The organism is Litoreibacter arenae DSM 19593 (assembly GCF_000442275.2).
GTDB classification, from domain to species: Bacteria; Pseudomonadota; Alphaproteobacteria; order Rhodobacterales; family Rhodobacteraceae; genus Litoreibacter; species Litoreibacter arenae.
Genome location: NZ_KE557312.1, coordinates 340,018 through 393,955, shown reverse-complemented (window position 1 = coordinate 393,955; position 53,938 = coordinate 340,018). Strand labels below are relative to the sequence as shown.

Genomic DNA, 53,938 nt, shown 5'->3' with positions numbered 1-53,938 from the left:
TTCTCGTTGCTGAAATACGTGTCGTGGTCGTCCATCATGAACTCCTTGCAAGGGCGTTATCGCTTGATTGCGCTCGGGGCTATCCGTAAGACCCTCTTGTCCATTGTTCAACCTGACGAGGCGTCACATGTCCTTCCTTTCCGAGACACTTTCCCGCGTAAAACCGTCACCGACCATCGCCGTGACCCAGAAAGCCGCAGAGCTGAAACGCGCAGGCAAGGACGTGATCGGCCTTGGGGCGGGCGAGCCGGATTTCGACACGCCGCAGAACATCAAGGACGCCGCCATCGCCGCGATCCACGCAGGCAAGACCAAATACACCGCCCCCGACGGCATCCCCGAGTTGAAAGAGGCGATCTGCGCCAAGTTCAAACGCGACAACGGGCTGGATTACACCCCGTCGCAGGTCAGCGTCGGCACCGGCGGCAAGCAGATCCTCTACAATGCGCTCATGGCCACCCTGAACGAGGGCGACGAGGTCGTGATCCCCGCCCCCTACTGGGTCAGCTACCCCGACATGGTGCTGCTGGCAGGCGGCACGCCCGTCATCGCGGAGGCCTCCATCCAGACCAATTTCAAGCTGACCGCCGACCAACTGGAAGCGGCGATCACCGACAAGACCAAATGGCTGATCTTCAACTCGCCGTCGAACCCCACCGGCGCGGGCTATTCGTGGGACGAGCTGAAAGAGCTGACCGACGTGCTCCTGCGCCACCCCCATGTCTGGGTCATGTCCGACGATATGTATGAACACCTCGCCTATGACGACTTCAAGTTCTGCACCCCCGCGCAGGTAGAGCCCGCCCTCTACGACCGCACACTGACGGTTAACGGTGTCTCCAAGGCATACGCCATGACTGGCTGGCGCATCGGCTATGCCGCTGGCCCCGAAAAGCTGATCGGCGCGATGCGCAAGGTGCAGTCGCAATCCACCTCCAACCCCTGCTCCATCAGCCAGTGGGCGGCGGTCGAGGCGCTGAACGGCACGCAGGACTTCCTTGCCCCCAACAACGAGACATTCAAACGCCGCCGCAACATGGTCGTCGAAATGCTAAACGCCGCCGAAGGCATCACCTGCCCGACACCCGAGGGCGCGTTCTACGTCTATCCCTCCATCGCGGAATGCATCGGCAAGACCACCGCCGCAGGCACCAAGATCACGGATGACGAAACCTTCGCCACAGCCCTGCTGGAAGAACACGGCGTCGCTGTCGTCTTCGGCGCGGCGTTCGGCCTCAGTCCCAACTTCCGCGTCAGCTACGCGACCTCGGACGAGAACCTGAAAGAAGCCTGCACCCGCATCCAGAAATTCTGCGCGGGCTTGAGCTAAAACACCAAGGGTCGAACACGGGAACCAGAACCGCCATGTACGACCCAAAAGGTAACGGCAAAGACAAGGCGGCCCCCTCGGTGCAGTTCACCGAGGCGGAGCCGCCAGACCACCTGCGCGGCATCGTGCACCGCTTTCTGGAACTAAAGACCGACGCCCCCCTGCCCGACGATTACCGCTTCCACGCCCTGCCGGACGCCTGCACCTATATCGTCTTCGACCAACGCGACGCCCGCGTTGCCGGTGTCACCAAGCTGCGGGCAACATCCGAGGAATTCAACCTCGGTAAGACCTTCCATTTCGTGAACATCCGCTTCCTGCCCGGTGTCTGGCAACACACCCGCGAACCGGTCTCCCACGGCGCGGTGGAAACACCCTACACCGGCGATCTGCCATTGCTCGACACCAGCACGCGCCTCTTGGACCGCAGCTTTACGGAGCAACAGGGCATGCTGTCCAAACTGGTAGCCCAACTGGTCGCTGAGGATCTGGTCGCCGTCAATCCGGTGACGGAAAAGATACTCCAACGTCTCGACGAAATCGCCTCCGTGGCGGATATGGCGGAAGCGTCCGGGCTATCGGCCCGCCAGTTGCAACGCACACTCAAGCGCACCACTGGCTTCGCCCCGCATGACTTCCTGAAGGTGCTGCGCCTGCAACAGTCCCTGAACGGCAATGACACATGGTCCTATGCCGACCAGTCCCATTTCATCCATTCGTTCCGCAAGGCCACGGGCTACACGCCGGGAAAATACTCCCGGAAATTCGATGTCTGAAATCTACAATACACGCTCCCTGCGCCTTGGTAGCTGGTTGGCATAACGACAACCAAAGGAGTTGAGTATGACCAAGATGAACGCAGTCGGATGGTTCGACATCTACGTGGACGACCTCGATCGGGCCGTCGCTTTCTACGAAACCGTGCTGGGCGCAAAGCTGGAGCAGATGGGCGATCCCACCGGCGAGAGCCAGATGATGAGCTTCCCCGCCGATATGAACGCCTATGGCGCCGCTGGCGCTTTGACGAAATCCCCCCACGCCGGTCCGGGCGTCGGCGGCACCATCATATACTTCATGGCCAAGGACTGCGCGGTCGAGCAGGCCCGCGTGGAGCAGGCAGGCGGGCAGGTCATAAGGCCGAAATTCTCCATCGGGGAGTTCGGCTGGGTCTGCCTGTGCCAAGACACCGAAGGCAACATCTTCGGCCTCAACTCGCTGAACTAGCCCTATCGGGGCGCGGCAATCGCAAGAAGCGTCCGCTCCGGCAGCACGGGGATCCTTGTAGGGTGTCCGTGCTGGAACCCGTCCTGAAACGACGTCACTGCTTCTTGCCTAACTTTATCAACGCAATCCCCGCCACAATTGCCACGACCACCGCCGTCAGCAATCCGCCCCAATCGGCCAGCAGAGTCGCCAAAGCATCCAGATTTGACGCGAAAACAAATCCCAAAGCGACATAGGCGCTGACCCAGATGGCCTCGCCGAGCGCGTCGAGGATGGTGAACGGCAACCGGCCGTATCCGGCAGCCCCTGCCGCGAAATTCACCCACGGCCCCAAGGGCGCTACGGCCCATGTGCTGAAAAATACCGCCACGCCGCCCCATTTGCCGACAGCGTCCTGCGCCCGCGCATACAGCGCCGCGCGCTTTGGCTTGGCCTCAAGCCGCTTGGTCAGCCAGCTTCCGCCCCACCGGCCCAGCTGGAATCCGGTCTGGTCGCCCGCCAATGCCGAGACATAAGCAACCGAGATCACCTGCCACAGCACCAGATCCCCCGCAGCGGCGAACGCGCCGCCCGCCAGCATCACGGCAGAGGTCGGAACAGGTACCGCAAGGCAGGAAAAATAGGCCGACAGCGCGATGATCACCAATCCCCAGCTTGCGACCAGCTCGAAGAAGAATTCCGTCATGGCTGCGCTGCCCGATGGGCCGCAATCGCGGCCTCCAAGATCGCGATGATCTCCTCGACCTCGACACCCCGCGCTTCGGCAATTTCTTCCAGCGAGGTGCGCGGCGTCCCGCCCTCGATCCGGTCGCCCAGCGCGTCCGAGACAACTTTCGGCGGCACTTGCCACGACCGCACGACATAGCGTGGCGTCATCCATCCGTCGATGGGTTGGAACTGGTGCGCCTCGTCGTTCCAGTAGATAAAGGACGCCACAGCGCGAAAGCTGAAAACGGCGACGAAGACCAGTGCCACGCCCAGCACGCCGATCAGCACGCGGCGCAGCAGTTTGGTGTCCTGCTCCAAATCGGATGTGTCCTTGTGCGCCATGCGGCCGTCCTTGCGTTGTTATCCTCGCATAAGGCCAGCAAAGCAGACCCTCCGCAAGACGACCAGCCCTTGATCTTGCGAGCGGCCTATCCCTCGTTTCCCCGCAAAAACCCTGTTTCCCCAAGCCTCTGCCCTGTGCTAGCGTCGCCAAAACCAACAGGGCAGGTCAAACCGAGCATATGTCAGCCGAGCTTCCAGAGTTCTACTTCCGCGTCCGCGAGAACGGGGCCACGGTGTTCCGCGTGGACACCGAAAACCGCCAGCGCCGTATCGAGATGTCGGAGATTGCCGTCGTCAACATCCGCAACGGCCAGATAAAGCCGCATGGCGACCATGAGCTTAGCGCCGAGGAACTGGAGGTCATCGAGGACTGGATGGAGGAGCGCACCGCCGTCCTCGCCACCCGCGATATCGACGACATCTACCGCGCCATCGACTACCTCAACCTGACCACCCATTGGGCGCAAACCCGCGCCGAGCCGGACCAGCTTGAAGAGGTCACCGACGCCCTGCTTCTGGCGATGCACGACCTGCGCTCTGTCCTGGTGCGCAAGAAGGCCGACCGGCTACTGAAAGACGACTAGGCCGACACATTTCCGCAAATTTCGCGTGTCCGCATCGGCAGGCCTCCGCCCGCGCCGCACAGGTCTCGCCTGATAGGCCGCTCCCCGCCACCGCGACCGCGGCTTAGCCGCAAGGATCGGCCTAAAACGGCGGACGTCTGCCATGACCGTTTCCGTGCGATCCCGCCCGCGCCATACGTCGGCCGAGGCAGATCGCAACTCAAGGAGACATATCATGGCAATCGCCACAGATCTCGAACGCTACATGCTTGACCTGATCAATGAGGAACGCAGCTCCCGCGGCCTCGATACGCTTCAACTGGAGCAAAACCTGAACGCCTCTGCCGATGCGCATTCCGACTGGATGCTGGAAGCGGACGTGTTCTCGCATACCGGCGAAGGCGGCTCGACCGCGACGCAACGCATGGAGGCCGCCGGTTTCGACCTCGACGGCAGCTGGCAAACGGCGGAAAACATCGCCATCCAATCCGAGCGCGGCGACCCCGGTTTCGAGGATGACGTGGCCCAGTTGCATGAAAACCTGATGAACAGCCCCGGCCATCGCGCCAATCTGCTGGACCCCGATCTGGACTATATCGGCATCGGGATTGACGTCGGTGATTTCGACTATGGCAGCGGCGAATATGAGTCGGTGATCGTGACGCAAAACTTCGGCTCCACGCAGGGCGAAGTCGATCTGGACACGGGCGGCACTCCTGCACCCGCACCTGAGGCGCAGCCAGAGCCGGAAATTGTGGCAGACGCCACCCCCGAGCCCGAGCCTGCGACGCCGGACGCCGCGCCCGAACAGACGACGCCGGAGGTGACAGGCTTCAACTTCGACGACCTCTTCGCGGCTTTGCGTGACGGTGACGGCTTCCGGTTCCAGTTCGATTGCAACACTATCGACGACGCCATGGTGGTCGCAGCGTCCGATCAATCGGACACCGCGCTTGCCGATACACCGGCGCAAAGCTGGCTGGATCTGGCGGCCTTCGATCTGGACGGCGGTCAGGCCATGTTCGAGAGCTTCGCTCTCGATTTCTTCGCTTGATCGCTCGGGGCAGGCGCACCTCTCCCCGCGCCTGCCTCACCCCTCAAGGAGTTCGCAATTCCGCAAGCCGCCGCGCAAACCGCCACCACAAGGCGGCCGCCGCGAACATCAGCCCGATCACCAGCCCCAGCCAGACGCCGACGCCGCCCATCCCGAAGCTCACCCCCAGCAGGTAGCTGGCGGGAATACCCAGGCCCCAGTAGCTCAGCGCCGCCGCATACATCGGCCAACGGGTGTCCTGTACTCCGCGCAGCAGCCCCAGCGCCATCACCTGCCCCGCATCCACCAGTTGGAACAAGGCCGCCACTGCCAGCAGGCTCGCGCCTATTGCCAGAATGGTGTCACGGTCGGGGTCGCCCGGGTCAAGGAACCCCGTCATCAGCAACTCCGGCACCGTCAGGAACGCAATCGTCGCCAGCACCACCGCACCCATCGACAACATCACCACGGCCCGCCCGCCAAGCGCCAGCCCAGCCCAATCGCGCCGCCCCATCGCACGGCCCGCCCGCACGGTGGCGGCTTGGCTCAACCCCACATGGATCATGAAGGTCGCGGCGGTGATTTGCAGCGCGATCCCGTGCGCGGCCAACGGCAACGTCCCGATCAGCCCCATAATCAGCGCCGAGGCCGAGAACATCCCGCTCTCCGCCAGATTGGTCAGCCCGATGGGCCAACCCAGCCGGAACACTTCGCGGAACGCTTCAGGGTCCGGTCGCCAGATGCGCTGGAACAGCACGTGGTCCCGCGTCGCAGGCCCCCGCGCCACGTAAACGCACAGCGCCACCAAAGTGGCCGCATGGGAAAACACGGACGCAATCGCTGCCCCCTTCAGGCCCATCTCCGGCGCGCCCAGATTGCCGAAGATCAGCGCGTAGTTCAGGGCCGAATTGACCACGAGGGCAAGGATCGTCACCCAAAGCACCACGCCCGTGCGCTCCAGCGCCGCGAGGTAGCTCTTGAGCACCATGACCAGCAGCGCCGGAAACAGCCCGAAAGCAGCAATCGCCAAGTAGTCCTGCGCCAGACCGGACAATTCGGGGTCCTGCCCCAAGGCCCGCAACAGCGGGTCCGACCAGATCATCAACGGCAGGAAAACCAGTCCGTAAAGCACCGACAACCACAGCCCCATGCGGGTCACACGCCGGATGCGGGTGGCGTTGTCCGACGCGGCCGCCTCCGCCACCATCGGCATCACGGCAAACGAGAACCCCGCCCCCATGATGAAGATCACAAAGAAAAACGACGTCGCCAACACGCTCGCCGCCAGTGCGGTTACGTCATACCAGCCCAGCATGACCGTATCGACCACCTGCACCGAGAACTGCGCCAGATGGCTGCCGACCAATGGCAGGCCAAGCACCAGCACGGCGCGGATATGTTGCGAGAACGTCATGCGGTCCAGCCTTAGAAGCAAGCCCGCACGGGGGCAATGCCCTTGGCTCTGGTCGCAGGCATGCACTCAGGTGCTTATCCCGCGATGTGCGGTGCAGGATACGAAGCTGTCATGCACGCTTATTCAAATGCCAGACCTGTTCGACTGGGTAGGTCTTCGCCCACTCCGCCGGTATTGCTGCGCGCGTGCCCGATGCCCATTCAGGCGCGTAAATCTCTTGATATCTAGCGACATGGAAGCCGATCTCGGCGAACAGCTCCATCCAGGACGCGATCGTCAGGTTAAAGCACACGCCGGTTGGCTCGTATTCGACATCCGTCCAATCCGCGCCCCACATGCCGCGATATGGGCGATGCAGCGTCCAGTCTGCGGGAGAGCCGTCAAGCGGCGAGCAAATCAGCGAAAGCGGATGGTTCCCGAGAAATACAAGCCGCCCGCCCGGACGCAACACCCGCCATGCCTCCCGTAGCCACTTGTCCGGCTGGCACCAGATGGAGGCCCCGTATTCCGAGATGGCGAAGTCGAACGCGGCATTCGTCAAGCCGGTGTCTTCAGCATTTCCCTCGATAAACGTGATGTCTGCGCCGTGTTCTAATGCGATCTGACGGGCGGTTGCCAACTGTTCGCTTGATATGTCGATTGCAGTGACCCGTGCACCGCGCCGAGCCATCCAGCCCGAGACGTATCCCGTTCCACACCCCAGCTCGATTGCGTCCAAACCTGTCATGTCCGGCGGAAGCAGCTGCAGGCCCTTGTCGGGATTGCCCCACGTGCCCCATTCCGGCGCCTCAAGGCTCCAACGCTCCTTGGCGAAGTCCACCCAGTTGACCGCATCGGTATTCCAGACATCTTTGTTGATTGTCAGGTAGTCGCGTGTCATCGCCCTGCTCCGGCCGTCCCTAGGGGTGTGACGTTACCACAAAATACGCCCAAAAAACACCACCAGCGGTGTCAGGCACACGCAACGGGATGTCCGCACATCAGGATGTGTCCACCAGAGCTTCCCCTTTAAACGCCGCAACTTAGTCAGAATTCCGCCAAGCTGCGGATACATTCGCCCGCGATTTTAGCCAAAGTCGAACCATCCGCCTCGCGGCGGTGTAACCAGTCATGAAAGTTGATACCCATGCCCCCAGAATTGCCCGCCAAAAACCTGCGCCATATGCTCACGGATTTCCTCCGGAACACCTCCGGCTCCGCCGTCGTGGACTGGGTCGTGCTGACCGCCGCCATCGCCGGTGTCGGCGTCGCGGTGGCCTCGGTGGTCAACCCGGGGGTGGACAACGCATCCAATGACATAAAACGCTGCATGAAGATTCAGGGCAAGATGTGGACGAACGACAATGGCGACGACTACGCCAGACGGCTCGCGCGCATGAAACGCCGCTGCGGCAACCTGTAAACCGCCCTTCCCCCCGCCCCGCCGCTCTGCCATAATCACGCTCAAACCAACAAAAATGAGCAGCGGTATGAGCGACCTTCTTAGCCAGGGCCAGGATGACTACAACGCCTCCTCCATCGAGGTGCTGGAGGGGCTGGAGCCCGTCCGCAAACGCCCCGGCATGTATATCGGCGGCACCGACGAGCGGGCGCTGCACCATCTGGTGGCCGAAGTCCTCGACAACTCCATGGACGAGGCCGTCGCCGGGCACGCCAACCGGATCGAGGTCACGCTGAACTCCGACTACTCCGTCACCATCTCCGACAACGGGCGCGGCATCCCGATCGATCCGCACCCCAAGTTCCCCGACAAATCCGCGCTGGAGGTCATCCTCTGCACGCTGCACGCAGGCGGCAAGTTCTCCGGCAAGGCCTACCAGACCTCCGGCGGTCTGCACGGCGTCGGGGCCTCCGTCGTCAACGCGCTCAGCGATAGCATGGTGGTGCAAGTCGCCCGCAACAAGGAGCTGTTCGAGCAACGCTTCTCCCGTGGTCTGCCCCTTGGCCCCATCGAGAAAATCGGCCCCACCCAGAACCGCCGTGGCACCACGGTGACCTTCCACGCCGACGCCGAAATCTTCGGCAACCACCGCTTCAAGCCCGCCCGCCTGTTCAAGTCCATCCGCTCCAAGGCCTATCTGTTCTCCGGCGTGGAAATCCGCTGGAAAACCGAAATCGACGACGGCGAGACCCCCGCCACCGCGACCTTCCACTTCCCCGGCGGGCTGTCCGATTACCTCAAGGAAACGCTGGGCAAATCCACCACCTATGCCGATGCCGCCTTCGCAGGCACCGTGGACTTCAAGGAAAAGTTCAACGCCGCAGGCAAGGTCGAGTGGGCGATCAACTGGACCCCGTCCCGCGACGGCTTCATCCAGAGCTACTGCAACACCGTCCCCACCCCAGAGGGCGGCACCCATGTCACCGGCTTCTGGGCCGCGATCCTCAAGGGCATCAAGGCTTACGGCGAGCTGACCAACAACAAGAAGGCCGCGCAGATCACCCGCGACGACCTGATGTCCGGCGGCTGCGCGCTGGTGTCGTGCTTCATCGCCGACCCCGCTTTCGTCGGCCAGACCAAGGACCGCCTGTCCACCGAGGCCGCCGCCAAGTATTGCGAGGCCGCCGTGCGCGACCATTTCGACAACTGGCTCGCTTCCGACACCAAATCCGCGGGCGCCATCCTCGATTTCCTCGTGCTCAGGGCCGAGGAACGCCTGCGCCGCAAGCAGGAGAAGGAGACCTCCCGCAAATCCGCCACCAAGAAGCTGCGCCTGCCCGGCAAGCTGACCGATTGCACCAGCAAAACCCGCGAAGGCACCGAGCTGTTCATCGTCGAGGGCGACAGCGCCGGCGGCTCCGCCAAGGGCGCGCGCAACCGCGTCACGCAGGCCCTGCTGCCGCTCAAGGGCAAGATCCTTAACGTGCTGGGGGCCGCCTCCGGCAAGCTTACCTCGAACGCCGAAATCTCCGACCTGTGCGAGGCGCTCGGCGTCGGCATGGGCACCAAATTCAACGTCGAGGATCTGCGCTACGACAAGATCATCATCATGACCGACGCCGATGTCGACGGCGCGCATATCGCGTCGCTGCTGATGACCTTCTTCTTCATCCAGATGCGCCCGCTGATCGACCAGGGCCACCTCTACCTCGCCTGCCCGCCCCTCTACCGCCTGACCCAAGGCGCCAACCGCCTCTATGTGGCTGACGATGCCGCTAAAGAGGCGGCGCTGCTCAAAGGCTTGGGCGGCAAGGGAAAAATCGACGTGCAGCGATTCAAAGGTCTGGGCGAGATGGACGCGAAGGATTTGAAAGAAACCACAATGGACCCCGCCTCCCGCCAACTCATCCGCGTCACCGTGCAGGAAGACGAGCCGGGCGAAACCTCCGACCTGGTCGAGCGCCTGATGGGCAAAAAGCCGGAACTGCGGTTCGAATATATCCAGCAGAACGCGAAGTTTGTTGAGGATGTGGATGTTTAGGGTTGGCTTGAAATCAAACTTCGAACCATCCAAATACAGGCGTAAACCATTGTAATAAGTGAGTTTTCTGCTATTATAAGTTCATGAATTGCAACCAGAAGGAGCAAAAATTCAATGAGCCATTTCAGTAACTTACCAAGCGCTAAAACGAATCGAAAGATTCGCAATAAAGTGATTAAAAACAATGGCTTACGGCGCAGGTCATGGCTAGCGAGGAGTGCGGGGTCCGCTGTCGCCAGTGCTTCGCCCTGCCCCGCACTCCTCGCTAGCCATGAAGCGTAGGCGTGTCAACACCAACATATACTAATTACACCATATGTTGCGTATTGGAAACTCCCTTGGGGAACATGTAGCAAGTTCATTTCAAATTCATCCCTCCGACGAGTGGGTATCTTCGGGCCAGCGACGAAGATTCACAGATCCATCATAACAACCCACCCGACAGAAGGCAGAGAAACGCTAAAGACAAGCCGCGCATCGCCGTCACGCGGGGTGGCGATCCAACCTCAGTGACATCCACTTTATGGCAGCCAAACTCTTCCCCCAAAACTGACCGTTCCCAGCATCAGCAAAATCGCCGCCCCATGGGACGTGACGGCGATGCGCGGCGGCCTGCGGCCTTGATTCCGCGCGAGGGCGCTACACCCCTACCCCTGCACCCCCTCCAGATACGCCACCAGATCAATCACCGGCTGGCTGGTCATGATCATCACCCCGTCCTCGCCACGGATGGTCTCGCCTTTGCCTTCGAAGAACTGCCCGTAGATCGGCATCGGGCTGCCATGCGACACCAAAGGGTCCCGCCCGTCGATCCGCGCAATCACCCGCGCGACCGGAAAGGTGCCGTCATTCTGGGCCGCAAGCTGCGTCAGGTCTGTCGGCCGTATAATCAGCACCGAGTTCATCGGCCCGTCCCCCTGCGCCTCAACCCCGTGGCAGGTGGCGCAATGCTGGGTGAACAATTCGGCCCCGTTCTCCGCGTCCTGCGCGGCGGCGGCGAGCGGGGCCAGAACGGCGATGACCAAAGCGGTGAGATGTTTCATGATGTGCACTCCTCTGCTGACACATCCAAGACTACCCGACGGCCCGAACTCGCGCATTGATATGCGTCAACGCCGCCTCGGTACCCGACAGAAAGCCGACACTTGGCAGACGGTTTGCAGACCGCCTAAATCGCTACTTTTGCAAGCTTTCGAGATACTCCGCCACCAGCAGCAGCGGCTCCGGCACCGGCGTCATCACGCCGTCCAGTTCGATCTGGTCCATAGGCCCGGAAAAGAACGCCCCGAACTCCGGCATAGCGGTCTCGAAGCCGGGGTTGCGGTGGAATCCGTCGATCGAGCTCAGCACCCGCTCCATCGGAAAAACACCGCCATTGCGGGCACTTAGCGTCGTCAGATCGGCGGGCTTGCGCTGCAACCCAGCCGCGACCCAGCCCGAACCGCTACCATCCGCGCCATGACATGCGGTGCAATTGTCCGCAAACAGCTGCGCGCCCGTGGGCGGCTCCGGCTCCGCGCATCCCGCCAGTGCCACAAGTGCCAGTAAATAAACGTTTTTCATCTGCGCCTCCATTCGTTTTGAGGCGAGACTAACAGCTTCCGGACACCCCGTCTTGCGCCATGTCAAAGCCCCTTGCCCTATCCGCAAAGACCCGCCACTGTGCCCCCATGCGCACGCTGATTATCCTTGCTTTCCTGAGCCTTACCGCCTGCGGCCGCCCCCTGTCCGAGGCCGAGGCCCGCTTCGCCTCCGAATTCCACGGCCCCGCGCTCGACACATCCAAGGTGCGCATCCGTCAGGCCCCTATCCTGAAGCTCTACAACACCACATACCCGACCCCGCCCCGCACCACCTGTTCGCAGAAAATCCTGCCGCCGGTGGCCCGGCCGACCATCACCAGCGCCCCCGGCGCGACTGTTTTATTCAATACAATCAACGTGAACCCGGACTACGCCGCCCGCGACTACCTACCGGCATACCCCGACGCGGCGCTGCTGTTGGCGTCGATGTTTCTGGCCCACGAGTTGGTCCATGTCTGGCAATGGCAGAACCGCGCGACCACCGGCTACCACCCGTTCAAGGCCGCGCAAGAGCACCAAAGCAGCCCCGACCCTTACCTGTTCGAGCTGTCCAACACCGCGGAGTTCCTCGATTTCGGCTACGAGCAACAAGGCGCCATCGCCGCAGAATACGTCTGCTGCGCCGCCCTCGCTCCCAAGGCTCCGCGCACCACGCGGCTGGAGCGGCTGATGCAACCCCATTTCGACCTCGCCGCCATGACAACCCGCCTCGACGACGCCAAGATGGTGCTGCCGTGGAAAGGGGTAGAGCTGGACGACATCTGCGATTAACCTGACGATCCGGAGGGATTTGCTATGAACACTTACGATATGACCGGCCGCGTGGCCGTGGTGACCGGCGGCGCGCAGGGGATCGGGCTGGCAGTCACCGAGCGCCTTCGCGCATCCGGCGCAAGCGTCGCGGTCTGGGACATGCGCGAGACGCAGACGGGCGATTTCAACACGACCTGCGATATATCGGATATGGCCTCTGTAAAGGCGGCGCTTGCTGCTACCGAGGACGAGCTCGGCCCCGTGGATATCTTGGTGAACTCCGCGGGCATCGCAGGCCCGAACGCGCCCATTCAGGACTACGACGATGGCGCATGGGCGCAGATTGTCGCCATCAACCTGACCGGCACCTACAACACCAACAAGGCGGTGCTGCCGGGCATGCAGGCGCGGGACTATGGCCGCATCCTCAACATTGCCTCCATCGCGGGCAAAGAAGGCAACCCCAACGCCTGCGCCTACTCGGCGTCCAAAGCGGGGGTCATCGGCTTTACCAAGTCCGCCGGCAAGGAGAACGCCGCGCATAACATTGCCATCAACTGCGTGACCCCCGCCGCCGCACGAACGCCGATTTTCGACCAGATGAGCGAGGAGCATATTGGCTACATGCTCTCCAAAATCCCCCGTGCGCGGTTCCTGGAGGTCGAGGAAGCCGCCAATATGATCGCATGGATCGTCTCCGCCGAGAACTCGTTTACCACGGGGGCGGTGTTTGACCTGTCCGGCGGGCGGGCAACCTATTGAGGCGACCCATATGAGCAACACATCCTACGCCCTGATCATGCTCGCCGCAGGTGTTGGCATCCCTGTCCTCGCGGCGTTGAATGCGCAGCTTGGCCGCCTGATCAGCGCCCCCGCCGCCGCGTCTGTCGTCCTGTTTGCCGTGGCGTTTCTATGTGCGCTGGTGGTCGTGATGCTCACGGGCCCCGCCGCCCTTGCCAAAATACCCTCCTCGCCGAAACACCTGATGCTGGCGGGCGTCCTGATCGCGTTTTATGTGCTGACCATCACCTATATCGCACCGCATTTCGGCATCGGCAACGCGGTGTTTTTCGTGCTTCTGGGGCAGTTGATCTCGGCGGCCCTGATCGACCACTTCGCACTGTTCGGTGCGGTTCACAGCCCGCTGACACCGACCCGCGCGGCGGGCATTGCGGTGATGGCGGCGGGGGTATTCCTGACCCAGATCACGGGCCGCGCCTAGGCCAGGGCGGACAGCTTTTCCCATAATTCATCGGCCACTTGCACCACGGAGGCCTCCGCCCGCGTGGCCCCCGGAATACGCGCGCCGGGCTGCTCTGCCACGGCATCGACCACGCGGCCCACACGCGCTGCAAATGCATCGGTGTAGGTGCCGGGGTCCAGCAGCAGGTAGAACTGTCCCAGCCCGTGCGGCGGGCCGTCGGGCAACTTCAAGCCGCCCACATCCAGCGAGTTGACCGAGCCGGTCATAGCCGCCGCCAGCACCTCCGCCATCAGGCCAAAGCCCCAGCCCTTGTAGCCACCCGTAGACAGCAACGCGCCGCCAAGGGCGGCCTCCGGGTCGGTGGTCGGCTGACCTGCCGCGTCGACGGCCCAGCCCAGCGGAATGCTCTCTCCCGCAGCCTTCGCCATGGTGATCTTGCCCAAAGCCACAGCGGAGGTCGAGAAATCGAAATGCATCGCAGGCGCATCGGTCCCCGGCACCGTCATGGCAATCGGGTTGGTGCCGATCACCGCCTTGTTGCCGCCGGGCGGCGCCACCACCGGAGAGGCATTGGTGAAGCCGATGCCCACCAACCCTTGCGCCGCGATTTGTTCGGTGAAAAAGCCAAGCGAGGTGCAAGTATGTGCGTGCGCCACGGCCAGCGACGCCGTGCCGTTTTCCTTTGCCGCCGCAACCGCGTCGAGCAACGCGCGGGCGAAAGCCGCCTGCGCAAAGCCGAACTTCGCATCGGCCTTGACCGATCCGGGGCGCGGGCGTGTGACCACAGGCTCCACATCGCCTTTCACACGGCCGGAGGCCAGTTGCAGGCAGTAGCTTTCCAGATAGTAGAGACCGCAAATGACGTTGCCCGTCTCCTCGGCGCGGCGCACCGCGCGGGCGACTTCTGCGGCGACCCACGGGGCCGCGCCGTGGCGGGTCAGGGCCGCAACACTCAGCGCTTCGATCTCGTTCAGCGTTACTGCGACCATGTGACTACCCCGCCTTTTCTTCCAAGCTCAGCCATTCCTCTTCGGCAGCATCCAAGACCGCCTGCCGCTCCACCAGTGCATCGGTGGCCTTTTGGAACTTGGCCGGATGGTCGGTGAACAGGTTTGGATCAGACAGGAACTCGACCAGTTTGGCAATCTCTGCCTCCAGTCGCTCCATTTCGGCAGGCAAAGCCTCCAGCCGGTGCTTTTCGGTGAAAGACAAGCCGCCGTCGGCTTTCTTCTCCGCTGCCGCCTGACGCCCTTTTTCGCGCCGCGTCTGCGCGGGTTTGTCAGACAGCACAGCCTCGTCCCCGCCTTCCGCCGCCTGCGCCTTGTAGTCGGACCAGCCGCCCGCATAGACGGTCGCCTTACCGTCCTTCAGCGCCACGGTGGTCGAGGCCACGCGGTCGAGGAAATCTCGGTCGTGGCTGACCAGAATGACGGTGCCGTCATAGTCGCCGATCAGCTCCTGCAACAGGTCCAGCGTCTCGATGTCCAGATCGTTGGTCGGCTCGTCGAGGATCAGAAGATTGCTTTCCCGCGCCATGATCCGCGCCAGCAGCAGGCGGGCTTTCTCGCCGCCCGACAGGGATTTCACCGGCGCGCGGGCTTGCGCCTCGTCGAACAGGAATTCCTTGAGGTAGCCCACCACATGCTTGGGCGTGCCGCGCACCATGATGTGGTCGCCCTGCCCGCGCACGCGGGTGGTCGGGTCTTCCGTCAGCGACGCCCACAGGGTCGCCTCGGGGTCCAGCGCCGCGCGGTTCTGGTCGAACACCGCCATTTCCAGATTGGTGCCGATCTTTACCGTGCCGGAATCCGGCTCAATTTCGCCGGTCATCAGCTTAAGTAAAGACGTTTTGCCCGCCCCGTTCGGGCCCACCAGCGCGATGCGGTCACCGCGGTTCACCTTCAGCGAGAAGTTCTTCACAATGATCTTATCGTCAAACGCAAGCGACACATCCTCCATCACGAAGACCTGCTTGCCGGATTTCGGCCCCGCCTCCAAGGCCATCGCGGCCGAGCCTTGCCGTTGTATCTGGCTGGCGCGTTCCGCCCGCAAATCCTGCAACGCCCGCACGCGGCCTTGGTTGCGCTTGCGCCGCGCCGAGATGCCTTCAACAGCCCATCGCGCCTCCGCCTTGATCTTGCGGTTCAGCTTGTGGCGTTGCTGGTCTTCCTCTTCCCACATCTTGTCGCGCCATTCCTCGAAGCGGTCGAACCCCGTCTCCTGCCGACGCACCTGCCCGCGATCCACCCACAGCGTCGCGCGGGTCAGCGCGCGCAGGAAGGCGCGGTCGTGCGAGATCAGGATAAATGCAGCGCGGGTCGAGGACAGGTGTGATTCCAGCCATGCAATCGCTTCGATATCCAGATGGTTGGTCGGCTCGTCGAGTAGCATCAATTCCGGTGCTTCGGCCAGCAGCTTCGCCAAGGCGGCACGGCGACGTTCCCCGCCGGAGGCCGCAGAGACCTCCGCCTCAAGATTCAGTTTCAACCCTTCAGCCGCGCTCAAAAGCTTGTATTCCTCGCTCGGGTCCATCTCGCTCAATGCGAAATCCCCGAGCGTCGCAAAGCCTGTCAGGTCGGGGTCTTGCTGCATGTAGCCAGTGGTGACGCCGGGCGCGAGGAATCGCGCGCCGGTGTCGGGCTCCACCAGCCCACCCATGACCTTCATCAGGGTCGATTTTCCCGATCCGTTGCGGCCCACAAGGGCCACCCGATCGCCGGGCTGAACCACAAGGCTCAAGTCTGAAAACAAGGGATCACCGCCGAAGGTCAGCGAGATGTCGGTCAGTTGGAGAAGAGGTGTGCGTGCCATGGGACCATCCGCTACGGCGTCACGGCAACGGCGTCAACAGATCACCCTGCGACCGCGCGCAAAAGCTTCTTGCGGGCGGGGGGGATGGCGCTGATTTCAAGGCCCGTGAACACATGCATCGTGTTCAGGTCACGGTCCACCACGGCATGGTCGCTGACCCAGCCGCCCATCAGCAGATAGGTCCGCAGCAAGGGCGGCATGGCCTTCATAGCTGCCTTTACGTCAGCGTGGCGCGCGCGCAGGTTGCGGGCGAAGGGGAACACGAAAGGTGCCTTGACCCGAGGCAGCCAGCGCTTGGGGGCCAGATGGCGCTCTTTGAGCAGGGAAAAGGCGTCGAGATAGGCGTCCCCCGACGTGCCTTTGAATGAGGAGCAGCCGAATAACATCTCCACCCCCGTCTCATCGACATAGGCCGTCAACGCGCCCCAAGCGACACGCAGGATGTCGGGGTCATGGTGGTCGGGGTGGATGCAAAAGCGGCCCATCTCGACCATCGCGCCTTCGAACTCGACGAGACACGCCAACCCGTAGTGCTGGGCAGAATAGCTGCGCTCGATGGCCCGCCCGTTGTCCAGCGGCAGCAGCCGGAAGCAACACACCACGTTGCTGGTGCTGACGTCCTCCACAAGCATATGTCGGCAAAGGTCGTCATAGGTATCGATGTCCGATGCCGTAGCTCGAAAGACCAGCCCCCGCAGCCGCTGCGCGGCCTCAATATCGGTCGGTCCGTCAGCGAAGCGGGCGATATAGCGACCTTTGCGCAGCATCGGCATGGATCAGGCTCCAACATGCCTCCCCCACACGGGGAACGGCTCTGGGTTCTACCTAAGTATTAACCAGCGGCTTGCGCAAGACAGGGTCTCAGTCGCCCAAGGCCTCGCCCAAGTCGATCCGGCCGAAGTTGCGGATGATCTGGCGGATGAATGTGACGTCACGCACGGTTGTCTCGGTCACGCGCCGCGACAGGGTAACGACACGCCCGTTTTCCAACCCGAACCGCTCCACGTTTTGCAACACGTCCCCATCCCCGAAGCGCAGCGCCACGACCTGACGGTCGATCTCCTGCGGCTTTCTATAGGCGAAATGGCGCACCTTGCTACCGACATAGAACCAGTCGCCGCCCCTCAGGACACCAGAGGTGGAGGGCTTGCCTACACGCTCCTCGACAGAGGCGCGCGTATCTACCCCGACCGTCAGGCTTTGCAGGTCTTCCTCGATCGGCACGTAGCCGTGATTGCGGATAACTTCCGAGCATCCTGCCACGAAAAATAGTGCCGTCACTGCAACCAGTTGGACCAGTCGCGATGCCTGCTTGTTCTCACCGTGCCGCATGCGCGACCCCCGTTTCTTGTTCGTGTCTTGCTCTACTCGGGCCCGAGGGCTTACAGAGGGACTTACAGAAGGACGCGCACGTGATCAAGAAAGATAGCTTCCCCATGGCCAACACCACCCTGCTGCGGCTCGCAGACCTGCCAAGCCGAAAACCCACCCAGATCAACTACACTCCCGATGCAGCGGCCATGAGCCGGTTGGCGGAGGAGATGGGTCTGAGCGCCCTGCGCAAGATGCGCCTTGAGGGGACGTTGCAGCCCTTGGGCAAGACCGACTGGCGTCTTGACGCCCGTTTAGGGGCCACGGTGGTGCAGCCTTGCGTCGTGACGCTGGAGCCGGTGACCACCCGCATCGACGAGACGCTTACGCGGCAATACCTGTCCGACTGGCAGGAACCCACCGAGGCGGAGGCGGAGATGGATGGCGACGACACCTCCGAGCCGTTGCCCGCAACGCTTGATATTGCCGAGATCGCCGCCGAGGCGCTGGCGCTGGCCGTGCCACCCTACCCCCGCTCCGACGGGGCCGCGCTGGAGCAGACGGACTTCGCCGAGCCGGGGACCGAGCCTTTGACGGACGAGGTGGTGAAGCCCTTTGCGGGGCTCGCCGCGCTCAAGGCCAAGCTGGAAAACCCCGACGCGGAGTGATTTCCGCGAATCCCCTTGCCAAACGCTACGGAATCCGTATTTTCCGCGCTTCTTGAGATTATGGCTCTGGACGGGCCGCGTATGAGGCGTTAGACGCCCACGGAACACCGTCGACAGACGCTTGATTAGACACACGGGCCGCAAACCGGCCCCCGAACACCAAAGGTTGAGACATGGCCGTCCAGCAGAATAAAGTATCCAAGTCGCGCCGCAACAACCGCCGCGCCCATGACGCGCTGGTCGCCGCGAACCCGAACGAGTGCAGCAACTGCGGCGAACTGAAGCGCCCGCACCACGTCTGCCCGTCTTGCGGTCACTATGCAGAGCGCGAAGTCGTGGCTCTGGCCGACGAAGTCGATCTGGACGACGACGCCGCTTGAGCCTAGGCTGCGTCGCAACAATAATGCGACAAACAGGCAGGCTTCCCGGTGGGTTCATCTAAAACAGTTATCTCCATCGACGCGATGGGCGGGGACTTGGGCCCCGCCGCAGTCGTTGAGGGCATGGCAAAGTCTGCCGACCTGAACCCGGACATCCATTTTATCGTGCATGGCGACGGCGCCGAGCTGGAGCCGCTTTTGGCCAAGCGTGGCATCACGGACCGCTGCGAGATTCGTCACACCGACGAGGTGGTGACGATGCACGAAAAGCCCTCCCATGTGATGCGGCACGGCAAGGGTACGTCCATGTGGTCGGCCATCGACGCTGTGCGCGCCGGGGACGCGCCCGTCTGCGTCAGTTGCGGCAATACAGGCGCGCTGATGGCGGTTTCCATGATCCGGCTGCGCAAGGTTCCGGGCGTCAACCGTCCTGCCATCGCCTGCCTCTGGCCCTCCAACAACCCCTCCGGCTTCAACGTCATGCTAGATGTCGGCGCCGATATCCGCGCCGATCAGGACGATCTGCTGCAATACGCGCTCATGGGCATGAGCTACGCCCGCAACGGCTTCGGCCTGTCCCGCCCCCGCATTGGGCTGCTCAATGTCGGAACCGAGGAGCACAAGGGCCGAGCGGAGCTGAAAGTCGCGCATGAATTGATCGAGGCGGCGGCCGGGCAAAACGAATTCGAATATATCGGCTTCATCGAAGGCGGCGACATCCCGTCGGACCGCGTGGATGTCATCGTCACCGACGGCTTCACCGGCAACGTCGCGCTGAAAACTGCCGAGGGAACCGCTAACCTGATTTCCGAAACTCTGCGCGAAGCGTTCAAATACTCATGGCTCTCGCGGATGGCGGCGCTTCTGGCCTACCCGTCACTGCAACGCCTGAAAAAGCGGGTCGATCCTCGCCAGGCCAATGGCGGGGTGTTTCTGGGCCTCAACGGCACTGTGGTGAAGTCGCATGGCGCGGCGGACGGCACCAGCTTCGCGGCGGCGATCAAACTCGCGTCACAACTGGCGCAATCCGGATTTGGCGAGAAGCTGGCCGCGCGGGTTGCATCCCTCACCGAAGCAAGCCAGATTGAAGAACCGGCTTCCCAGAACCAAGACGCGTCGAAGGACACATCCAGCACATGAGCATGATCCGTTCAGTTCTTCGTGGCATGGGCCACGCCCTGCCCACCCGTGTGGTCGAGAACGCCGAATTCGAGGAGTGGATAGACACGTCCGATGCGTGGATCAAGTCCCGCTCCGGGATCGAGCGCCGCCACTTTGCGGCCGATGGTCAAACCACCTCGGACCTTGCCACCGACGCGGCGCGAGCGGCGCTGGAAGATGCAGGCATGACCGCCGAGACCGTCGATGCCATCATCGTCGCCACCTCGACCCCCGACACGACATTCCCGTCCGTCGCGACCTTCGTGCAAGGCAATCTGGGAATGAAAACCGGATTTGCCTTTGACGTGCAGGCCGTCTGCGCGGGCTTTGTCTTTGCGCTGTCCAATGCCGATGCCATGATTAAATCCGGCCAAGCCAAGCGGGTGCTCGTCATCGGCGCGGAGACGTTCTCGCGCATCATGAACTGGGAAGACCGCTCCACCTGCGTGCTGTTCGGCGACGGCGCGGGCGCGGTCGTGCTGGAAGCTGGCGAAGGCGACGGCACCGCGCAGGATGCAGGCATCCTCGCTACAGACCTGAATTCCGACGGCAGCTATCGCGACCTGCTCTATGTCGATGGCGGCGTCTCGAAGACGCAGACCACCGGTGTGCTGGTCATGCAGGGCAAGGAAGTTTTCCGCCACGCCGTCGACAAGCTGGCCAAGACCGCAGAAGCCGCTTTGGAAAAAGCCGGGCTAAGCGACGCGGATGTCGATTGGGTGGTCCCCCATCAGGCCAACCTGCGCATCATCAAGGCGACGGCCACCAAGATGAATGTACCCATGGACCGCGTCGTGGTGACTGTTCAAGACCACGGCAATACCTCTGCCGCATCGATTCCCCTTGCGCTGTCCGTGGCCAAGGCGGAAGGCAAATTTGCCCCCGGTCAGTTGCTGGTTATGGAGGCCATCGGCGGCGGTTTGGCATGGGGCGCGGTGGTTTTGCGCCTGTAAGGGGTGAAAAACCGCTCAAACAGCGCATAAAGGGTGCAATCCAAGCCCTTGATATTGACTCGGAAATTCCCCCGAGCCTATCGTCTTTCAAAGATAACAATTGGGGGACGTCATGACTGGTACTACATTGACCCGTATGGATCTAAGCGAAGCCGTATTCCGGGAGGTGGGGCTGTCGCGCAACGAAAGCTCCGATCTGGTCGAAAGCGTGCTACAGCACATGTCCGACGCGCTCGTCGCGGGCCAGCAGGTGAAGATATCGTCCTTCGGCACGTTTTCAGTGCGCGAGAAATCCGCGCGCATCGGTCGCAACCCGAAAACCGGCGAAGAGGTCCCGATCCATCCCCGCCGCGTGCTGACCTTCCGCCCGTCGCACCTGATGAAAGACCGCGTCGCGTCCGGCAACAAGTCCTGACCCACCTGAAAGGGGCCTGAATTCATGGCGACCAAGGCGCGTGACGCATTTCGCACCATCTCCGAAGTGGCCGACTGGCTGGATGTGCCTGCGCATGTGCTACGCTTCTGGGAAAGCAAGTTCAGCCAGATCAAGCCGGTGAAACGTGCCGGTGGCCGACGCTATTACCGCCCCGATGACATGCTGTTGATCGGCGGGATCAAAAAGCTGTTGCATGATGACGGCATGACCATCCGTGGCGTGCAAAAACTGCTTAAGGAAGACGGTATCAAAGCCGTGGCCGCCATGTCCACGCCACTCGACGGCATTGACGAGGCGGCCTCCCCGCGCACCCTGCGTCGCAAGGCGGAGGTCCCCGACGCGGAAGAGTTCACCGAAAACGCTGACACACCCGAGGAAAACGATCTGCCGAAGGAAGACCGCGAAGCCGTGGCAGCTTGGCAGGCCGATGCCGAACAGGAAGCAGAGCCCGCGCAGACACGTGCGCCGCTGGATCTGGAAACCGCCGCTGGTGCACCGCAGGAAGCACCCGAAGACGACAGCAAGCAGTCCGGTGAAGCCGAAGAAGTTCCGGAAGCCCCGTTCGTCGAGGTCGAAGAAGAGCCACAATTCGGCGGCGACAACGTCGTAGAATTGTCCGCCGCCCCCCGCACACCGGAACTACCCGAGGCCGCCTCGCCAGAGCCTAAGCCTAAGCCAGAGCCTGAGCCTGAGCCTGAGCCTGAGCCTGAGCCTGAGCCTGAGAAATTGGCCGCTCAAACCCCGGAAGACAAGCCGGAAGAGCCTCAAGCCGCCGCCCCCGTGGCCCCGGAGCCGACGGTCTTCCAACTGTCAGAGGCGCACCTGGCCGCTCAGTCACTCAAACGTAAACTGCGCACTGTCTCACCAGACAAACTGCACGCCTCGCCCGAACTCGCCGCACAGGTCGCGCGTTTGCAGGCTTTGCGTGACCGGCTCGCAAGCGATTTGCCGCGCCCGTAGGCGCAACATCACATGATGTTTGCGCCTCCCCAGCAATATTCCGGCCAAAGGCCTTGCCTCCGCTTGGAATTTGGCTATGAAGTGGCGCTATTCGTCGGGCTATGGCGCAGCCTGGTAGCGCGTCCGTCTGGGGGACGGAAGGTCGCAGGTTCGAGTCCTGCTAGCCCGACCAATCATCAAACGCCCGTGCGCCCCCGCGCCGGGCGTTTCGTGTATCCAAAGGGGCGGTAATGTCTGTTTTCAAGCCCGGCGTGCTCGCCGACCACCAAATGCAAATTCTGCTCTCAGACGGTGCGATCAGCGCTGACACACCCGTATCCGACGGCCAGATCCAGCCCGCTTCCCTCGACCTGCGCCTCGGCACCAAGGCCTACCGCGTCCGCGCGTCGTTTCTGACCGGGCGCGGTCATACGGTTAAGGAACGCCTCGCCGATTTCACCATGCACGAGATTGACCTGACCAGCGGCGCGGTTCTGGAAAAAGGCTGCGTCTACGTCGTCCCCCTGCTCGAAAAACTGGCGCTGCCGGCTGACATGGTCGCCGCCGCCTCCGCCAAATCCTCCATCGGTCGCCTTGATCTGCTGACCCGCGTCATCACCGACAATGGCGTGGAGTTCGATCGCGTTCCCGCAGGCTACTCCGGTCGCCTCTATGCCGAAATCTGCCCGCGCTCGTTTTCGGTGGTGGCCCGCACGGGTCAGATGTTGAACCAGATCATCTTCCGGTCCGGCAAAACCGTCTTGGACGACGACGAATTGCGCGCCCTGCACGCCGCCAGCCCGATCGTATCCGGCGATGCGGTTATTTCTGACGGGTTGGGTTTTTCGGTCGATCTCAAACCCGCTCAAGGCGATCTTGTGGGCTACCGCGCCAAACCCCATACAGGCGTTATCGACCTCGACAAGTTCAACCACTATGACCCGTCTGACTACTGGGAGGAGTTGCGCACAAAAGACGCCCGCCTGATCCTCGACCCCGGCGCCTTCTACATCCTTGTCAGCCAGCAGAGCATCGTCATACCGCCCAATTGCGCAGCCGAAATGGCCCCCTATCTGGCCATGGTCGGCGAATTTCGCGTCCACTACGCAGGCTTCTTTGACCCCGGCTTCGGCTATTCCGGCGCGGGCGGCACCGGCTCGCGCGGCGTGCTCGAGGTTCGCTGTCACGAAGCCCCCTTCGTGTTGGAGCACGGCCAGACCGTAGGCCGCCTCGTCTACGAACACATGTCCGAGATTCCGACGCAGCTTTACGGCCTCGACATCAAATCAAACTATCAAGGTCAGGGCCTGAAGCTTTCCAAACACTTCAAAGCCCCCGTTTAACCCGACATTAAGGTTAACGCGCCTGACAAAGGTTCCCCGCAGGGAACCACAGGCAACTCCACGCAAAAAAAACATCTCTCAAGACCCGGGACGCTGCCGCGCTCAACCCGGAAAACCGATTTCTTTTTTCCAAAAATACCTCCCCCGGAGGGTCGATCAGCCTAACTCCGTCAGGCCCGCAGGCACCTTCAGCCTATCAAAACCGCCCGATACGACGGCTCATACGCACCGCCTGTTTCGCTCGCTTCGACTGCTCCCCCGCTCCGCGGCGTTGCTCCGGCGTAAGTTCCTTGCCAGCTTTCCCCCGCTTGGCGGCGACATCAATGCCCTTGTTGATCCCCATATTGACCAAGCGGCGCAAGACCATGCGCATAACCATGTTGATAATCTGGTTCATCTCGTCTCTCCCGCCTGATGCTCAGGCATATAGGCATTAATCCTCGAAAAGCTCGTTCTGGCCTTCCGGGCTTTCATCTTCGTCGTCATCATCTGCATCAAGCGCTTCCAGTCCCGGCGCGGGTCGGTTGTCCAGCAAGCCTGCGGATCGCAACTCCTTCAGCCCCGGCAGATCGCGGGCGTTCTCCAGGCCGAAATGATCCAGAAACGTCTGCGTCACCACGAATGTCACGGGACGGCCCGGCGTCATACGGCGGCGGCCGAAGCGGATCCATTCCATCTCGATCAGTTGGTCCACCGTTCCGCGCGACACCGACACGCCACGGATCTCCTCGATCTCGGCGCGGGTCACCGGCTGGTGGTAAGCGACAATCGCCAGAGTTTCGATCGCCGCGCGCGAAAGTTTGCGCGTCTCGATCGTCTCCTTCTGCATCAGAAAGCCCAGATCTCCCGCCGTGCGCATCGCCCAGGCGTCCCCCACCCGCACCAGATGGACGCCACGCCCCTCATAGCGCTTCTTGAGGTAGACCAGCGCCTCCGCCGGATCTGAGCCATGCGGCATGCGGTCGGACAACTCCTTGATCGTCACCGCCTCGACAGACGCGAACAAAATCGCCTCCACCATGCGCTCCTGCTCCGCCATGGGGGGCGCCTCGAACAGGCTTTCTTCTTGTGGTTCAGCCATTTAGCTGTCCTTCTTGCGTATCTGAATGGGGGCAAAGGCATCGCCTTGTCGCATCTCCATCTGGCCCTGTTTGACCATCTCCAGCGACGCCGCAAAGGTGGAGGCGGTGGCGGAACGGCGCTTGACGAGGTCCGTCTCCCACCCCTCGGGCAGCCACGAAGTCAGGTCGGACCAGTCGCCCGCATAGCCGATCAGCCCGCGCATCCGCTCCAGCGCCTGCTCCATCGTGAACACCTTTTCGCGGTCCATGACGAACGGGCGAAACTCGTCCTTGGTCTTGATCCGCGCATAGGCCTGCATCAGGTCCAGAAGCGTCGCCGTGTAGGTCACCTTGCGCACCCGCGTGACGTCTTCTGGCAGTCCACGCGCGAAAAAGTCCCGCCCAAGCTGGTCGCGGGCCATCAGCTTCGCGGACGCCTCGCGCATCGCGCTCAGGCGTTCCAGCTGGAACGCCAGATGTGCGGCCAACTCTTCACCTGACGGGCCGTCCTCGGTCGGGTCGGGCGGCAGAAGCAGGCGGGATTTCAGGAAGGCCAGCCACGCGGCCATCACCAGGTAATCCGCCGCCAGTTCCAGCCGCAAAGCCTTGGCCTGCTCGATGAAAACCAGATATTGTTCCGCCAGTTGCAAGATCGAGACCTTGCGCAGGTCTACTTTCTGCGTGCGCGACAGGGTCAGCAGCAGGTCGAGAGGCCCCTCGAAGCCGTCTACATCAACGATCAGAGCCTCGGCCGCCAGCCGTGCTTCGACTGTGCCTTCGTCCCACTCGCCCTCGGTCTGGTCCTGCTCGCTCATGCGCTACCCTGCAACTAGGGTGCGAAACTCCGCCTCAAGGGCCGAAATGTCAATATCTGTTGGGGTTCTGCGCTGCGACAGCGCCCGCGTCGCGCGTGTTTGCGATTGCAGGCGCATCGGGCCGGACGCATCGGCCACCGCCACCATTTCCGACATGCGACCGTTGCAATGCAAGGCAATGTCGCAGCCCGCGCCCAGCGAGGCCCGCGCCCGCTCCGCCACGGTGCCGGATAGGGCCTCCATCGAGATGTCGTCGGTCATGATCAGGTTGTCGAAGCCGATCTCCTCGCGGATCATCTTCATCGCCTTGGCCGAGGTCGTGGCAGGCAGATCGTCGATGCAGGGAAATACGATATGCGCAGTCATGCCCATTGCCATATGGGTCAGCCGCTTGAACGGTGCGAAGTCCAGCGCGTCCAGCTCGGCACGGGGGACGTCGACCCGTGGCAGGTCCTTATGCCCGTCGACCACCGCACGACCATAGCCCGGAATATGCTTGAGCACCGGCAACACGCCGCCATCCAGCAGCCCCTGCTCTGTCGCCAGACACATCTCCACCACCGTATCGACATCCGAGCCGTAACAGCGGTTGCGTAAAACCGGATGGCTTTCCGGCCAGATCACGTCCGCCAGCGGCGCGCAATTGACGTCGATGCCGACCTCGGACAATTCCGCCGCAATCAGCCGGTTGCGCAGATACATCGCCCGTGCCGCATTGTCTCCGGCCATCTCCATCTGGTCCAGCGCGGGCGGGTATTCCCGCCACTCGGGCGCGCGCATCCGCTGCACCCGTCCGCCTTCCTGATCTATCAGGATCGGTGCGTTCCATCCAACGGCGGAGCGCAACTCGTCGGTCAGCGCCGAGAGTTGCTCCCGATTTTCAATATTCCGCGCAAAAAGGATAAATCCCCAAGGCTGTGCGCTTGCAAAAAAGCGATGTTCCGCCTCGGATAGCCGCAGCCCTTCGCACCCAAAAATGTAAGCGCCTGAGAGCATTGCAGAGACCTTTTAAACAAGTTCGGCATTGCACGCTCGCACAAACCGAACAAATGACCGTTTAACGCGCCAGAACCGGTATACAGGCCGCCTTGCCCGCAACAAGAACCGCGCAGAAGCGGCGAGAGGCGTTCAGATCGTCAAAGCCAACGACCCGCAAGCGGTAAAACTTGCGCCCGCCTGACGTGGCTTCCTGAATAACCCGCGACTTGCCGTCGATATAATCCTCGAACCGTTCGGCGATCTTGTCCCACTCGGCGCGGGCGGTTTCGGCATCGTCGAATGCGCCAAGCTGTACCAGACGGGTGCCTGACGCAATCGTGCTCGGGTCAACCTCGGCTGTTGCTTCTCCGCCACCAACGGCGGCTACGGCCGCGGCCACGGCAGCGCGTTCCTGCATGGCGGCCAGATCAATCTCGGGCTTGCGCCCCGGCACGGGGGAGCGGTTCACACCGGGAACTTTCGGGTCAAGGATCGGGCGCGCGGGGTCCGCTGCAAGCTCTTCGTCTGCGTCATCGAGCGGCTCGACGCCATCGGCAATCTGGTCGGCCAGCGCCCGCGCGCTCTCGGTCACGTCATCTTCACTGAGCTCAGTGGTCAGCGACACCATCGTGCCGACGACCTCTTCGATCACACCTTCCGCGTCGACTTCGACTTCATTCGGTGCGGGTGCAATCCTGTCTTCCTGCGTCAGGTCAATGGGGTCAGGCGCAAGGATCACCTGCGGCGTCGGCCCTTCGGCCTCGCCTTCGGACTGCACGGAATTTACTGCCAAACCAGTATGTTGCGCCAGTTGCCCGCCAGGATCAGCGGGTTGAACACGGGCCGGTCCCTCAAGGGCGCGGATGACAGGCACGTCGGTGACGTCACGGGTGGTCAGCTGGTAGCCCCAGACGGCCAAACCCAACACCAACACCACGGAGCTGCCTGCCCCCACAAGGTTCATCACACGCGAAAACGCCCCCTGCTGCGGGGCCTCCGGCGCATCGAACGCACCAAATTCCAGATCTGCCATACTCGCCTCTCCGCCCCCGAATTGGTTTCGGGTGGTCTGTCTTTAAGCCTGCTCGTGGCTCTCCGGACCGGCGCGGATCATTGGGTGTCAGCGCATCTCTTCGGCGGGAGCCACCCCTAGAATACCAAGACCTGCGGAAATAACAATCGCCGTGGCACGTGCGAGGGCAATTTTCGGCAAGCTGGCATCTTGATTGTCCTGCAAGAAGCGCAGCTCGGGCACGTCATTGCCACGATTCCAGAGCGCATGCAGCTCGCCAGCCAGCTCATAGAGGTAGAACGCGATGCGGTGCGGCTCGTTCGTGCGGGCGGCAATTTCCACCAAGCGCGGCCATTCCGCCAGCTTCGTCGCCAGCTTCAACTCCGCCTCATGGGCGTTGCCAGACAGGTCCACCCTAGCCAGCGTCGCATCGGACACATCCCAGCCTTCGGCCTGCGCCTTGCGCAGCACCGAACACACCCGCGCATGGGCATATTGCACATAGAAAACAGGGTTATCCTTGGATTGCTCCAGCACCTTGGCGAAGTCGAAATCCAGCGGCGCGTCCTGTTTGCGCGTCAGCATCACAAAGCGCGTCACATCGGCGCCGACCAGATCGACCACATCGCGCAAGGTCACAAACGTCCCTGCCCGCTTGGACATCTTGAACGGCTCGCCGTTCTTGAACAGCCGCACCAGTTGCGTCAGCTTGATGTCCAGCGGCACGCGCCCGTCCGACAAAGCCGAGACCGCCGCCTTCATCCGCTTCACATAGCCGCCATGGTCCGCGCCGAACACGTCGATCAGCTCGTCAAAGCCGCGCTGCACCTTGTCGTAGTGGTAGGCAATATCAGGGGCGAAATAGGTCCACGCGCCATCGGATTTCTGGATCGGGCGATCCACATCATCCCCATGCGCGGTGGAGCGGAACAGCATCTGCTCACGCGGCTCCCAGTCCTCGGGAACCTTGCCCTTTGGCGGCTCCAGCGTGCCGCGATAAATCAGGCCCTTGGCCTTCAGATCGGCAATCGCCGCCTCGATCAGCCCTGTGCCATACAAAGACTTTTCGGAGTAAAACTTGTCCATCTCGACGCCCAGCGACTTCAGATCCGCGCGGATCAGGTCCATCATCGCATCGGTTGCGAAGTCGCGCACCTCTTCCAGCCAGTGCTCCTCGCCCTTGTCGAGATAGGCGTCCCCTACCTTCGCTTTCAGCGCCTCGCCCACCTCGATGAGGTAGTCGCCGGGGTAGCTGCCTTCGGGCCAGTCGACGCTCAGGTCATGGGCCTCCACATACCGCAGGTAGACAGACCGCGCCAAAACATCGACCTGTGCACCACCATCGTTAATGTAGTATTCGCGCGTGACGTCATAGCCCGCGTAGTCCAGCAGCGACGCCAGCGCGTCGCCGAACACCGCCCCACGCGTATGGCCGACATGCAAAGGGCCGGTCGGGTTGGCAGAGACATATTCCACATTGACCTTGCGCCCCGCCCCCAGATCGGAGCGCCCGAACGCCGCGCCGTTTTCCAGCGCGGCCTGTACGACACCGGCCCAGACGCCCGTCTCCAACCGCAGGTTCAGAAAGCCCGGCCCCGCGACCTCGGCCAATGCCACGCGGTCATCCGCCATCAGCTTCGCCGCAAGGGCGTCGGCAATGTCGCGTGGCTTCATCTGCGCGGGCTTGGCCAACACCATCGCTGCGTTGGTCGCCATGTCGCCATGGGCCGCGTCACGCGGCGGCTCCACCGCCACATTGGCGAAGTCCAGCCCCTCTGGCAGCACACCTTCTGCCACCATCGCGTCAAGCGACGCGATCACAACGGCGCGAATATCGGAAAACAGGTTCATCATCTCACCTCATCAGTCCCGCGCGGTTTACCACGCCCAGATGCACGGTCCACCCCCATCATTGCTTCAAAAATACCTCGGGGGTTTGGGGGCGGAGCCCCCATCAAGCATAAAGCGCGCGCAGCGCACAATTTCGCTACCTGCGCCCCGTCACATAGCTGTCCGCCGCAATGCCACCAATCAATCGCTCGTGTTCCTGAAGCGCAAACCGGTCCGTCATGCCTGCGATGTAATCCGCGACGATCCGGGCCAGCGCGGTCTCCCCGTCGGCGTCCTCCACATCCTTGCGCCATTGTTTGGGCAGCAGGTCGGTCTGGTCCATGAACAGCGGGAACAGCTCGTCCACCACTTGGGTGACCTGCGCGCGCATCTCGACCACAGCGGGGGCGCGGTACATGCGCGTGAACAGGAACTCGCGGATCACCTTCAACTCCGTCCAGACCTCGGGCGAGAACTGCACCATGGCCCGCCCCGCCCCGCGCACATCGGCGACAGAGCCTGGTGCCAAGCCCGTCAGCCGGGCTTTCGCCACCGCGATCACATCCTCAACCAACAGCCCGAAGAAGCGGCGCAAGGCCTCGTGCCGGCGGCGATAGTAGTTCAGGCCCGGATACAGCTCGTCCACCCGCGCAAAGCACGGGCCGACCAAGGGCAGTTCCGCCAGCTCATCGGTGGAAAACAGCTCCGCCCGCAACCCGTCATGGAGATCGTGATTGTTGTATGCGATATCGTCCGCCAAGGCCGCCACTTGCGCTTCCGCGCTCGCATAGGTGCCCAGTTCCAGATCGTGCCGCGCCGAGTATTCGGCCAGCGCATAGGGCAAGTCGCCTGTCACCGGCCCGTTATGTTTCGCAATGCCTTCAAGGGTTTCCCAGGTCAGGTTCAATCCGTCCCATTCCGCATAGTGGCGCTCCAGCGAGGTCACGATCTTGAGCGCCTGCGCGTTGTGATCGAAGCCGCCATAAGGGGCCATTAGCGCGTCCAGCGCCTCCTCGCCCGTGTGGCCGAAAGGCGTGTGGCCCAGATCATGGGCCAGCGCGACCGCCTCGGTCAGTTCCGCATTCAGCCCCAGTACACCAGCGATGGTCCGCGCCACTTGTGCCACCTCGATGGAGTGCGTCAGGCGGGTGCGGAAATAGTCGCCCTCATGCTCGATGAACACCTGCGTCTTGTGCTTGAGACGGCGGAAGGCGCTGGCGTGGATGATCCTGTCCCGATCCCGCTGGAAGCAGGAGCGGAAGGTGCTTTCTTCCTCCGGATACAGCCGCCCGCGGCTGTCGCTGGGGTGGCAGGCATAGGGGGCCAGCATTTTATCGTCCTCGTTTCTTTTGTTTGGACCGTCCTACACCAGCACGCCGCCAGTGACGAGTGCGCGCCCCCGGTTGTGCAAACCCGTTACGATGCCCAAGTATATAGCGCGAACAGGATCGACCTCCCGCAGCCCGAAAGGAAGCTGACCATGTTTAAGGTAGAGAAGAAAAGCGCTGACCTCATCGAAATCGAAATCGGCGGCAAAATCACGGCGGACGAAATGTCCAAGGGGCTCGATGCCCTGCTGCCGATGACCGAACAGATGAAAAACGGGCGCATGCTCGCGCTCTACCATGACATAGAGTTTCCCGAGGCAGGCGCGATCCTTGAGGAAATGAAGCGTCTGCCGCAACTCTTTGGCATGTTGGGCAAGGTCACCAAGGTGGCCTTGGTGTCGGACCAGAAATGGATCCGCGACATCGCAGAGCTTGAGGGCACGATTCTTCCTGGCATGTCGGTCCGCAGCTTCACCTCCGACGAACGGGCTCAGGCCGAGGCATTTCTGAAGCTTGAACCTGCAGTGGACGAGATCGACGACGATGGTGGCGACGACAGTTTTCCCGTCTGATCAGACTACATCTTGAGATCGGTCGCCCCGCGCCTTACCTTCAAGGCAGAAACGCTATCACAGGATGCAAGCTATGGAGATGACCCTGCCCCCCAAAGTGACCGACCGCGCCTTCGCGCGGCTCGCCGAGATCGGTGCATCCGGTCAGGGTCAGGCGTTGAGGGTTGCGGTTGATGGCGGCGGATGCTCCGGCTTTCAATATGACATCAAGCTGGACATACCCGCTGACGACGATCTGATCCTGTCAAAGGACGGCGAAACCGTCGTCGTCGACTCCGTCTCGCTGCCATTCCTGTCAGATGCTGTGATCGACTTCACCGAAGAGCTGATCGGCGCGCGGTTCGTGATCAAGAACCCCAACGCCACATCGTCTTGCGGCTGCGGCACGTCATTTTCGATGTAGACAAGCGCGAAGGCGCAACGTCCGTCCGGTATCAGATCAAAGCGTGCGTTTGTATTCCTCCAACGCCGCTTCCCATGCCGGTGAGTTTTCCAGAATTTCGGGATTGAACGGGACGAAGTATAGCCCCTGAATCGCCCCACGCGACGCCTGCACATCTTCGGATTCTGGAACCCCACAGGCTGTAAGCGCCAACAAGGCGCCCAGTACCGCAACTACTCTCATGGTCTGCCTCATGCAGTTTTTTGTTTTTATTTGGTTCTTTTATAGAGGCAGCATACCGAAACGGGGCGAAAATGCGACACCGCACCCCGACACCAGCCGCCGCCTGTATCCTTTCCGTCACGCAATCGCATGAACCAACCCGGCACTTTCGCCCACCTACAACTCCTCACTCTTGCCCTTGGGCGGGGCGTAGTGGATACCTGACATCAGCTGCAAGGGGGTCTGTTCCATGAAAATCGCGACGTTCAACATCAACGGCATCAAGGCACGCCTCAACGCGCTGACCGACTGGCTGAGCGAGACGCAGCCCGACGTCGTGCTGCTGCAAGAAATCAAATCTGTGGACGAGGCCTTCCCCCGCCAGCATTTCGAGGACATGGGCTACAATGTCGAAACCCATGGCATGAAGAGTTTTAACGGCGTGGCGATCCTGTCGAAGCTGCCTCTGGAGGACGTCACGCGCGGCCTGCCCGGTGATGACAGCGACGAACAAGCCCGCTGGATCGAGGCCACGGTCGTCGGCGACCAACATGCAGTTCGCCTGTGCGGGCTATATTTGCCCAACGGCAACCCCCGCCCCGGCCCGAAATTCGACTACAAACTTGCATGGATGGAGCGGATGCACGCCCGCGCGAAAGACCTGCTCTCGTCCGAGATGCCTGCAATGATGGCGGGGGATTACAACATCATCCCGCAGGCCATTGATGCCGCCCGCCCCGACGCATGGCGCGACGACGCGCTGTTCCACCCGGAGAGTCGCGCCGCCTATCGGCGCATCCTCAATCTCGGGTTCACCGAGGCGTTCCGCACCCGCAACCCCGCGCCAGAGCAATATACCTTCTGGGACTATCAGGCAGGCGCGTGGAACCGTAACGATGGTATCCGTATCGACCATCTATTGCTGACGCCGCAGGCCGCTGACTTGTTGAAAGACTGCCAGATCGACCGCGAATATCGCGGGCGCGAGAAGCCGTCCGACCATGTCCCCGTCTGGGTGGAACTCGCAGCATAATCACCAAAGAAAAACCGCCGGAGCATTCCTGCACCGGCGGTTTTTTCTCTAAGCAGATGTCCTGCTCAATCGTCGCGGTGGACCTTCTCGCGGCGCTCGTGACGCTCTTGGGCCTCAAGGCTCAAGGTCGCGATCGGGCGGGCGTCGAGGCGCTTGAGCGAAATCGGCTCGCCGGTCTCGTCGCAATAGCCGTACTCGCCCTCGTCGATGCGGCGTAGGGCTGCGTCAATCTTGGAGATCAACTTGCGCTCGCGATCACGGGTCCGCAGCTCCAGCGCGCGGTCGGTTTCCTCGGACGCACGGTCGGCGATGTCCGGAATGTTGCGCGTGCCGTCTTTCATGCCAACCAGCGTCTGCGCGGTCTCTTCCAGAATTGACGCCTTCCAGTCCAGCAGCTTGCGTCGGAAATATTCGGTTTGCCGGTCGTTCATGAATGGCTCGTCTTCGGCCGGCTGGTAATCGTCGGGTAGAAATACTTCGGCTTTCATCCCAGGTCCTCACTCTTGCGCATGATCGGCGGTCGAATACGACTCAAACCCATTATGCTTCAACTTCCCTGCGTCCTCGTAACCGAACGCCCCCCCCTTGTCACGCACATAAGGGACGCTAAAAGGGCGTTAGCGCGATCAATTGCCAGATCATCAACTCCACGTCACAGAGGCTTGTTTTAGTTATGGATTCCACATCGCCCCGCAGCAGCGCCCTGAAGTTTACCGGCACGGAAAGCTACGTTGCGACCGACGATCTGACCGTGGCGGTCAATGCCGCGGTGACGCTGGAGCGCCCGCTGCTCGTCAAAGGCGAGCCTGGAACCGGCAAGACCGAACTGGCGCGTCAGGTATCCGCCGCGCTTGGCCTCGAGATGATCGAATGGCACATCAAGTCCACCACAAAAGCGCAACAGGGGCTTTATGAATATGACGCCGTGTCCCGCCTGCGCGATAGCCAGTTGGGAGACGAGAGAGTACATAATGTTGCGAATTATATCAAACGCGGCAAACTCTGGCAAGCCTTTGATCGCGAACAAAAATGTGTGCTTCTGATCGACGAGGTCGACAAGGCCGACATCGAATTCCCGAACGACCTGCTGCAAGAGCTCGACCGGATGGAATTTCATGTCTACGAGACCGGTGAGACGATAAAGGCCCGCCAGCGCCCCATCGTTATCATCACCTCCAACAACGAAAAGGAACTGCCCGACGCGTTCCTGCGCCGCTGCTTCTTCCACTACATCCGCTTCCCAGATATCGACACGATGCGCGCCATTGTGGAGGTCCACTTCCCCGGCCTGAAACCCGCCCTTCTGACCACTGCGCTGACGCAGTTCTACGAGATTCGCGAGACCAACGGCCTGAAGAAAAAACCCTCCACATCCGAGGTGCTGGACTGGCTGAAACTGCTGCTGGCAGAGGATCTTAGTGCCGAAGATTTGAAGCAAACCGGAAACAGTGCGTTGCCGCGTCTGCACGGGGCCTTATTGAAGAACGAGCAGGACGTGCATCTGTTCGAGCGTCTCGCTTTTCTTGCCCGCGGTCAGAGGTAGCGAAACAATAGCCCGCAAAAAGCCCAATTCGCCACAAACTCGCGCCCCAATGCATCGCTTAACACTAAGTTAATCGAGCAAGGGACGAGCAATAAAAGTGACGAGTATTTCAACAGAATCGGAGACGATCACCGGCGCACAGCGCAAATTGGAAGCAATCGCGAAACGCTCACGCAATTGTGTCCACGACGCCACGTTCCCCCGCCTTTGCAGAAATATCGCGCCAGATCAAAAAAACGCGGGTATAACGCTGTGATGCGCCGCTTAGCTGTTCCGATTCTGTGCCTCATGGCCGCCTGTGTGCCTTCCACCGATAACGAGGTGGCGGGTCGCAACGCACCGATGGCGACATCGCTTCCGCCAATGAAGACCTTCACCAGCCAGCGCGCTGGTGGCGTCAGCAGACCAAATACCCAAATTGCGCAAGATTTTCTGGACCTGACCTTCCAAATGGAAAGCGGTCGCCCGCTGCCATGGCTGACCAGGTTCGAAGGGCCGATCAAAGTTGCCGTCACCGGACAGGCCCCCGCGTCGCTCGAAGGTGACCTCGCCCGGCTGCTTGCCCGCCTGCGCTCGGAAGCGGGTATCGACATTTCCCGCGCCGCGCGTGGTGAGACGGCGCAGATCATAGTAGAGGCCATCCCGCGCAAGACTCTGCAACGCGCGGTGCCGCAAGCCGCCTGTTTCGTCGTTCCAAACGTCGCTGGCTGGTCAGAGTTCAAACGCGATCGTGGCAACGGCAAGACTGACTGGACCCGCTTATCCAACCGCACAAAAGCCACTGTCATCATCCCCAATGACGTGTCGCCGCAGGAAGTCCGCGACTGCCTGCACGAGGAAATTTCACAGGCCCTCGGCCCGCTCAATGATCTTTACCGCCTGCCTGACAGCATTTTCAACGACGACAATTTCCACACGATCCTGACCGGCTTCGATATGCTGATCCTGCGCGCCTACTACGCGCCAGAGTTGCGCAACGGCATGACCCGGGGTCAGGTCGCCCGCGTTTTGCCCTCGGTGTTGGGTCGGTTGAACCCGCGCGGCAACCGCGCCACCAACGCAGGTGCCAACCGCACGCCCAAGCAATGGAACGACGCGATTACCTCCGCGCTGGCGCTGCGCACGTCGCAATCGCAGCGTGTCAGCCAAGCCGCCAAGGCCGTGAAAATTGCCCAGGCGCAGGGCTGGAAAGACAACCGCCTCGCGTTCTCACTATTCGTCCAAGGCCGCGTTACACTGGGTTCCAAGCCGGAAACCGCGATCTCCGCCTTCGTGCAGTCCGGCAACATCTACAAGCAACTCTACGGCGCGTCGGTCCACGCCGCCCATGTCAACACCCAGATGGCCGCCTTCGCGCTGTCCTCAGGCAAGCTCGACGTGGCGATCCGACTGACCGACGAAGGCATCCCCGCTGCCCGCAATTCTTCCAACGCCGCCCTGCTGGCGACGCTTCTGATGATCAAAGCCGAGGCGCTTCAAGCCGCTGGCCGCGACGAAGAGGCCCGCCGCGTCAGGCTCGACAGTCTGGGTTGGGGCCGCTATGGCTTCGGCTCGGAACGCAATGTGCGGGCGCGGCTCAATGAGATCAAAGCATTGGCCCCCCGCCGGGTACGGAGCTAGGCACTAAATGGCCCCTCTCATCGGTATGCTGATCGGCGCGCTTCTTGGCGCGGTGGTGGCAAAACGCAAAGGCGGCAACCGCCTCGACATGGCCCAATATGCGGGCGGGTTTGCCATCATCTTCGGCCTGATCGGACTGTTCGTCGCCATCTATCTGGCCCGCGCCGCCGTCGCAGCCTGATGTTTCTGCCCTTCTTCGACAACCTGCGCGCGGCCAAAATCCCCGTCAGCTTGCGCGAATATCTGGCCTTCCTCGAGGGTATGCAGGCGGGTCTCGTCACCTATGACATTGACGGGTTCTACTACCTCGCTCGCACCGTAATGGTGAAGGACGAGCGGCATCTGGATCGCTTCGACCGCGCCTTCGCCCATACATTCCAAGGGCTTGAGCAGATCACCACCGAGGACGTGCTGGAGGCGATGGACCTCCCCGACGACTGGCTGCGCAAGATGGCCGAGAAACACCTTAGCGAAGAAGAACGCGCCGAGATCGAAGCCTTGGGCGGTTTCGACAAGCTGATGGAAACGCTGAAAAAGCGTCTGGAAGAGCAAAAAGGTCGCCACCAAGGCGGCAACAAGTGGATCGGCACCGCTGGCACCTCGCCGTTCGGCGCTTACGGCTACAACCCCGAAGGCATCCGCATCGGCCAGGACGGCTCCCGCCATCAGCGCGCGGTCAAGGTCTGGGACAAGCGCGAGTTCCGCAACCTTGACGACACGATCGAACTTGGCACCCGCAACATCAAAGTCGCCCTGAAACGCCTGCGCAAATGGGCGCGGGAAGGCGCCGCCGAGGAGCTGGACCTGAACGGCACCATTCGTGCCACGGCGGAGCACGGCTATCTCGACGTCGTCACCCGCCCCGAACGGCGCAACGCCGTCAAAGTCCTGCTGTTTCTCGACATCGGCGGCTCCATGGACCCGCATATCCGTGTCGTGGAAGAGCTGTTCAGCGCCGCGCGGACCGAGTTCAAGCATCTGGAGCATTTCTACTTCCACAACTGCCTCTATGAAGGCGTCTGGAAGGACAACTCCCGCCGCTGGAACGAGCAAATTCCGACCCACGAAGTGCTACGCACCTACGGCTCCGACTACAAATGTATCTTCGTCGGGGATGCCTCCATGTCCCCCTACGAGATCGCCTATCCCGGCGGGGCCAACGAACACATGAACGCGGAGGCCGGACAAGTCTGGCTGGAACGCGCCCGCGACCAATGGCCCAGCCACTTATGGATCAACCCGCTGGAACAACGCTTCTGGCGGTACACCCAGTCAATCACCATGATCCAGCAGATTTTCGGCGCGGACCGCATGGTGCCGATGACCCTGCAAGGCATCGAGGCGGGCATGAAGCAACTCACCCGCGGCTAGGCAGGCACCAGCACCCGCGCCTCGCGCCCGGTCAAACATTGCCGCGCCGCCGCCGTGCCTGCATCCACCGCGCAGCCCGGATACAGTGCTTCCAACTCGGCCACCACGCTTGCGTCAAACCCCCGCAACACGGTCGCGCCGGGGAAGAAGCTCTCGGTCGGCAGGCCTTCAGACATGACGACCTCATGGCCGTCGAACGCCAGATGGAGATACTCAACGCCGGTATCGCTTCTCACTTGCCGAACTGTCCGACCGTTCACCAGATGAATGGCCGGAACCAGCACTTCGCCGCAGCCAAACATCAACTCGACAGCCGGTCCGTCCAGCAAAATGCGATGTTGCGGCGAGACCATCATATCCCGCGCTGGCGCCTGCGCACCGAACGCGCCGCGCTCGATCAGCACCGGACGCAGCCGCGCCTGCCGCTGCAAGTCTCCAGCCGTCAGTCGCGTCCGTCCCACCCAGTGGACAGGAATAGCGCCGCGATCCAGAGTGCAGACCAGATCGCCGACCGCAATATCCTCAACCAACCGAAGGCCCGACGGGGTCTCGATCCGCGTACCGGGGGTGAAACAAGGCGGCGTCGCATAACCCGAATAAGGCGTCGTGGAACCCGACGGCCCCTCGCTGGTTCCAACCACCGTCAAGGGCACGCCGCGCGGCGGAAATTCCCCGACACCGCCAATGAACGCCAGCCCCTCGACGGTCGCGTAGCTGGTCCCGCCGCCCGGTTCGTTGATGTTGAAGCCAATCACCGTGTAGGTGTTGCCATCCGGGTCCTCCAGCGTGAGCGTGTATTCCGCCTCCACCCGCTCGTTGCCTGCCAGCCCCGTCAGCCCGTCATAGGACGTCGCCCCGTCCAATGTCTGCCCGTTTTCGCTGTCGTTGAAATTGGCGTCGTCATCGGAAATCGCCACTGTCTCCCACGCATTGGAGTTCAGCGTGATCGTCTGCCCCGCCAGATGCGAGCCGTCCCCTTGGGTAAAGCCGGACAGCACCGCACCTCCCGAGATCGAGATTTGCGACGCCCCAAGCGTGTAAACTGTATAACTCGGCAAAACTTGCCCCTTCCTCGCACCCCACCTGCAAAAGCAGAGCGGTTTTGCATCACACGAAAGCAGGGCAGGAATGAGGTCGAAACCGCGCCAAGTCTGGGCATCGACCGCGAGGCCAAGTCTAGCGGATAGACCTTGCCAGTCTGCCCTGCGCGCCCCATATCTAAAGGTATGCTGAAGCTGACCCCGATCCTGATCGCCATCATCTACGCGCTGGTGATGTACAAGTTCTCCGCGTGGAATACCGCGCGGGCGCTGGATCAGCAGTCATCGCGGCTGAAAGACCCCGAACTCGACCTGCTCAACCTAGACATGGCCCAAGCGCTCGATCTGCCGCGGATCAAGGTCCATATTTACGAGATCGAGCCGATCAACGGTCTCGCCGCCCCGGATGGCCGCATCTTCATCACGCGCGGCTTCTTCAACAAATACAAGGACGGCTCGGTCACCGCCGCCGAAATGGCATCGGTCATTGCCCACGAGCTGGGACACGTCGCCCTGGGCCATTCCCGCCGCCGCATGATTGACTTTTCAGGCCAGAACGCCATCCGCGTGGCGCTCGCCACGGTGCTGGGCCGGTTCCTGCCGGGCATCGGCATCTGGATTGCCAACATGCTCACCTCCATGCTTGCCGCCCGCCTGTCGCGCAGCGACGAGTACGAGGCCGACGCCTACGCCTCCGCCCTGCTCACCAAGGCAGGCATTGGCACCGCGCCGCAAAAATCCCTCTTCCGCAAGCTCGACACGCTGACCGGCAGTCTGGGCTCCGGCACCCCTGCCTGGCTGCTCAGCCACCCCAAAACCGCCGAGCGCATCGCCGCCATCGAGGCGCGCGAGGCGAAATGGGGCATCCCCCAAACCTGACACCACCCCTGATTTCTTTTTTCCGAAAATACCTCGGGGGGTTCGGGGGGCTGGCCCCCTGACCGGTCGGCGCGCGCCAGCGCGGCGAAACTCTTTAACCCAACTTAACCCAACGCTTTTCCCAATCGCGGCAATCTCGCCCGCTTCATCAAGGCCCGCAACCCCAACGTCTCCCCCGACATCTCGCAAGCAACGCGGTGCACATCATGCACCACCTGCTCGACCGCCGCAGGTGTCTCCAGCCACAACCCCATCGCGAACTCGTCCGGACTGAGCCGCCGGACCCCCTCGAACGCCAATACCTGCCGTGGAAAATCCTTTGCGTTCAGCGTCACAAGGATATCCGCCGACCCCGCAATCGCGGCGGCCAGCACGTGAATGTCATTCTCGTCGGGCAGATGCAGCCGTGCCATGTCGCCATCGCGGGGCCGCACGGAGGCGTTGGGAAATTGCGCCTTCAGCACCGCCACTTCTCCCCGCGCTTGCACTTCCGCCTCCGGCCCCAGCTTCACCGTCGCGCGCGCCCATTCCTCCAGAATGCGGTCCGACCACAGCGGCTCATACAACCCCAGCCCCGCGCATCCCACCAGCACTTCGCGCAGCACCGTGGGGTAGATCACGCAGGCGTCGAGCAACGCGCGCATCAGTCGAGACGCAGGAAAATGGCCTTGAGATATCCGCTTTCGGCAAGCGCCGGATGCAACGGATGGTCCGCCCCGGCGGCTCCCGTATGGATAATCTGCGCCTCACGCCCCGCGCGGCCTACACCACGCAAGCTGGCTTGGCGGAACTTGGTCAAATCGGCCGCGTGGGAACAGGAGCACAGCACCAGATACCCGCCCGGCTTCACCAGCTTCGCCGCCATGGAGCCCACGCGACTATAGGCCGTCAGCCCGTTGGACAGGGCCTGTTTGTTCGGCGCAAAGGCGGGCGGGTCGGCAACCACCAGATCGAACAGCTCGCCCTCAGCGGCCAGCGCTTCCATTACCTTGAACGCCTCGCCCTTGCGGGTTTCGAACCGGTCCGCGACACCGGAGGCCTCGGCCCCCTTCTCGGCCAGCGCCAATGCAGGTTCCGAGCTATCGACGGCCAAAGCGTAGGATGCCCCTGCCGCCAGCGCGGCCAGCGAGAAGCCCCCCACATGTGAGAACACATCCAGCACACGCCCGCCCTTGTGCAGCTTCGCCGCCCATGCATGGTTGTCGCGCTGATCGAAGAACATGCCGGTTTTCTGCCCGCCTTCCACATCCGCCATATAGGTCGCGCCGTTCATCGGCACTTCGATCAGGCCTTCATGACCGCCGATCAGGGTTGTCGACACATCATCCAAGCCTTCCAATCCGCGAGCGCGGCCTGCGGCATTCTTGATAACAGTTGTGGCTCCGGTGACCTCGGAAAGCGCGGCAGCCAAAGCTTCGCTCGCCTTTTCGGCCCAAGCCGCGTTGGGCTGCATCACCAGCACATCGCCAAAGCGATCTACGATCACGCCGGGCAGGCCGTCGGCCTCCGCATGGATCAACCGGTAGAACGGCGCGTCGTACAGGTCCTCGCGCAAGGCCAGCGCGCGGTGCACGCGGACCAGCAGCCAATTCTGATCCAGCTCGGCGGCGGGGTCGCGATCCATGACACGGCAGATGATCTTGGACTCGGCATTGATGGTCACGACCGCAATGGAATCGCGGTCGCTGTCTTCCAACACCGCAAGCGAGCCCGGCTCCAGACGCCGCGTGCGGCGGTCGGTGACCAGCTCGTCGGCATACACCCAAGGGGCGCCGCCCCGGATGGTCTGGGCGTTGGCCTTCGGCTTCAGGCGAATGACGGGATAGGGTGAGGCGGAAAAAGGGGAGGATGTCATATCCTCCCCTTAGTCGGTATTCTCAGCGGGCGAAAGCCCGTCCGTGCGTTCGCGATTAGCGGGTCGGGCCGCGGGCGACGCCTTACGACGCCTCATCCGCCTGCGCCACGACGCGCATCTCCTGCCCGCCGTTGAAAGCCTGACGCATTACGCTCGCCAGATGGCTCTGGATGCGCACTTTCTGGGTCAGGCCCTTTCGCTCGGCGGCGAGGGCCTCATCGCCACCATAGGCTTTCAGATCAATCTCCATCTTGATCGGGCTATGCAAAGCCGCACCGGTGGCAGCGTCAACCACGGTCAGAGTGTATATAATGTTGTGCACACCGCCGATTGAATAGCGCGCCTTTTCGCTCAGCGAGTGGAAGCGATGCAGATTGACGTCAAAGAACACCCGCTGCGGCCCCTTCAGATGGGTCAGGCCCGCCGTCATTCCGTCATCGACGATTTTCGCCACCTGCGCGCGACGGTCCCCGAACGGATCTTCGCGCCAGACGATGTCCGCGACCGGATAGTATAGGTTGGCTTCCGACACGCTCAGATCTTCCGAGACATTCACCCGCACATCTGACAGCCGCCACTGGGCGCTAAGCGCCGTCAATTCGGCGGGCACCGCAGAAACGGGGTCGGCGGCATTGCCCGAAGAGCCGCCACCGACGGTGGCACACGCGCTCAATCCGGCAACCAAGGCAAGAGCGCCAATCAAATTGGTGAATTTCATCTTCTCGACCTTTCCAGCGCACGGGAATCGGGCGCGTATTTCCTAAGACTTGTAAGGTACTAGAATTGAAATCAGACCAAAACGAGAAAATCCCGGACCGCTTTAAGGGCGGAGCCGGGATTTTGGTCATTCGACGTGGCCCTGACAGCAGGCCTGACCGCCGAGATCAGGCGGTTTTGGAGCTTGCCGGCAGAGCGCTCGAGAACTTGGACACGATCCATGCACCAGCGGCTTTAAGCATCTGCGTGGTGTATTCTGCACGCATTTCGCGGGCTTTGCGTTCGATCTCTTCAAGGTCGATACGGGAGGTTTTCATTTCGGTCATTGCGATTTTCCTTCGGTGTTACGCGTTGCCTGACACATAGGCCGACCTTGCCGATCCCACACCACACAAAGCCGAAATGCTGCCATGCAGCAATTGCATAACGGCCCATAACCCTTTGACCCTAGGTTACTCTTCCCGCATGCCGGCAACCGCTGCCCGCGCGCCTGCCAGCATCCATGCATGCTCCGACCCCATGACAAATACGTTGAAGCCGTAGCCTTCCCACGCTTTCGCCGCATGCGCATTCGGCACCCAGGTCACATAGGCCACACCGGCCTTGCGGGCGGCCTCGCCCACCTTCGTCATCGCCGCTTTCAACTCGTCGTTGTCCACGGACGTGGCACCATAGGCCACCGACAAATCCGCAGGCCCGATGAACACGCCGTCCACGCCCTCTGCCCCCGCGATACCTGCGATATCCTCGACGCCTTCCGGCTCCTCGATCTGGGCAATCACGACGGTCTCCGTGCGCGACTGTTCCAATATTTCCGCCATGGGCCGTGTCGCGTAACCCGCCCAACGGGTCGAGCCCGCGAAGCCGCGCCCGCCATGGCCGAACCGCGCCGCCTTGGCAATCGCGCGCGCTTTCTCGGCGCTGTCCACATGCGGCACCACGATACCTACGGCCCCCGCATCCATCACTTTCAGAATGTCGTCCACCCCCCCTGACGGCACGCGCACCATCGTCGGGAAATCCAGCGCCCGCGCCACCGCAAGGCAGGCGTCCAGCCGCATCCGGTCCCAAGGGGCGTGTTCCGCGTCCAGACAGATGAAGTCGAGGCCGGACTTGGCGAGTATCTCCACAATCTCCACCGAAGGCGTCTTGACGAAGGTGCCCAGCAGGCGCTCCCCCGATGCCATCCGCGCTTTGAAATCCGCAAACCCCATGACCGTCCCCTAATGTTTCGCTCCGCAATCAATACCCCAAAAACCAACACTGGCAACCAAATCAGCCCCTGCTAAGTTGAGCGTCATGGTCTTGCAGTTCCAACCCGAGGGCATCTATTGCCCCGCAGGCGATTTCTACATCGACCCGTGGCGTCCAGTTTCCCGTGCGCTGATTACCCACGGCCATTCCGACCACGCCCGCTGGGGCCATGGCAGCTACCTTGCCACCGGGGCCGCCGCCCCCGTTATGCGCCTGCGTTTGGGCGACATCTCGCTTGATACCGTCGACTACGGCGAGACACGCCAGATCGGCGATGCCCGCGTGTCGTTTCACCCCGCAGGCCACGTCCCCGGCTCCGCCCAGATCCGCGTCGAGGTGGATGGCGAGGTCTGGGTCGCCTCCGGCGACTACAAAACCACCGATGACGGCTTTTCCGAGCCTTTCGAGCCGGTCGCCTGCCACGCCTTTATCACCGAAAGCACCTTCGGCCTGCCGGTGTTCAAGTGGGACGCCCAAGACGATGTCATCGCCCAGATCAATGCGTGGTGGGCGGGCAACAAGGCGGCGGGGCGGTTCTCCATCCTTGGCGCTTATGCCTTGGGAAAGGCGCAGCGCATCCTCGCAAATGTCGACACGTCTATTGGCCCGATCCTGACCCATGGCGCGATCGAGAACACCAACGAGGTGCTGCGCGCGCAAGGCTTGTCCCTGTCCGACACCATCCGCGTGACGCCCGACACCGACACGAAAGCCAACGCGGGCGCACTTGTCCTCGCCACGCCGTCGGGCATGAACTCCACATGGGTGCGCCGCTTCGGGCAGGCCTCTACCGCGTTTGCGTCGGGATGGATGTCGATGCGCGGCCACCGACGCCGCCGCTCCGCCGACCGCGGCTTCGTGATGAGTGACCACGCCGACTGGGACGGCCTGAACGCCGCGATCAAGGCCACAGGGGCGGAGCGCGTGTTCGTCACCCACGGCTACACGTCCCAGTTCGCCCGCTGGCTGAACGATCAGGGCTACGACGCGGGCGTGGTGGAAACCGAATACGAGGGCGAAAGCCTCGATGCGGCGGATGCAGAGGTCGTCGAGTGACGTCGCGCCGCCAAAAACTTTTCAACAGCTTCGCCCGCCATGTCGAGAAGCCGCTATTTGCCAAGATCAAGGATCAGCGCAAGCTTGCGCGGGTGTTCGACGTCCTCGCGGTCGGCGGAATGCGCCCGTTGCGGGGCACCAAACGCGCGTTCCTGCACATGCCGAACTTCTGCATCCGCCGGATGATCCCGAACACGGCGCGAGGCAACCTGCTGCTCTATTTCCACGGCGGCGGGTTCACCGTCGGCTCCTCCTACACCCACCGCTGGCTCGCCGCGCGCATCGCCGCTGGCATCGGGGCCGAGGCATGGCTGCCCAACTACCGCCTTGCGCCCGATCATCCCTATCCCGCCGCCCCCGACGATTGCATCGCCGCCTACAGGCTGGCCCTGACCTGCTTCGAGCCGGAGCGCATCGTGCTTGGCGGTGACAGCGCGGGCGGCACGCTGGTGCTTAACACCGTGACCCGCATCGCGGCCCTTGGCCTGCCCCAGCCCGCCGCACTGGCGCTGCTGTCGCCGTTGACCGATCTGGCGCATACCGGCCCCAGCCGCATAAAGTTCCGCGATACGGATATGCTGCTGCCCCACACATGGGTCACGCGCTGCATGCCCGCCTATCTGGCAGGCCGCGACCCCAAAGACCCCGACATCTCCCCCGCCTATGCGGACCTGTCCATGGCTCCGCCCGCCGCTCTGCATGTAGCCGAGGGAGAGGTGCTCTATGACGACGCCGCGCATCTGGCGGAGACCCTGCCTGACGTCGATTTCCAGACATGGGACAACGTCCCCCATGTCTGGCAACTTGCCGCCGGATGGACGCCCGAGGCCGATGCATCCGTCCTGCATCTGGTGCAAAAGCTGCGGGTGCACCTGCCATGAAGCGCTTCGCCGATCTGTTCACCGCACTGGACCAGACCACCAAGACCAACGCCAAGGTGGCCGCCCTCGCCGCCTATTTCCGCGACGCCCCTGACAGTGACCGCCTCTGGACCATTGCGCTCTTGTCCGGTCGCCGCCCCAAGCGCGGCGTGACCACCACGCTGTTGCGCGAATGGGCCGCCGAGGTCGCGGACATCCCCCTGTGGTTGTTCGAGGAATGCTACCCCATCGTCGGAGACCTGTCCGAGACCATCGCCCTTGTCCTGCCCCCCGCCACCGGCAGCAGCGACCGCACCCTGACAGATTGGCTGGAAACCGTCCGCGACTTGGGCACGCTGGACATGGACACCAAGAAGCAAACCGTTCTGGACGCGTGGGCCACCCTGCCGCCCATCGAACGCTTCCTGTTCAACAAACTGATCACCGGCGGCTTGCGCATCGGGGTGTCGCAAAAGCTGATGACGCGTGCGCTGGCACAGGCCACCGAGATCGAGGAAGCCACCCTCGCCCACCGCCTGATGGGCGACTGGACGCCCGCCACGACCACGTTTCACGACCTGATCGAGGCGCACGACCCCGAGGCAGACGCCTCCAAACCCTATCCGTTCTACCTCGCTTACCAACTCGAGGATCTGGACGCCCTCGGCCCTCCCGCCGATTGGCGTGCAGAGCGCAAATGGGACGGCATCCGCGGGCAGTTGATTATCCGCCAACGCCAGCCCTATCTGTGGTCGCGCGGCGAGGAGCTGATCACCGACCGCTTCCCCGAATTCGCCATCGCTCCCGACTTCATCGCCGACGGCACCGTGTTCGACGGGGAGCTTCTGGCATGGGACCACGCCGCCGACGCGCCGCAAAACTTCAATGCCCTGCAAAAACGCATCGGGCGCAAGACCGTGCCGAAAAAGCTGCTGAAAGACGCGCCGGTGATCCTCTACGCCTATGACCTGCTGGAATATGGTGGAGAGGACCTGCGAACGTTGCCTCTGGACCAACGCCGCGCGCGGCTCTCGACCCTGATCGACGCGCTGCCCCCCGACGCGCCCCTGCGCCTGTCCGCGCAATTGCCGTTCCAGACATGGGACGACCTTGCCAAAATCCGCGCCACCTCCCGCGACCATGCCGCCGAGGGGCTGATGCTCAAGCGCGGCGACAGCCCCTATCTGGCAGGCCGCAAAAAGGGCGACTGGTGGAAATGGAAGGTCGACCCGCTGACCATCGACGCGGTGATGATCTATGCGCAGGCGGGCTCCGGACGCCGCGCGGGCCTTTATACCGACTTCACCTTCGCGGTGTGGAACGGCAACGAGTTGACCCCCTTCACCAAGGCTTATTCGGGCCTGACTGATGCCGAATTCCGCAAGATCACGGCTTGGGTCAAGAAGAACACCCTGCAACGTTTCGGCCCCGTGCGGCAGGTCACGCCAGAGCATGTGTTCGAAATCGCCTTCGAGGGCATTCAAGCCTCCCCCCGCCACAAATCCGGCGTCGCCCTGCGCTTCCCGCGGATGCTGCGCTGGCGGCACGACAAGCCGGTGCAAGAGGCCAACACACTGGAAGACTTGAAGGCGATGCTGGAGACCTATGGCTGACGCTACGTTTTTGTTGCGCAGGCGCGGCGGCTGGCCAAACTGACGCGAACGTCACCCTGCCGGAGCCACCCCATGACAACCCATCTCGACACCCTGACCGCCCTGCTGCACGAAAAAGCCAAAGGCGCGATCAAAGGCACTGCCAAGCTGGTGATCGCCGACCAAGGCTCCGTAGTGTTGTCGGAAGACGGCGCGGTGCAATCCGACGCAGACGCCGACGTCACCCTGAAGGCGACGGAGGCCGTGTTCCGCGCGATCCTCAGCGGCGATCAGAACCCGATCACCGCCGTGATGACCGGCAAGCTGAAGGTGGATGGCAACCAGATGCGCGCGCTGAAGGTCAGCGAAATCCTGACCTCCTAGGCCGACTTCAGCACCTGAGGTCGCTCCCCCTCAGCCCATGCGCGGGCGGCCGCGCCGAAGGCCTCAAACAACACCCGCGACACAGGGTCGTGGGCCGCGCGGTATTCGGGGTGCCACTGCACCGCCAGGCTGAATCCCGGCGCATCCTTGATATAGGTCGCCTCCGGCGTGCCGTCAGGGGCCAGCCCGTCGATCACCACACGCTCGCCAGCGGTCTTGATGCCTTGCCCGTGCAGCGTGTTGGTCATCACCTCCCGCGCACCCATCAGACGGTGAAACGGCCCGCCTTCGGTGAAGGTCACGGAGTGGCGCAGCTCGAACTTTTCCTCCAGCGTGCCATCGGGTGGCATCCGGTGGTTCATCCGCCCCGGCAGGTCGCGTATCTCGGGGTAGAGCGTCCCGCCCATCGCGACGTTCACCTCCTGAAACCCGCGACACACGCCGAATATCGGCTGCCCCCGCTCGATACAGGCGCGGATCAGCGGCAGCGCGATGCGGTCGCGACCCCGATCAAACGCGCCGTGGGCCTCGGTCTCGTCCTCGCCATATTCCTCGGGATGCACGTTGGGACGCCCCCCCGTCAGCAGGAAGCCGTCACAGGTCTCCAACAGGTCGGCGACGTCGATTAGCGACGGACAGGACGGCACGATCATCGGCAACGCGCCGGACACTTCGGCCACCGCCTCGCAATTCATCCGCCCCGCCGCGAGGGCGGGATATTGGTCGTTGATCAGGTAGGAGTTGCCGATAATACCGATAACCGGACGCGTCATGTCTCACACTCTCCACAAAGTAAGTGCAAGCGTTCTACCCCATCTCGGCGGCCCGGTATAGCCACTCCACCGCACAGCCGCTCTGCACAGCGGCAGAACCACCCCGCCCCATCATTGCTTCGAAAATACCTCGGGGTGTGGGGCAGAGCCCCACTAAAATCGGGGGTGCGGGGGCAGCGCCCCCGCGGATCGATACGCCGAAGGCGTGGCGAAATCAGCTGGCTTTCAGCTCCAGACGCCGCGCATGCAGGACCGGTTCGGTATAGCCCGACGGCTGCTCGCGGCCCTTGAACACCAGATCGCAGGCCGCCTTGAACGCAATCCCGTCGAAATCCGGTGCCATGTTGCGATAGGCCGGATCGCCCGCGTTCTGCTTGTCCACCACGGCGGCCATCTTCTTCATCGCGCCCATCACCGCCTCTTCCGAGACGACGCCATGCAGCAACCAGTTGGCCAGCGCCTGGCTGGAAATCCGGCAGGTCGCGCGATCTTCCATCAGACCCACATCGTTGATGTCAGGCACTTTGGAGCAGCCGACGCCCTGATCAATCCAGCGCACCACATAGCCAAGGATGCCTTGGGCGTTGTTCTCGACCTCACGCATGATTTGCTCGTCCGTCCACATCTGATAGGTCGCCAGCGGAATATCCAAAATGGTCTCCACATGCGCGCGGCGCCCGCCTGCTTTCAGCTTCTCCTGAACCGCGAACACGTCGATCTTGTGGTAGTGCAGCGCGTGCAGGGTTGCGGCGGTCGGCGACGGCACCCAGGCGCAATTGGCACCGGCTTTGGGGTGCTCGATCTTCTGTTCCAGCATCGCGGCCATCTGGTCGGGGATTGCCCACATGCCCTTGCCAATCTGGGCGCGGCCCGACAGGCCGCATTCCAGACCGATATCGACGTTGCGGTTCTCGTAGCCGCCGATCCAGGCCTTGCGCTTGATGAAATCCTTGCGCGAGAACGCCCCCGCCTCCATCGAGGTGTGGATCTCGTCCCCGGTGCGATCAAGGAAGCCGGTATTGATAAACGCCACGCGCGATTTGGCGGCAAAGATGCACTGCTTGAGGTTGACCGACGTGCGGCGCTCCTCGTCCATGATGCCCAGCTTCACGGTATTGGCAGGCAGGCCCAGAACCTTCTCCACGCGGGTGAAAATCTCGTCCGCAAAAGCCACCTCTTCCGGCCCGTGCATCTTCGGCTTCACCACATAGACCGACCCGTGATGCGAATTGCGCATACCTTCGGTTTTTTGCAAATCATGCATGGCGATCAGCGTGGTCACCATGGCGTCCATCAGCCCCTCGTAGACCTCGCCACCATCGCGGTCGAGCACGGCGGGGTTGGTCATCAGGTGGCCCACATTGCGCACCAACATCAGTGCGCGGCCCTTGACCACCAACTCGCCGCCGTCCGGCGCGGTGTAGGCCATGTCGTCGTGCAGCTTGCGGGTGATGGTCTTGCCGCCCTTCTCCACGTTTTCCTGCAAGTCGCCCTGCATCAGGCCCAGCCAGTTGGAATAGGCCTGCACCTTGTCCTCGGCATCCACGCAGGCAACGGAATCCTCGCAATCCATGATCGCGGATACGGCGCTTTCCAGCCGCACATCGGCAAGGCCCGCCTGATCGTGCTTGCCGATGAAATGCGAGCGGTCAAAGACCAGCTCCACATGCAGCCCGTGGTTGCGCAGCAGCACTGCGTCGGGGTTGCCTGCATCACCCTTGTAGCCCACGAACTTGGACGGGTCCGCCAGCTTCTTGCCGTCTGCCAGCAACGCGCCATCGCGCACTTCGTAGCTTTTCACGTCGGCGTGGCTGGTGCCTTCCAGCGGGAAAGCCTCGTCCAGAAACACCCGCACACGAGCCACCACACGAGAGCCACGGCCCTTGTCGTAGCCACCTTTCGGCGGCAGCGTTCCCATGGCGTCGGTGCCGTAGAACCCGTCATAGAGGCTGCCCCAGCGGGCATTGGCGGCGTTCAGCGCGTAGCGGGCATTGGTGATCGGCACCACCAGTTGCGGGCCGGGGACAGAAGCGATCTCGGGGTCCACATTGGCCGTGTCGATCTGGAAGTCCCCGCCTTCGGGCAGCAGGTAGCCGATTTTGCTCAAGAACGCCTTATAGGCGGCGTGGTCATGCGGCTTGTCACGGTGCTCGATATGCCACGCGTCGATCTGCGTTTGCAGCGACTCGCGCTTGTCGAGCAGCGCCTTGTTTTTCGGTCCCAGCTCATGCGCGATGTCGGAGAAGCCTTTCCAGAAGTCATCCGCGTCCACACCAGTGCCCGGAAGCGCCTTGGTCTCGATGAACTCGGCCAATTGGCTGTCCACCTGCAATCCGTGCTTGTCTATGCGCGTGACGGAGGTCTCGGTCATCTCAAAGGTCCTTTTCGCTGGCTGGATGCGCGTCTGAATACAATCGTATGCTGTCTAGGAAAAAAGTTTCCGATAGGCAACACGCTTGGTCAGGTCGAATTGTCACCTTTTCGCCGTTCACTGCGGCATTTGTCAGAGCAATACCGCACCTCATCCCAGACCGCGGCCCACTTCTTGCGCCACGCGAAGGGCCTGCCGCAGGTGGCGCAGCTTTTCACCGGCAGGTCTGATTTTTTCCGCATTCGGGCCATATCCGGCACCCTGACAATAAAAAACCGGCCTGCCAATGGCAGACCGGTCTGCGGTCTGTTCGAAATTCGAGGGGACTATTCCGGTTCGACCACAGTTTCTGCGCCAGTGCGTCCATCAACCTGGACGTCCGCGCCTTCCGGCTCACCACCTTGGTAGACGAGCCAGCCAATCAGGATGAGCAGCAGGACACCGGCGAACATCAACACGCCAGCTATCCCGCCAAGCGGTCCTGCATGGCGTTTTTTCTGTTTTTCCAAATTCGTGTTCGGTGAGGACATTTCTGCGCTCCTTCCTGCGTAAAAGTGAAGCCGTCGCAATGCGGTTGCGCGGCTCCCGTCACAGACCTAACGTGCCAGCGCGACATAAGTTCCCTGATTTGTCGAACGGAGCCCCCATGAAAGACGCCAGCCCTGCCAACGCCCCTTTGGAAATCTTCCTCAGCGACTACACCCCGCCCGCCTATCTGGTCGACACGGTGGAGCTGGTATTCAAGTTGCATCCCACGGCAACGCGGGTGATTTCCAAGATCGCCTTCCGGCCCAATCCCGAGGCGATGGACCGGACGTTTTACCTGCATGGCGAGCAGCTCAAGCTGATCTGGGCGAAGATCGACGGCAAGGACGCGCAGGCGAAAGTCACCGATCTGGGCCTGACCGCGCAGGCCCCCGACGCACCATTCATCTTCGAGGCGGAAGTGGAAATCAGCCCGCAGACCAATACCGCGCTGGAGGGGCTTTATATGTCGAATGGCATGTATTGCACCCAATGCGAGGCCGAGGGTTTCCGCAAGATCACCTACTACCCCGACCGCCCCGACGTGATGGGCGTCTTCACCGTGACCATTGAAGGCGACGAGAAGGTCAAGCTGTCCAACGGCAATGACCTTGGCGGCGGCAAGTGGCACGATCCATGGCCCAAACCCGCATACCTGTTCGCGCTGGTCGCGGGCGATCTGGTCAACCATCCCGACACGTTCACCACGATGTCCGGCAAGGAGGTGGAATTGAACATCTGGGTGCGCAAAGGTGATCTGAACAAATGCGCGTTCGGCATGGATGCGCTGAAACGCTCGATGAAATGGGACGAGGAGGTTTATGGCCGCGAATACGACCTCGATCTGTTCAATATCGTCGCCGTGGACGACTTCAACATGGGCGCGATGGAAAACAAGGGCTTGAACATTTTCAACTCTTCCGCCGTTCTGGCGTCGCCCGAGACGTCCACAGATGCAAATTTCGAACGTATCGAAGCAATCATCGCCCATGAGTATTTCCACAACTGGACCGGCAACCGCATCACCTGCCGCGACTGGTTCCAGCTGTGCCTGAAGGAAGGCTTGACCGTCTATCGCGACAGCCAGTTCACCGCCGATGAACGTTCCCCCGCCGTCAAGCGTATCGAGGACGTCATCGCCCTGCGCGCGCGGCAATTCCGCGAGGATAACGGGCCGCTGGCGCATCCGGTCCGGCCAGAAAGCTTCGTCGAGATCAACAACTTCTACACCGCCACCGTCTACGAGAAGGGTGCCGAGGTTATCGGTATGCTCAAAACCTTGATCGGGGACGAGGATTACTACAAAGGGTGCGACCTGTATTTCACCCGCCACGACGGGCAGGCCTGCACGATCGAGGACTGGCTGGCCTGTTTCGAGGAAGTCACCGGCCGCGATCTGACCCAGTTCAAGCTGTGGTATTCCCAAGCAGGCACGCCGCGCGTAGGGGTAAAAGAGGCTTGGAAAGACGGCACTTACACGCTGACCTTCACGCAGCACACGCCCCCCACACCGGGGCAGGACACCAAAGACCCCAAGGTGATCCCCATCGCCGTGGGGCTGCTCAACGACGCAGGCGAGGAGGTCCACGCGACCCGCATCTGCGAGGTCACCGACGAGGTCCACGCCTTCCGCTTCACCGGATTGGACGCCAAGCCGGTCCCGTCGATCAATCGCGGCTTCTCCGCCCCGATCATTCTGGAGCAGGATCAAGACAATGCCACCCGCGCCTTCCTGCTGGCGAACGACACCGACCCGTTCAACAAATGGGAAGCGGGCCGCGCGCTGGCTCGCGACGTGATGATCCGAATGGTGACCGAGGACGCGACGCCCGATCAGGCGTATCTGGACGCGCTGCTGGCCGTGGCCCGCGACGACACGCTGGACCCGGCCTTCAAGGCGCTGGTGTTCTCCACCCCGTCCGCCGACGACATTGCGCAAGCGCTGTTTGACGGCGGCGTGACACCCGACCCGACGAAAATCTACCACGTCACGCAGACCCTGCGCCAATCCGTCGCCCACGCAATGCAGGACACCCTGCCCCGCATCTATGCGGAAATGCAGGTGGACGGCCCGTTTTCACCTGACGCCGAAGCCGCTGGCAAACGCGCGTGGGGCAATGTCGCGCTGTCCTTGCTGACCCGTCTGGACGGCGGCGCACAAGCCCGCGCGCAATTCGAGAGTGCGGACAACATGACCCAGCAACTCTCCGCGCTTGGGGCGCTCTTGCGGGCGGAGGTGGGCGAGGACGCCAGCAAAGCCTTCTACGAGCAATGGAAAGACGACCGGCTGGTGATCGACAAATGGTTCTCCATGCAGGTTACCTACGCCAAGCTCGCCGCCGCACCCGCGACGGCTAAGGCGCTGACCAACCACCCCGACTTCGACATGACCAATCCTAACCGCTTCCGCGCGGTGTTCGGGGCGCTGGCGGGCAATACGGCGGGGTTCCATTCACCCGACGGATCGGGCTACGCGCTGCTGGCCGACTGGTTGATCAAGCTCGACGCCAAGAACCCTCAAACCGCCGCCCGCATGTCCACCGCCTTCGAAACGTGGAAACGCTACGACGCGGACCGTCAAGGCATGATGCGCGAGGCGCTGGAGCGAATGAAGGCGGCCCCGAACCTCAGCGGCGATCTGTTGGAGATGGTCACCAGAATTCTGAACGCGTAACAGTCATGGTTTAGCCCAAATCCGCACTATAAAGGACGGGCAATAACAGCGAGTCGATCTCTATGCCTATACTTATCGCCATCATCGGGGCCTTGGGTGCCGCCGCCTACTGGTACTTCCGCATGCGCGATATCGGCGTTGCGGGCCGCGATCTGGTCAACGTCGCCAATGACGTGCGCCTTGCAGCCCGCCGCTTCGGGTTCTCGCGCCGCTCCAACACCCATCCGGCGGAAAGCATCGAGGACCCCAAGGTCGCCATCGGCGGGCTGGCGGTGGCGTTTCTGGAACTGGACGACCTGCCGTCTCAGGACGCCCGCATCGCCATGACGCGCGAATTGCAGCGGGCCGCCAATGTCAGCCTTGAGGATGCGGAGGAGTTGGTGATCCTCGGTCGCTGGCTTATGAGCGAATGTGGCGGAGCGGAGCCCGCAATCAGCCGCCTGTCGCGCAAGCTCTACAAACTGGGCGGGGGCGAGCAGCTTGGCCCGCTGATGCAGGTGTTGAACGCAATCGGCACCGCTGGCGACGGTGCACTGTCAGAGCGGCAGCGCGGCGCGCTTGATGATATCAAGTATGCGTTCAAGCTCTGAGACGGACGCTGAGTCGCCCAAGC

Annotated in this window: 61 protein-coding genes and 1 tRNA gene (1 of these 62 cut by a window edge); 32 read left to right on the top strand and 30 right to left on the bottom strand. The window is 62.3% G+C overall.

Annotated elements, in window-relative coordinates; genetic code table 11:
- A protein-coding gene (locus tag THALAR_RS12135) for a helix-turn-helix domain-containing protein (protein ID WP_407638165.1) crosses the window boundary here: on the bottom strand, nt 1-35 show its 5' portion. Its footprint begins 358 nt before the window's first position; the window shows 35 of its 393 coding nt (coding positions 1-35); it begins with the start codon at nt 33-35; its stop codon lies beyond the left edge, outside the window.
- Nucleotides 36-127: 92 nt separating this feature from the next.
- Here THALAR_RS12135 and THALAR_RS12130 point away from each other — a divergent pair, with 92 nt between their 5' ends.
- The 3 genes from THALAR_RS12130 to THALAR_RS12120 all read left to right on the top strand — a co-directional run bounded on the left by THALAR_RS12130 (nt 128) and on the right by THALAR_RS12120 (nt 2,554).
- The gene (locus THALAR_RS12130; RefSeq protein ID WP_021101863.1) at nt 128-1,330 is read left to right on the top strand and encodes a pyridoxal phosphate-dependent aminotransferase; all 1,203 of its coding nucleotides are present in this window, start codon (nt 128-130) and stop codon (nt 1,328-1,330) included.
- A gap of 35 nt (nt 1,331-1,365) precedes the next feature.
- Nucleotides 1,366-2,106 (top strand): helix-turn-helix domain-containing protein, encoded by a 741-nt coding sequence (locus THALAR_RS12125; RefSeq protein ID WP_021101862.1) that lies wholly within the window; start codon nt 1,366-1,368, stop codon nt 2,104-2,106.
- Between the two features lie 67 nt (nt 2,107-2,173).
- Complete coding sequence (locus tag THALAR_RS12120) at nt 2,174-2,554, top strand: VOC family protein (RefSeq protein WP_021101861.1); 381 nt, start codon at nt 2,174-2,176, stop codon at nt 2,552-2,554.
- A gap of 94 nt (nt 2,555-2,648) precedes the next feature.
- Here the strand turns inward: THALAR_RS12120 and THALAR_RS12115 are convergent, their stop codons facing one another.
- On the bottom strand, nt 2,649-3,239 hold the full coding sequence (locus THALAR_RS12115) for a DedA family protein (protein WP_021101860.1): 591 nt from the start codon (nt 3,237-3,239) through the stop codon (nt 2,649-2,651).
- Nucleotides 3,236-3,604, bottom strand: coding sequence for a hypothetical protein (locus THALAR_RS18600; RefSeq protein ID WP_021101859.1), 369 nt, complete (start codon nt 3,602-3,604; stop codon nt 3,236-3,238). Before THALAR_RS18600 ends, THALAR_RS12115 begins: the two co-directional genes overlap by 4 nt.
- Nucleotides 3,605-3,783: 179 nt before the next feature.
- Between THALAR_RS18600 and THALAR_RS12105 the strand changes: the two genes are divergently transcribed.
- Nucleotides 3,784-4,188 carry a hypothetical protein gene (locus tag THALAR_RS12105; protein WP_021101858.1) on the top strand — a complete coding sequence of 135 codons (405 nt, stop codon included), beginning with the start codon at nt 3,784-3,786 and terminating at the stop codon, nt 4,186-4,188.
- A gap of 214 nt (nt 4,189-4,402) precedes the next feature.
- A complete protein-coding gene (locus tag THALAR_RS18860) occupies nt 4,403-5,221 on the top strand; it encodes a CAP domain-containing protein (RefSeq protein WP_021101857.1) in 819 nt (272 codons plus the stop codon).
- A 43-nt stretch (nt 5,222-5,264) separates the two neighbouring features.
- Here the strand turns inward: THALAR_RS18860 and THALAR_RS12095 are convergent, their stop codons facing one another.
- Entirely contained in the window at nt 5,265-6,614 is a 1,350-nt protein-coding gene (locus THALAR_RS12095; protein WP_021101856.1) for an MATE family efflux transporter, read from the bottom strand.
- Nucleotides 6,615-6,723: 109 nt separating this feature from the next.
- Nucleotides 6,724-7,494 (bottom strand): class I SAM-dependent methyltransferase, encoded by a 771-nt coding sequence (locus THALAR_RS12090; RefSeq protein WP_021101855.1) that lies wholly within the window; start codon nt 7,492-7,494, stop codon nt 6,724-6,726.
- Nucleotides 7,495-7,740: 246 nt separating this feature from the next.
- On the opposite strand from THALAR_RS12090, the gene THALAR_RS12085 reads away from it, so the two are divergent.
- Both THALAR_RS12085 and parE read left to right on the top strand, forming a co-directional pair.
- Nucleotides 7,741-8,016, top strand: a complete 276-nt coding sequence (locus THALAR_RS12085) for a hypothetical protein (RefSeq protein ID WP_021101853.1) — start codon at nt 7,741-7,743, stop codon at nt 8,014-8,016.
- 67 nt (nt 8,017-8,083) lie between these two features.
- Nucleotides 8,084-10,036, top strand: coding sequence for a DNA topoisomerase IV subunit B (gene parE / locus THALAR_RS12080; protein ID WP_021101852.1), 1,953 nt, complete (start codon nt 8,084-8,086; stop codon nt 10,034-10,036).
- A 647-nt stretch (nt 10,037-10,683) separates the two neighbouring features.
- Here parE and THALAR_RS12075 read toward each other — a convergent pair.
- Both THALAR_RS12075 and THALAR_RS12070 read right to left on the bottom strand, forming a co-directional pair.
- Complete coding sequence (locus THALAR_RS12075; RefSeq protein WP_021101851.1) at nt 10,684-11,079, bottom strand: c-type cytochrome; 396 nt, start codon at nt 11,077-11,079, stop codon at nt 10,684-10,686.
- Nucleotides 11,080-11,212: 133 nt separating this feature from the next.
- Entirely contained in the window at nt 11,213-11,599 is a 387-nt protein-coding gene (locus THALAR_RS12070) for a c-type cytochrome (protein ID WP_040818602.1), read from the bottom strand.
- Between the two features lie 107 nt (nt 11,600-11,706).
- On the opposite strand from THALAR_RS12070, the gene THALAR_RS12065 reads away from it, so the two are divergent.
- Genes THALAR_RS12065 through THALAR_RS12055 form a run of 3 tightly spaced genes read left to right on the top strand, consistent with a single transcriptional unit; the run spans nt 11,707 to nt 13,594 of the window.
- Complete coding sequence (locus tag THALAR_RS12065; RefSeq protein ID WP_021101849.1) at nt 11,707-12,390, top strand: hypothetical protein; 684 nt, start codon at nt 11,707-11,709, stop codon at nt 12,388-12,390.
- Between the two features lie 24 nt (nt 12,391-12,414).
- Complete coding sequence (locus THALAR_RS12060; RefSeq protein ID WP_021101848.1) at nt 12,415-13,134, top strand: SDR family NAD(P)-dependent oxidoreductase; 720 nt, start codon at nt 12,415-12,417, stop codon at nt 13,132-13,134.
- A gap of 10 nt (nt 13,135-13,144) precedes the next feature.
- On the top strand, nt 13,145-13,594 hold the full coding sequence (locus tag THALAR_RS12055) for a DMT family transporter (protein WP_021101847.1): 450 nt from the start codon (nt 13,145-13,147) through the stop codon (nt 13,592-13,594).
- On the opposite strand, the gene THALAR_RS12050 is transcribed toward THALAR_RS12055, so the two are convergent.
- From THALAR_RS12050 to THALAR_RS12035, 4 genes are all read right to left on the bottom strand, one after another.
- Entirely contained in the window at nt 13,591-14,565 is a 975-nt protein-coding gene (locus tag THALAR_RS12050) for an Ldh family oxidoreductase (RefSeq protein ID WP_021101846.1), read from the bottom strand. The two genes, THALAR_RS12055 and THALAR_RS12050, sit on opposite strands and share 4 nt — an antisense overlap.
- A gap of 4 nt (nt 14,566-14,569) precedes the next feature.
- A complete protein-coding gene (locus tag THALAR_RS12045; RefSeq protein WP_021101845.1) occupies nt 14,570-16,387 on the bottom strand; it encodes an ABC-F family ATP-binding cassette domain-containing protein in 1,818 nt (605 codons plus the stop codon).
- A 41-nt stretch (nt 16,388-16,428) separates the two neighbouring features.
- Nucleotides 16,429-17,160: a GNAT family N-acetyltransferase gene (locus tag THALAR_RS12040; RefSeq protein WP_021101844.1), complete on the bottom strand. Its 732-nt coding sequence runs from the start codon at nt 17,158-17,160 to the stop codon at nt 16,429-16,431.
- 88 nt (nt 17,161-17,248) lie between these two features.
- Nucleotides 17,249-17,719 (bottom strand): outer membrane protein assembly factor BamE, encoded by a 471-nt coding sequence (locus tag THALAR_RS12035; protein ID WP_021101843.1) that lies wholly within the window; start codon nt 17,717-17,719, stop codon nt 17,249-17,251.
- Nucleotides 17,720-17,799: 80 nt separating this feature from the next.
- On the opposite strand from THALAR_RS12035, the gene THALAR_RS12030 reads away from it, so the two are divergent.
- The 8 genes from THALAR_RS12030 to THALAR_RS11995 all read left to right on the top strand — a co-directional run bounded on the left by THALAR_RS12030 (nt 17,800) and on the right by THALAR_RS11995 (nt 23,578).
- Complete coding sequence (locus tag THALAR_RS12030; protein ID WP_021101842.1) at nt 17,800-18,366, top strand: YceD family protein; 567 nt, start codon at nt 17,800-17,802, stop codon at nt 18,364-18,366.
- 173 nt (nt 18,367-18,539) lie between these two features.
- Entirely contained in the window at nt 18,540-18,746 is a 207-nt protein-coding gene (rpmF, locus tag THALAR_RS12025) for a 50S ribosomal protein L32 (RefSeq protein WP_021101841.1), read from the top strand.
- 48 nt (nt 18,747-18,794) lie between these two features.
- Complete coding sequence (plsX, locus tag THALAR_RS12020; protein WP_021101840.1) at nt 18,795-19,886, top strand: phosphate acyltransferase PlsX; 1,092 nt, start codon at nt 18,795-18,797, stop codon at nt 19,884-19,886.
- Nucleotides 19,887-19,888: 2 nt separating this feature from the next.
- Entirely contained in the window at nt 19,889-20,860 is a 972-nt protein-coding gene (locus THALAR_RS12015; protein ID WP_040818598.1) for a beta-ketoacyl-ACP synthase III, read from the top strand.
- Nucleotides 20,861-20,972: 112 nt separating this feature from the next.
- Nucleotides 20,973-21,275, top strand: coding sequence for an integration host factor subunit alpha (ihfA, locus tag THALAR_RS12010; RefSeq protein ID WP_083483466.1), 303 nt, complete (start codon nt 20,973-20,975; stop codon nt 21,273-21,275).
- 24 nt (nt 21,276-21,299) lie between these two features.
- Nucleotides 21,300-22,256 carry a MerR family transcriptional regulator gene (locus tag THALAR_RS18695; protein WP_021101837.1) on the top strand — a complete coding sequence of 319 codons (957 nt, stop codon included), beginning with the start codon at nt 21,300-21,302 and terminating at the stop codon, nt 22,254-22,256.
- A 95-nt stretch (nt 22,257-22,351) separates the two neighbouring features.
- Nucleotides 22,352-22,428, top strand: a tRNA-Pro gene (locus THALAR_RS12000).
- Nucleotides 22,429-22,486: 58 nt separating this feature from the next.
- Entirely contained in the window at nt 22,487-23,578 is a 1,092-nt protein-coding gene (locus tag THALAR_RS11995) for a 2'-deoxycytidine 5'-triphosphate deaminase (RefSeq protein WP_021101836.1), read from the top strand.
- A gap of 196 nt (nt 23,579-23,774) precedes the next feature.
- Here THALAR_RS11995 and THALAR_RS11990 read toward each other — a convergent pair whose 3' ends face one another.
- The 7 genes from THALAR_RS11990 to THALAR_RS11960 all read right to left on the bottom strand — a co-directional run bounded on the left by THALAR_RS11990 (nt 23,775) and on the right by THALAR_RS11960 (nt 30,604).
- Nucleotides 23,775-23,975 (bottom strand): hypothetical protein, encoded by a 201-nt coding sequence (locus tag THALAR_RS11990; RefSeq protein WP_021101835.1) that lies wholly within the window; start codon nt 23,973-23,975, stop codon nt 23,775-23,777.
- 36 nt (nt 23,976-24,011) lie between these two features.
- Nucleotides 24,012-24,659: an SMC-Scp complex subunit ScpB gene (gene scpB / locus THALAR_RS11985; protein ID WP_021101834.1), complete on the bottom strand. Its 648-nt coding sequence runs from the start codon at nt 24,657-24,659 to the stop codon at nt 24,012-24,014.
- Entirely contained in the window at nt 24,660-25,454 is a 795-nt protein-coding gene (locus THALAR_RS11980) for a segregation and condensation protein A (RefSeq protein ID WP_021101833.1), read from the bottom strand.
- Nucleotides 25,455-25,457: 3 nt separating this feature from the next.
- On the bottom strand, nt 25,458-26,450 hold the full coding sequence (gene nagZ / locus THALAR_RS11975) for a beta-N-acetylhexosaminidase (RefSeq protein ID WP_021101832.1): 993 nt from the start codon (nt 26,448-26,450) through the stop codon (nt 25,458-25,460).
- 61 nt (nt 26,451-26,511) lie between these two features.
- Nucleotides 26,512-27,465, bottom strand: a complete 954-nt coding sequence (locus tag THALAR_RS11970; protein ID WP_021101831.1) for an SPOR domain-containing protein — start codon at nt 27,463-27,465, stop codon at nt 26,512-26,514.
- An 87-nt stretch (nt 27,466-27,552) separates the two neighbouring features.
- The gene (gene argS, locus THALAR_RS11965; protein WP_040818593.1) at nt 27,553-29,295 is read right to left on the bottom strand and encodes an arginine--tRNA ligase; all 1,743 of its coding nucleotides are present in this window, start codon (nt 29,293-29,295) and stop codon (nt 27,553-27,555) included.
- A gap of 136 nt (nt 29,296-29,431) precedes the next feature.
- Nucleotides 29,432-30,604 (bottom strand): deoxyguanosinetriphosphate triphosphohydrolase, encoded by a 1,173-nt coding sequence (locus THALAR_RS11960; protein WP_021101829.1) that lies wholly within the window; start codon nt 30,602-30,604, stop codon nt 29,432-29,434.
- Nucleotides 30,605-30,754: 150 nt separating this feature from the next.
- Between THALAR_RS11960 and THALAR_RS11955 the strand changes: the two genes are divergently transcribed.
- Nucleotides 30,755-31,174, top strand: a complete 420-nt coding sequence (locus tag THALAR_RS11955; protein ID WP_021101828.1) for a SpoIIAA family protein — start codon at nt 30,755-30,757, stop codon at nt 31,172-31,174.
- 79 nt (nt 31,175-31,253) lie between these two features.
- Entirely contained in the window at nt 31,254-31,577 is a 324-nt protein-coding gene (locus THALAR_RS11950) for a HesB/IscA family protein (protein WP_040818587.1), read from the top strand.
- Nucleotides 31,578-31,613: 36 nt separating this feature from the next.
- Here the strand turns inward: THALAR_RS11950 and THALAR_RS11945 are convergent, their stop codons facing one another.
- Nucleotides 31,614-31,799, bottom strand: coding sequence for a hypothetical protein (locus THALAR_RS11945; protein ID WP_021101826.1), 186 nt, complete (start codon nt 31,797-31,799; stop codon nt 31,614-31,616).
- A gap of 229 nt (nt 31,800-32,028) precedes the next feature.
- Here THALAR_RS11945 and xth point away from each other — a divergent pair, with 229 nt between their 5' ends.
- Nucleotides 32,029-32,811 carry an exodeoxyribonuclease III gene (gene xth, locus THALAR_RS11940; protein ID WP_021101825.1) on the top strand — a complete coding sequence of 261 codons (783 nt, stop codon included), beginning with the start codon at nt 32,029-32,031 and terminating at the stop codon, nt 32,809-32,811.
- Nucleotides 32,812-32,876: 65 nt separating this feature from the next.
- On the opposite strand, the gene dksA is transcribed toward xth, so the two are convergent.
- Nucleotides 32,877-33,299, bottom strand: coding sequence for an RNA polymerase-binding protein DksA (dksA, locus tag THALAR_RS11935; RefSeq protein ID WP_021101824.1), 423 nt, complete (start codon nt 33,297-33,299; stop codon nt 32,877-32,879).
- 215 nt (nt 33,300-33,514) lie between these two features.
- Here dksA and THALAR_RS11930 point away from each other — a divergent pair, with 215 nt between their 5' ends.
- The 4 genes from THALAR_RS11930 to THALAR_RS11915 all read left to right on the top strand — a co-directional run bounded on the left by THALAR_RS11930 (nt 33,515) and on the right by THALAR_RS11915 (nt 37,345).
- Nucleotides 33,515-34,354, top strand: a complete 840-nt coding sequence (locus THALAR_RS11930) for an AAA family ATPase (RefSeq protein ID WP_040818585.1) — start codon at nt 33,515-33,517, stop codon at nt 34,352-34,354.
- Nucleotides 34,355-34,609: 255 nt separating this feature from the next.
- Entirely contained in the window at nt 34,610-35,974 is a 1,365-nt protein-coding gene (locus THALAR_RS11925; RefSeq protein WP_040818474.1) for a DUF2927 domain-containing protein, read from the top strand.
- Between the two features lie 7 nt (nt 35,975-35,981).
- Nucleotides 35,982-36,155, top strand: coding sequence for a hypothetical protein (locus THALAR_RS18590; protein WP_040818472.1), 174 nt, complete (start codon nt 35,982-35,984; stop codon nt 36,153-36,155).
- Nucleotides 36,155-37,345 carry a vWA domain-containing protein gene (locus THALAR_RS11915; RefSeq protein WP_021101820.1) on the top strand — a complete coding sequence of 397 codons (1,191 nt, stop codon included), beginning with the start codon at nt 36,155-36,157 and terminating at the stop codon, nt 37,343-37,345. The genes THALAR_RS18590 and THALAR_RS11915 overlap by 1 nt, the downstream gene beginning before the upstream one ends.
- Here the strand turns inward: THALAR_RS11915 and THALAR_RS11910 are convergent.
- Complete coding sequence (locus THALAR_RS11910) at nt 37,342-38,403, bottom strand: Hint domain-containing protein (RefSeq protein ID WP_021101819.1); 1,062 nt, start codon at nt 38,401-38,403, stop codon at nt 37,342-37,344. The two genes, THALAR_RS11915 and THALAR_RS11910, sit on opposite strands and share 4 nt — an antisense overlap.
- A gap of 168 nt (nt 38,404-38,571) precedes the next feature.
- On the opposite strand from THALAR_RS11910, the gene THALAR_RS11905 reads away from it, so the two are divergent.
- Complete coding sequence (locus THALAR_RS11905; protein WP_021101817.1) at nt 38,572-39,264, top strand: M48 family metallopeptidase; 693 nt, start codon at nt 38,572-38,574, stop codon at nt 39,262-39,264.
- Between the two features lie 104 nt (nt 39,265-39,368).
- Here THALAR_RS11905 and THALAR_RS11900 read toward each other — a convergent pair whose 3' ends face one another.
- The 5 genes from THALAR_RS11900 to THALAR_RS11885 all read right to left on the bottom strand — a co-directional run bounded on the left by THALAR_RS11900 (nt 39,369) and on the right by THALAR_RS11885 (nt 43,050).
- Nucleotides 39,369-39,908 (bottom strand): RSP_2648 family PIN domain-containing protein, encoded by a 540-nt coding sequence (locus tag THALAR_RS11900; RefSeq protein ID WP_021101816.1) that lies wholly within the window; start codon nt 39,906-39,908, stop codon nt 39,369-39,371.
- Nucleotides 39,908-41,119, bottom strand: a complete 1,212-nt coding sequence (locus THALAR_RS11895) for an RSP_2647 family RNA methyltransferase (protein WP_021101815.1) — start codon at nt 41,117-41,119, stop codon at nt 39,908-39,910. Before THALAR_RS11895 ends, THALAR_RS11900 begins: the two co-directional genes overlap by 1 nt.
- Nucleotides 41,120-41,201: 82 nt before the next feature.
- The gene (locus THALAR_RS11890) at nt 41,202-41,837 is read right to left on the bottom strand and encodes a DUF6778 family protein (protein ID WP_021101814.1); all 636 of its coding nucleotides are present in this window, start codon (nt 41,835-41,837) and stop codon (nt 41,202-41,204) included.
- A gap of 166 nt (nt 41,838-42,003) precedes the next feature.
- Nucleotides 42,004-42,162 (bottom strand): RSP_7527 family protein, encoded by a 159-nt coding sequence (locus THALAR_RS18455; RefSeq protein WP_021101813.1) that lies wholly within the window; start codon nt 42,160-42,162, stop codon nt 42,004-42,006.
- Nucleotides 42,163-42,288: 126 nt separating this feature from the next.
- The gene (locus THALAR_RS11885; RefSeq protein ID WP_021101812.1) at nt 42,289-43,050 is read right to left on the bottom strand and encodes an HpcH/HpaI aldolase family protein; all 762 of its coding nucleotides are present in this window, start codon (nt 43,048-43,050) and stop codon (nt 42,289-42,291) included.
- 85 nt (nt 43,051-43,135) lie between these two features.
- Between THALAR_RS11885 and THALAR_RS11880 the strand changes: the two genes are divergently transcribed.
- The 4 genes from THALAR_RS11880 to THALAR_RS11865 all read left to right on the top strand — a co-directional run bounded on the left by THALAR_RS11880 (nt 43,136) and on the right by THALAR_RS11865 (nt 46,982).
- Nucleotides 43,136-44,146 (top strand): ligase-associated DNA damage response exonuclease, encoded by a 1,011-nt coding sequence (locus tag THALAR_RS11880; RefSeq protein ID WP_021101811.1) that lies wholly within the window; start codon nt 43,136-43,138, stop codon nt 44,144-44,146.
- Nucleotides 44,143-45,027 (top strand): alpha/beta hydrolase, encoded by an 885-nt coding sequence (locus THALAR_RS11875; protein ID WP_021101810.1) that lies wholly within the window; start codon nt 44,143-44,145, stop codon nt 45,025-45,027. Before THALAR_RS11880 ends, THALAR_RS11875 begins: the two co-directional genes overlap by 4 nt.
- A complete protein-coding gene (locus THALAR_RS11870) occupies nt 45,024-46,619 on the top strand; it encodes an ATP-dependent DNA ligase (protein ID WP_021101809.1) in 1,596 nt (531 codons plus the stop codon). The genes THALAR_RS11875 and THALAR_RS11870 overlap by 4 nt, the downstream gene beginning before the upstream one ends.
- A gap of 72 nt (nt 46,620-46,691) precedes the next feature.
- Complete coding sequence (locus THALAR_RS11865) at nt 46,692-46,982, top strand: SCP2 sterol-binding domain-containing protein (RefSeq protein ID WP_021101808.1); 291 nt, start codon at nt 46,692-46,694, stop codon at nt 46,980-46,982.
- Here THALAR_RS11865 and THALAR_RS11860 read toward each other — a convergent pair.
- From THALAR_RS11860 to THALAR_RS11850, 4 genes are all read right to left on the bottom strand, one after another.
- On the bottom strand, nt 46,979-47,755 hold the full coding sequence (locus THALAR_RS11860) for a gamma-glutamyl-gamma-aminobutyrate hydrolase family protein (RefSeq protein ID WP_021101807.1): 777 nt from the start codon (nt 47,753-47,755) through the stop codon (nt 46,979-46,981). The genes THALAR_RS11865 and THALAR_RS11860 overlap by 4 nt on opposite strands.
- Before the next feature lie 214 nt (nt 47,756-47,969).
- Nucleotides 47,970-50,126: a malate synthase G gene (locus THALAR_RS11855; RefSeq protein ID WP_021101806.1), complete on the bottom strand. Its 2,157-nt coding sequence runs from the start codon at nt 50,124-50,126 to the stop codon at nt 47,970-47,972.
- An 89-nt stretch (nt 50,127-50,215) separates the two neighbouring features.
- Nucleotides 50,216-50,377: a DUF2256 domain-containing protein gene (locus THALAR_RS18140; RefSeq protein WP_021101805.1), complete on the bottom strand. Its 162-nt coding sequence runs from the start codon at nt 50,375-50,377 to the stop codon at nt 50,216-50,218.
- A 75-nt stretch (nt 50,378-50,452) separates the two neighbouring features.
- Nucleotides 50,453-50,656: a hypothetical protein gene (locus tag THALAR_RS11850; RefSeq protein ID WP_040818468.1), complete on the bottom strand. Its 204-nt coding sequence runs from the start codon at nt 50,654-50,656 to the stop codon at nt 50,453-50,455.
- Between the two features lie 116 nt (nt 50,657-50,772).
- On the opposite strand from THALAR_RS11850, the gene pepN reads away from it, so the two are divergent.
- Together pepN and THALAR_RS11840 are read left to right on the top strand one after the other, a co-directional pair.
- A complete protein-coding gene (pepN, locus tag THALAR_RS11845) occupies nt 50,773-53,325 on the top strand; it encodes an aminopeptidase N (RefSeq protein ID WP_021101802.1) in 2,553 nt (850 codons plus the stop codon).
- A 62-nt stretch (nt 53,326-53,387) separates the two neighbouring features.
- Nucleotides 53,388-53,915, top strand: coding sequence for a hypothetical protein (locus THALAR_RS11840; RefSeq protein WP_021101801.1), 528 nt, complete (start codon nt 53,388-53,390; stop codon nt 53,913-53,915).
- The last annotated feature ends 23 nt before the right edge of the window (nt 53,916-53,938 follow it).

Bases quoted from the DNA above. Each gene is read 5' to 3' on its own strand.
- THALAR_RS11925 (WP_040818474.1), top strand. From the start codon at position 34,610: ATGCGCCGCTTAGCTGTTCCGATTCTGTGCCTCATGGCCGCCTGTGTG.
- rpmF (WP_021101841.1), top strand. From the start codon at position 18,540: ATGGCCGTCCAGCAGAATAAAGTATCCAAGTCGCGCCGCAACAACCGC.
- THALAR_RS11970 (WP_021101831.1), bottom strand. From the start codon at position 27,465: ATGGCAGATCTGGAATTTGGTGCGTTCGATGCGCCGGAGGCCCCGCAG.
- THALAR_RS12125 (WP_021101862.1), top strand. From the start codon at position 1,366: ATGTACGACCCAAAAGGTAACGGCAAAGACAAGGCGGCCCCCTCGGTG.
- THALAR_RS12015 (WP_040818598.1), top strand. From the start codon at position 19,889: ATGATCCGTTCAGTTCTTCGTGGCATGGGCCACGCCCTGCCCACCCGT.
- THALAR_RS12130 (WP_021101863.1), top strand. From the start codon at position 128: ATGTCCTTCCTTTCCGAGACACTTTCCCGCGTAAAACCGTCACCGACC.
- THALAR_RS11885 (WP_021101812.1), bottom strand. From the start codon at position 43,050: ATGGGGTTTGCGGATTTCAAAGCGCGGATGGCATCGGGGGAGCGCCTG.
- THALAR_RS11945 (WP_021101826.1), bottom strand. From the start codon at position 31,799: ATGAGAGTAGTTGCGGTACTGGGCGCCTTGTTGGCGCTTACAGCCTGT.
- THALAR_RS12115 (WP_021101860.1), bottom strand. From the start codon at position 3,239: ATGACGGAATTCTTCTTCGAGCTGGTCGCAAGCTGGGGATTGGTGATC.
- pepN (WP_021101802.1), top strand. From the start codon at position 50,773: ATGAAAGACGCCAGCCCTGCCAACGCCCCTTTGGAAATCTTCCTCAGC.
- THALAR_RS11955 (WP_021101828.1), top strand. From the start codon at position 30,755: ATGTTTAAGGTAGAGAAGAAAAGCGCTGACCTCATCGAAATCGAAATC.
- xth (WP_021101825.1), top strand. From the start codon at position 32,029: ATGAAAATCGCGACGTTCAACATCAACGGCATCAAGGCACGCCTCAAC.
- THALAR_RS18695 (WP_021101837.1), top strand. From the start codon at position 21,300: ATGGCGACCAAGGCGCGTGACGCATTTCGCACCATCTCCGAAGTGGCC.
- THALAR_RS12050 (WP_021101846.1), bottom strand. From the start codon at position 14,565: ATGGTCGCAGTAACGCTGAACGAGATCGAAGCGCTGAGTGTTGCGGCC.
- nagZ (WP_021101832.1), bottom strand. From the start codon at position 26,450: ATGCTCTCAGGCGCTTACATTTTTGGGTGCGAAGGGCTGCGGCTATCC.
- THALAR_RS11870 (WP_021101809.1), top strand. From the start codon at position 45,024: ATGAAGCGCTTCGCCGATCTGTTCACCGCACTGGACCAGACCACCAAG.
- argS (WP_040818593.1), bottom strand. From the start codon at position 29,295: ATGAACCTGTTTTCCGATATTCGCGCCGTTGTGATCGCGTCGCTTGAC.
- THALAR_RS11905 (WP_021101817.1), top strand. From the start codon at position 38,572: ATGCTGAAGCTGACCCCGATCCTGATCGCCATCATCTACGCGCTGGTG.
- THALAR_RS12105 (WP_021101858.1), top strand. From the start codon at position 3,784: ATGTCAGCCGAGCTTCCAGAGTTCTACTTCCGCGTCCGCGAGAACGGG.
- THALAR_RS11850 (WP_040818468.1), bottom strand. From the start codon at position 50,656: ATGTCCTCACCGAACACGAATTTGGAAAAACAGAAAAAACGCCATGCA.
- THALAR_RS12085 (WP_021101853.1), top strand. From the start codon at position 7,741: ATGCCCCCAGAATTGCCCGCCAAAAACCTGCGCCATATGCTCACGGAT.
- parE (WP_021101852.1), top strand. From the start codon at position 8,084: ATGAGCGACCTTCTTAGCCAGGGCCAGGATGACTACAACGCCTCCTCC.
- THALAR_RS11915 (WP_021101820.1), top strand. From the start codon at position 36,155: ATGTTTCTGCCCTTCTTCGACAACCTGCGCGCGGCCAAAATCCCCGTC.
- THALAR_RS11950 (WP_040818587.1), top strand. From the start codon at position 31,254: ATGACCCTGCCCCCCAAAGTGACCGACCGCGCCTTCGCGCGGCTCGCC.
- THALAR_RS12045 (WP_021101845.1), bottom strand. From the start codon at position 16,387: ATGGCACGCACACCTCTTCTCCAACTGACCGACATCTCGCTGACCTTC.
- THALAR_RS18455 (WP_021101813.1), bottom strand. From the start codon at position 42,162: ATGACCGAAATGAAAACCTCCCGTATCGACCTTGAAGAGATCGAACGC.
- THALAR_RS12035 (WP_021101843.1), bottom strand. From the start codon at position 17,719: ATGCGGCACGGTGAGAACAAGCAGGCATCGCGACTGGTCCAACTGGTT.
- THALAR_RS11855 (WP_021101806.1), bottom strand. From the start codon at position 50,126: ATGACCGAGACCTCCGTCACGCGCATAGACAAGCACGGATTGCAGGTG.
- THALAR_RS11895 (WP_021101815.1), bottom strand. From the start codon at position 41,119: ATGACATCCTCCCCTTTTTCCGCCTCACCCTATCCCGTCATTCGCCTG.
- THALAR_RS12065 (WP_021101849.1), top strand. From the start codon at position 11,707: ATGCGCACGCTGATTATCCTTGCTTTCCTGAGCCTTACCGCCTGCGGC.
- dksA (WP_021101824.1), bottom strand. From the start codon at position 33,299: ATGAAAGCCGAAGTATTTCTACCCGACGATTACCAGCCGGCCGAAGAC.
- THALAR_RS12040 (WP_021101844.1), bottom strand. From the start codon at position 17,160: ATGCCGATGCTGCGCAAAGGTCGCTATATCGCCCGCTTCGCTGACGGA.
- THALAR_RS12060 (WP_021101848.1), top strand. From the start codon at position 12,415: ATGAACACTTACGATATGACCGGCCGCGTGGCCGTGGTGACCGGCGGC.
- THALAR_RS18140 (WP_021101805.1), bottom strand. From the start codon at position 50,377: ATGGCCCGAATGCGGAAAAAATCAGACCTGCCGGTGAAAAGCTGCGCC.
- THALAR_RS11900 (WP_021101816.1), bottom strand. From the start codon at position 39,908: ATGCGCGCGTTGCTCGACGCCTGCGTGATCTACCCCACGGTGCTGCGC.
- THALAR_RS12070 (WP_040818602.1), bottom strand. From the start codon at position 11,599: ATGAAAAACGTTTATTTACTGGCACTTGTGGCACTGGCGGGATGCGCG.
- THALAR_RS18590 (WP_040818472.1), top strand. From the start codon at position 35,982: ATGGCCCCTCTCATCGGTATGCTGATCGGCGCGCTTCTTGGCGCGGTG.
- THALAR_RS12090 (WP_021101855.1), bottom strand. From the start codon at position 7,494: ATGACACGCGACTACCTGACAATCAACAAAGATGTCTGGAATACCGAT.
- THALAR_RS11840 (WP_021101801.1), top strand. From the start codon at position 53,388: ATGCCTATACTTATCGCCATCATCGGGGCCTTGGGTGCCGCCGCCTAC.
- ihfA (WP_083483466.1), top strand. From the start codon at position 20,973: ATGACTGGTACTACATTGACCCGTATGGATCTAAGCGAAGCCGTATTC.
- THALAR_RS12055 (WP_021101847.1), top strand. From the start codon at position 13,145: ATGAGCAACACATCCTACGCCCTGATCATGCTCGCCGCAGGTGTTGGC.
- THALAR_RS11980 (WP_021101833.1), bottom strand. From the start codon at position 25,454: ATGAGCGAGCAGGACCAGACCGAGGGCGAGTGGGACGAAGGCACAGTC.
- THALAR_RS11860 (WP_021101807.1), bottom strand. From the start codon at position 47,755: ATGACGCGTCCGGTTATCGGTATTATCGGCAACTCCTACCTGATCAAC.
- THALAR_RS11890 (WP_021101814.1), bottom strand. From the start codon at position 41,837: ATGAAATTCACCAATTTGATTGGCGCTCTTGCCTTGGTTGCCGGATTG.
- THALAR_RS12075 (WP_021101851.1), bottom strand. From the start codon at position 11,079: ATGAAACATCTCACCGCTTTGGTCATCGCCGTTCTGGCCCCGCTCGCC.
- THALAR_RS11960 (WP_021101829.1), bottom strand. From the start codon at position 30,604: ATGCTGGCCCCCTATGCCTGCCACCCCAGCGACAGCCGCGGGCGGCTG.
- THALAR_RS11990 (WP_021101835.1), bottom strand. From the start codon at position 23,975: ATGAACCAGATTATCAACATGGTTATGCGCATGGTCTTGCGCCGCTTG.
- THALAR_RS12095 (WP_021101856.1), bottom strand. From the start codon at position 6,614: ATGACGTTCTCGCAACATATCCGCGCCGTGCTGGTGCTTGGCCTGCCA.
- THALAR_RS18600 (WP_021101859.1), bottom strand. From the start codon at position 3,604: ATGGCGCACAAGGACACATCCGATTTGGAGCAGGACACCAAACTGCTG.
- scpB (WP_021101834.1), bottom strand. From the start codon at position 24,659: ATGGCTGAACCACAAGAAGAAAGCCTGTTCGAGGCGCCCCCCATGGCG.
- THALAR_RS12120 (WP_021101861.1), top strand. From the start codon at position 2,174: ATGACCAAGATGAACGCAGTCGGATGGTTCGACATCTACGTGGACGAC.
- THALAR_RS11995 (WP_021101836.1), top strand. From the start codon at position 22,487: ATGTCTGTTTTCAAGCCCGGCGTGCTCGCCGACCACCAAATGCAAATT.
- THALAR_RS11880 (WP_021101811.1), top strand. From the start codon at position 43,136: ATGGTCTTGCAGTTCCAACCCGAGGGCATCTATTGCCCCGCAGGCGAT.
- THALAR_RS18860 (WP_021101857.1), top strand. From the start codon at position 4,403: ATGGCAATCGCCACAGATCTCGAACGCTACATGCTTGACCTGATCAAT.
- THALAR_RS11865 (WP_021101808.1), top strand. From the start codon at position 46,692: ATGACAACCCATCTCGACACCCTGACCGCCCTGCTGCACGAAAAAGCC.